At 69.8% G+C, this 55,723-nt stretch carries 56 protein-coding genes, 5 tRNA genes and 3 pseudogenes (1 of these 64 running past the window's edge); 28 read left to right on the top strand and 36 right to left on the bottom strand.

The features are described 5' to 3' along the window. Both OC490_RS39925 and OC490_RS39920 read right to left on the bottom strand, forming a co-directional pair. Positions 1–72, bottom strand: partial view of an alginate lyase family protein gene (locus OC490_RS39925; protein ID WP_262062944.1) — the 5' portion only. It extends 1,134 nt beyond the left edge of the window; only the first 72 of its 1,206 coding nucleotides appear in the window; its start codon is at positions 70–72; the stop codon falls past the left edge of the window. Between the two features lie 104 nt (positions 73–176). Continuing rightward, positions 177–1,307 (bottom strand): dihydrofolate reductase family protein, encoded by a 1,131-nt coding sequence (locus tag OC490_RS39920; RefSeq protein ID WP_262062943.1) that lies wholly within the window; start codon positions 1,305–1,307, stop codon positions 177–179. 83 nt (positions 1,308–1,390) lie between these two features. Between OC490_RS39920 and OC490_RS39915 the strand changes: the two genes are divergently transcribed. The 4 genes from OC490_RS39915 (at position 1,391) to OC490_RS39900 (ending at position 6,115) form a co-directional block, all read left to right on the top strand. After that, positions 1,391–1,888 carry a MarR family winged helix-turn-helix transcriptional regulator gene (locus tag OC490_RS39915; RefSeq protein WP_262062942.1) on the top strand — a complete coding sequence of 166 codons (498 nt, stop codon included), beginning with the start codon at positions 1,391–1,393 and terminating at the stop codon, positions 1,886–1,888. Between the two features lie 128 nt (positions 1,889–2,016). Continuing rightward, positions 2,017–2,658, top strand: a complete 642-nt coding sequence (gene ribA, locus OC490_RS39910; RefSeq protein WP_262062941.1) for a GTP cyclohydrolase II — start codon at positions 2,017–2,019, stop codon at positions 2,656–2,658. Between the two features lie 130 nt (positions 2,659–2,788). Next, on the top strand, positions 2,789–5,002 hold the full coding sequence (locus tag OC490_RS39905) for an MMPL family transporter (RefSeq protein WP_262062940.1): 2,214 nt from the start codon (positions 2,789–2,791) through the stop codon (positions 5,000–5,002). A gap of 177 nt (positions 5,003–5,179) precedes the next feature. Beyond that, entirely contained in the window at positions 5,180–6,115 is a 936-nt protein-coding gene (locus OC490_RS39900; RefSeq protein WP_262062939.1) for an SGNH/GDSL hydrolase family protein, read from the top strand. A gap of 20 nt (positions 6,116–6,135) precedes the next feature. Here OC490_RS39900 and OC490_RS39895 read toward each other — a convergent pair. The 6 genes and pseudogenes from OC490_RS39895 to OC490_RS39870 all read right to left on the bottom strand — a co-directional run. After that, positions 6,136–6,408: pseudogene (locus tag OC490_RS39895) on the bottom strand (ABC transporter); the annotation flags it as partial. Beyond that, complete coding sequence (locus OC490_RS39890; protein WP_262062938.1) at positions 6,299–7,075, bottom strand: ABC transporter ATP-binding protein; 777 nt, start codon at positions 7,073–7,075, stop codon at positions 6,299–6,301. The pseudogene OC490_RS39895 and the gene OC490_RS39890, both read right to left, overlap by 110 nt. Before the next feature lie 243 nt (positions 7,076–7,318). Beyond that, positions 7,319–7,795: an NUDIX domain-containing protein gene (locus OC490_RS39885; RefSeq protein ID WP_262062937.1), complete on the bottom strand. Its 477-nt coding sequence runs from the start codon at positions 7,793–7,795 to the stop codon at positions 7,319–7,321. After that, complete coding sequence (locus OC490_RS39880) at positions 7,792–8,214, bottom strand: arsenate reductase ArsC (RefSeq protein WP_262062936.1); 423 nt, start codon at positions 8,212–8,214, stop codon at positions 7,792–7,794. Before OC490_RS39880 ends, OC490_RS39885 begins: the two co-directional genes overlap by 4 nt. A 21-nt stretch (positions 8,215–8,235) precedes the next feature. Beyond that, on the bottom strand, positions 8,236–8,979 hold the full coding sequence (locus tag OC490_RS39875) for an aquaporin (protein WP_262062935.1): 744 nt from the start codon (positions 8,977–8,979) through the stop codon (positions 8,236–8,238). After that, the gene (locus tag OC490_RS39870) at positions 8,976–9,359 is read right to left on the bottom strand and encodes an ArsR/SmtB family transcription factor (RefSeq protein ID WP_262062934.1); all 384 of its coding nucleotides are present in this window, start codon (positions 9,357–9,359) and stop codon (positions 8,976–8,978) included. Before OC490_RS39870 ends, OC490_RS39875 begins: the two co-directional genes overlap by 4 nt. A gap of 129 nt (positions 9,360–9,488) precedes the next feature. On the opposite strand from OC490_RS39870, the gene arsM reads away from it, so the two are divergent. Then, on the top strand, positions 9,489–10,256 hold the full coding sequence (gene arsM / locus OC490_RS39865) for an arsenite methyltransferase (RefSeq protein WP_262062933.1): 768 nt from the start codon (positions 9,489–9,491) through the stop codon (positions 10,254–10,256). A 167-nt stretch (positions 10,257–10,423) separates the two neighbouring features. Beyond that, complete coding sequence (locus tag OC490_RS39860) at positions 10,424–11,599, top strand: M23 family metallopeptidase (RefSeq protein WP_262062932.1); 1,176 nt, start codon at positions 10,424–10,426, stop codon at positions 11,597–11,599. Between the two features lie 142 nt (positions 11,600–11,741). On the opposite strand, the gene OC490_RS39855 is transcribed toward OC490_RS39860, so the two are convergent. Beyond that, positions 11,742–12,308, bottom strand: a complete 567-nt coding sequence (locus tag OC490_RS39855) for an NADPH-dependent FMN reductase (RefSeq protein WP_262062931.1) — start codon at positions 12,306–12,308, stop codon at positions 11,742–11,744. 65 nt (positions 12,309–12,373) lie between these two features. Then, positions 12,374–13,789, bottom strand: a complete 1,416-nt coding sequence (locus OC490_RS39850) for a hypothetical protein (RefSeq protein ID WP_262062930.1) — start codon at positions 13,787–13,789, stop codon at positions 12,374–12,376. Positions 13,790–14,183: 394 nt separating this feature from the next. Here OC490_RS39850 and OC490_RS39845 point away from each other — a divergent pair, with 394 nt between their 5' ends. Continuing rightward, positions 14,184–14,555, top strand: a complete 372-nt coding sequence (locus OC490_RS39845; protein WP_262062929.1) for a toll/interleukin-1 receptor domain-containing protein — start codon at positions 14,184–14,186, stop codon at positions 14,553–14,555. Between the two features lie 5 nt (positions 14,556–14,560). Beyond that, positions 14,561–15,553: a caspase domain-containing protein gene (locus tag OC490_RS39840; RefSeq protein WP_262062928.1), complete on the top strand. Its 993-nt coding sequence runs from the start codon at positions 14,561–14,563 to the stop codon at positions 15,551–15,553. 28 nt (positions 15,554–15,581) lie between these two features. Here OC490_RS39840 and OC490_RS39835 read toward each other — a convergent pair whose 3' ends face one another. The 4 genes from OC490_RS39835 to OC490_RS39820 form a co-directional block, all read right to left on the bottom strand. Beyond that, positions 15,582–18,485 carry a YncE family protein gene (locus OC490_RS39835; protein WP_262062927.1) on the bottom strand — a complete coding sequence of 968 codons (2,904 nt, stop codon included), beginning with the start codon at positions 18,483–18,485 and terminating at the stop codon, positions 15,582–15,584. 120 nt (positions 18,486–18,605) lie between these two features. Then, a complete protein-coding gene (locus tag OC490_RS39830; protein WP_262062926.1) occupies positions 18,606–19,574 on the bottom strand; it encodes a hypothetical protein in 969 nt (322 codons plus the stop codon). A 276-nt stretch (positions 19,575–19,850) separates the two neighbouring features. After that, a complete protein-coding gene (locus OC490_RS39825; protein WP_262062925.1) occupies positions 19,851–20,417 on the bottom strand; it encodes a hypothetical protein in 567 nt (188 codons plus the stop codon). Between the two features lie 181 nt (positions 20,418–20,598). Next, positions 20,599–20,814, bottom strand: a complete 216-nt coding sequence (locus OC490_RS39820) for a hypothetical protein (RefSeq protein WP_262062924.1) — start codon at positions 20,812–20,814, stop codon at positions 20,599–20,601. Between the two features lie 213 nt (positions 20,815–21,027). Here OC490_RS39820 and OC490_RS39815 point away from each other — a divergent pair, with 213 nt between their 5' ends. After that, positions 21,028–21,519 (top strand): hypothetical protein, encoded by a 492-nt coding sequence (locus tag OC490_RS39815; RefSeq protein ID WP_262062923.1) that lies wholly within the window; start codon positions 21,028–21,030, stop codon positions 21,517–21,519. Positions 21,520–21,583: 64 nt separating this feature from the next. On the opposite strand, the pseudogene OC490_RS49445 reads toward OC490_RS39815, so the two are convergent. From OC490_RS49445 to OC490_RS39775, 8 genes and pseudogenes are all read right to left on the bottom strand, one after another. Next, a pseudogene (locus tag OC490_RS49445) lies at positions 21,584–22,127 on the bottom strand (GTP-binding protein); the annotation flags it as partial. 6 nt (positions 22,128–22,133) lie between these two features. After that, positions 22,134–22,304, bottom strand: a complete 171-nt coding sequence (gene rpmF / locus OC490_RS39805) for a 50S ribosomal protein L32 (RefSeq protein ID WP_093628134.1) — start codon at positions 22,302–22,304, stop codon at positions 22,134–22,136. Between the two features lie 53 nt (positions 22,305–22,357). Continuing rightward, complete coding sequence (locus OC490_RS39800) at positions 22,358–22,783, bottom strand: Fur family transcriptional regulator (RefSeq protein ID WP_262062922.1); 426 nt, start codon at positions 22,781–22,783, stop codon at positions 22,358–22,360. Further along, on the bottom strand, positions 22,783–23,622 hold the full coding sequence (locus OC490_RS39795) for a metal ABC transporter permease (RefSeq protein ID WP_262062921.1): 840 nt from the start codon (positions 23,620–23,622) through the stop codon (positions 22,783–22,785). The genes OC490_RS39800 and OC490_RS39795 overlap by 1 nt, the downstream gene beginning before the upstream one ends. Beyond that, on the bottom strand, positions 23,619–24,530 hold the full coding sequence (locus OC490_RS39790) for a metal ABC transporter permease (protein ID WP_262062920.1): 912 nt from the start codon (positions 24,528–24,530) through the stop codon (positions 23,619–23,621). The genes OC490_RS39795 and OC490_RS39790 overlap by 4 nt, the downstream gene beginning before the upstream one ends. Next, the gene (locus tag OC490_RS39785) at positions 24,527–25,351 is read right to left on the bottom strand and encodes a metal ABC transporter ATP-binding protein (protein ID WP_410099239.1); all 825 of its coding nucleotides are present in this window, start codon (positions 25,349–25,351) and stop codon (positions 24,527–24,529) included. Before OC490_RS39785 ends, OC490_RS39790 begins: the two co-directional genes overlap by 4 nt. Positions 25,352–25,443: 92 nt before the next feature. Continuing rightward, a complete protein-coding gene (locus tag OC490_RS39780) occupies positions 25,444–26,436 on the bottom strand; it encodes a metal ABC transporter solute-binding protein, Zn/Mn family (protein WP_262062918.1) in 993 nt (330 codons plus the stop codon). 126 nt (positions 26,437–26,562) lie between these two features. Continuing rightward, complete coding sequence (locus OC490_RS39775; RefSeq protein ID WP_262062917.1) at positions 26,563–27,198, bottom strand: DUF5994 family protein; 636 nt, start codon at positions 27,196–27,198, stop codon at positions 26,563–26,565. Positions 27,199–27,429: 231 nt separating this feature from the next. Here OC490_RS39775 and OC490_RS39770 point away from each other — a divergent pair, with 231 nt between their 5' ends. Then, positions 27,430–28,434, top strand: coding sequence for an acyl-CoA desaturase (locus tag OC490_RS39770; RefSeq protein WP_262062916.1), 1,005 nt, complete (start codon positions 27,430–27,432; stop codon positions 28,432–28,434). A 41-nt stretch (positions 28,435–28,475) separates the two neighbouring features. Then, positions 28,476–28,874 carry a DUF5994 family protein gene (locus tag OC490_RS39765; protein ID WP_262062915.1) on the top strand — a complete coding sequence of 133 codons (399 nt, stop codon included), beginning with the start codon at positions 28,476–28,478 and terminating at the stop codon, positions 28,872–28,874. Positions 28,875–29,237: 363 nt separating this feature from the next. Here OC490_RS39765 and OC490_RS39760 read toward each other — a convergent pair whose 3' ends face one another. From OC490_RS39760 to OC490_RS39750, 3 genes are all read right to left on the bottom strand, one after another. Then, positions 29,238–30,002, bottom strand: a complete 765-nt coding sequence (locus OC490_RS39760; protein WP_262062914.1) for a GAF and ANTAR domain-containing protein — start codon at positions 30,000–30,002, stop codon at positions 29,238–29,240. Then, positions 29,999–30,742, bottom strand: coding sequence for an ANTAR domain-containing protein (locus tag OC490_RS39755; protein WP_262062913.1), 744 nt, complete (start codon positions 30,740–30,742; stop codon positions 29,999–30,001). The genes OC490_RS39760 and OC490_RS39755 overlap by 4 nt, the downstream gene beginning before the upstream one ends. A 64-nt stretch (positions 30,743–30,806) precedes the next feature. Continuing rightward, on the bottom strand, positions 30,807–31,175 hold the full coding sequence (locus OC490_RS39750) for an STAS domain-containing protein (protein WP_262062912.1): 369 nt from the start codon (positions 31,173–31,175) through the stop codon (positions 30,807–30,809). Positions 31,176–31,560: 385 nt separating this feature from the next. Here OC490_RS39750 and OC490_RS39745 point away from each other — a divergent pair, with 385 nt between their 5' ends. The 3 genes from OC490_RS39745 (at position 31,561) to OC490_RS39735 (ending at position 33,120) form a co-directional block, all read left to right on the top strand. Next, positions 31,561–31,839: a hypothetical protein gene (locus tag OC490_RS39745; RefSeq protein WP_262062911.1), complete on the top strand. Its 279-nt coding sequence runs from the start codon at positions 31,561–31,563 to the stop codon at positions 31,837–31,839. Between the two features lie 44 nt (positions 31,840–31,883). Further along, positions 31,884–32,240 carry a PRC-barrel domain-containing protein gene (locus tag OC490_RS39740; protein WP_262062910.1) on the top strand — a complete coding sequence of 119 codons (357 nt, stop codon included), beginning with the start codon at positions 31,884–31,886 and terminating at the stop codon, positions 32,238–32,240. Between the two features lie 70 nt (positions 32,241–32,310). After that, positions 32,311–33,120, top strand: a complete 810-nt coding sequence (locus OC490_RS39735; protein ID WP_410099238.1) for a SigB/SigF/SigG family RNA polymerase sigma factor — start codon at positions 32,311–32,313, stop codon at positions 33,118–33,120. 45 nt (positions 33,121–33,165) lie between these two features. Here the strand turns inward: OC490_RS39735 and OC490_RS39730 are convergent, their stop codons facing one another. The 4 genes from OC490_RS39730 to OC490_RS39715 form a co-directional block, all read right to left on the bottom strand. After that, positions 33,166–33,882 carry a GAF and ANTAR domain-containing protein gene (locus OC490_RS39730; RefSeq protein ID WP_262062909.1) on the bottom strand — a complete coding sequence of 239 codons (717 nt, stop codon included), beginning with the start codon at positions 33,880–33,882 and terminating at the stop codon, positions 33,166–33,168. 79 nt (positions 33,883–33,961) lie between these two features. Continuing rightward, complete coding sequence (locus tag OC490_RS39725; protein WP_262062908.1) at positions 33,962–34,708, bottom strand: GAF and ANTAR domain-containing protein; 747 nt, start codon at positions 34,706–34,708, stop codon at positions 33,962–33,964. A 105-nt stretch (positions 34,709–34,813) separates the two neighbouring features. After that, on the bottom strand, positions 34,814–35,251 hold the full coding sequence (locus OC490_RS39720; RefSeq protein WP_262062907.1) for an STAS domain-containing protein: 438 nt from the start codon (positions 35,249–35,251) through the stop codon (positions 34,814–34,816). A 437-nt stretch (positions 35,252–35,688) separates the two neighbouring features. Then, complete coding sequence (locus OC490_RS39715) at positions 35,689–36,297, bottom strand: TetR/AcrR family transcriptional regulator (protein WP_262062906.1); 609 nt, start codon at positions 36,295–36,297, stop codon at positions 35,689–35,691. Positions 36,298–36,353: 56 nt separating this feature from the next. On the opposite strand from OC490_RS39715, the gene OC490_RS39710 reads away from it, so the two are divergent. Then, positions 36,354–37,253, top strand: a complete 900-nt coding sequence (locus OC490_RS39710; protein ID WP_262062905.1) for an alpha/beta fold hydrolase — start codon at positions 36,354–36,356, stop codon at positions 37,251–37,253. 401 nt (positions 37,254–37,654) lie between these two features. Here the strand turns inward: OC490_RS39710 and OC490_RS39705 are convergent, their stop codons facing one another. Beyond that, complete coding sequence (locus OC490_RS39705) at positions 37,655–37,990, bottom strand: helix-turn-helix domain-containing protein (RefSeq protein ID WP_262062904.1); 336 nt, start codon at positions 37,988–37,990, stop codon at positions 37,655–37,657. A 751-nt stretch (positions 37,991–38,741) separates the two neighbouring features. Between OC490_RS39705 and OC490_RS39700 the strand changes: the two genes are divergently transcribed. Then, on the top strand, positions 38,742–39,047 hold the full coding sequence (locus OC490_RS39700) for a hypothetical protein (RefSeq protein WP_262062903.1): 306 nt from the start codon (positions 38,742–38,744) through the stop codon (positions 39,045–39,047). A 109-nt stretch (positions 39,048–39,156) separates the two neighbouring features. Here the strand turns inward: OC490_RS39700 and OC490_RS49655 are convergent, their stop codons facing one another. Continuing rightward, a complete protein-coding gene (locus OC490_RS49655) occupies positions 39,157–39,708 on the bottom strand; it encodes a BTAD domain-containing putative transcriptional regulator (RefSeq protein ID WP_410099237.1) in 552 nt (183 codons plus the stop codon). Positions 39,709–40,177: 469 nt separating this feature from the next. Between OC490_RS49655 and OC490_RS39695 the strand changes: the two genes are divergently transcribed. Further along, a complete protein-coding gene (locus OC490_RS39695) occupies positions 40,178–40,591 on the top strand; it encodes a peptidase inhibitor family I36 protein (protein WP_262062902.1) in 414 nt (137 codons plus the stop codon). A gap of 428 nt (positions 40,592–41,019) precedes the next feature. After that, positions 41,020–41,253: pseudogene (locus tag OC490_RS39690) on the top strand (transposase); the annotation flags it as partial. A gap of 150 nt (positions 41,254–41,403) precedes the next feature. On the opposite strand, the gene OC490_RS39685 reads toward OC490_RS39690, so the two are convergent. The 4 genes from OC490_RS39685 to OC490_RS39670 all read right to left on the bottom strand — a co-directional run bounded on the left by OC490_RS39685 (position 41,404) and on the right by OC490_RS39670 (position 46,233). Beyond that, a tRNA-Lys gene (locus OC490_RS39685) sits at positions 41,404–41,476 on the bottom strand. 109 nt (positions 41,477–41,585) lie between these two features. Then, positions 41,586–43,145 carry an amino acid permease gene (locus OC490_RS39680; RefSeq protein ID WP_262062901.1) on the bottom strand — a complete coding sequence of 520 codons (1,560 nt, stop codon included), beginning with the start codon at positions 43,143–43,145 and terminating at the stop codon, positions 41,586–41,588. Positions 43,146–43,322: 177 nt separating this feature from the next. Next, the gene (locus OC490_RS39675; protein WP_262062900.1) at positions 43,323–45,503 is read right to left on the bottom strand and encodes a DEAD/DEAH box helicase; all 2,181 of its coding nucleotides are present in this window, start codon (positions 45,501–45,503) and stop codon (positions 43,323–43,325) included. A 220-nt stretch (positions 45,504–45,723) separates the two neighbouring features. Further along, positions 45,724–46,233: a hypothetical protein gene (locus OC490_RS39670; protein ID WP_262062899.1), complete on the bottom strand. Its 510-nt coding sequence runs from the start codon at positions 46,231–46,233 to the stop codon at positions 45,724–45,726. 176 nt (positions 46,234–46,409) lie between these two features. Between OC490_RS39670 and OC490_RS39665 the strand changes: the two genes are divergently transcribed. Continuing rightward, a complete protein-coding gene (locus OC490_RS39665) occupies positions 46,410–46,835 on the top strand; it encodes a hypothetical protein (RefSeq protein ID WP_262062898.1) in 426 nt (141 codons plus the stop codon). Here the strand turns inward: OC490_RS39665 and OC490_RS39660 are convergent. Beyond that, positions 46,814–47,581, bottom strand: a complete 768-nt coding sequence (locus OC490_RS39660) for a helix-turn-helix domain-containing protein (protein WP_262062897.1) — start codon at positions 47,579–47,581, stop codon at positions 46,814–46,816. The genes OC490_RS39665 and OC490_RS39660 overlap by 22 nt on opposite strands. Positions 47,582–47,666: 85 nt before the next feature. Between OC490_RS39660 and OC490_RS39655 the strand changes: the two genes are divergently transcribed. The 9 genes from OC490_RS39655 to OC490_RS39615 all read left to right on the top strand — a co-directional run bounded on the left by OC490_RS39655 (position 47,667) and on the right by OC490_RS39615 (position 55,721). Further along, positions 47,667–48,674, top strand: coding sequence for an LLM class flavin-dependent oxidoreductase (locus OC490_RS39655; protein WP_262062896.1), 1,008 nt, complete (start codon positions 47,667–47,669; stop codon positions 48,672–48,674). Positions 48,675–48,678: 4 nt separating this feature from the next. Beyond that, positions 48,679–49,029 (top strand): metallopeptidase family protein, encoded by a 351-nt coding sequence (locus OC490_RS39650; RefSeq protein ID WP_262062895.1) that lies wholly within the window; start codon positions 48,679–48,681, stop codon positions 49,027–49,029. Between the two features lie 56 nt (positions 49,030–49,085). Continuing rightward, positions 49,086–50,684 carry a metallophosphoesterase gene (locus OC490_RS39645; protein WP_262062894.1) on the top strand — a complete coding sequence of 533 codons (1,599 nt, stop codon included), beginning with the start codon at positions 49,086–49,088 and terminating at the stop codon, positions 50,682–50,684. 80 nt (positions 50,685–50,764) lie between these two features. Next, positions 50,765–50,837: transfer RNA gene (locus OC490_RS39640), tRNA-Glu, on the top strand. A 49-nt stretch (positions 50,838–50,886) separates the two neighbouring features. After that, positions 50,887–50,961, top strand: a tRNA-Asp gene (locus OC490_RS39635). A 24-nt stretch (positions 50,962–50,985) separates the two neighbouring features. After that, a tRNA-Phe gene (locus OC490_RS39630) sits at positions 50,986–51,059 on the top strand. Between the two features lie 69 nt (positions 51,060–51,128). Further along, complete coding sequence (locus OC490_RS39625) at positions 51,129–51,491, top strand: hypothetical protein (RefSeq protein WP_262062893.1); 363 nt, start codon at positions 51,129–51,131, stop codon at positions 51,489–51,491. Positions 51,492–51,573: 82 nt separating this feature from the next. Further along, positions 51,574–55,551, top strand: coding sequence for an ATP-dependent RNA helicase HrpA (hrpA, locus tag OC490_RS39620; protein WP_262062892.1), 3,978 nt, complete (start codon positions 51,574–51,576; stop codon positions 55,549–55,551). A gap of 95 nt (positions 55,552–55,646) precedes the next feature. Beyond that, positions 55,647–55,721, top strand: a tRNA-Asp gene (locus tag OC490_RS39615). Positions 55,722–55,723 lie beyond the last annotated feature (2 nt).

Below are 55,723 nucleotides of genomic sequence, written 5' to 3'. Positions count from 1 at the left end.
GGTGTCCGCCGCCCCGCACGAGGCGAGAAGCCCTACGGCCACGGACGCGCCCAGCACCGCCACTGCCCTCATCTGTCCTACCTCCACCTTGTCCGCACCGGTTCACTGCGAGCGTGACCCGGTGGGCGGTGGGGCGCAGGATCTGATGGGCCGGTCGTGCGTCCACAGGGTGTGGATCAGCCGGGCAGATGCCGGTTCGGCGCCTTCGCCCGCTCCTCGTACTCCGGGAGTACGACCACGGAAACCCCCTGCGCGGCCAGCGCCCCGCTCCCGTCGGCCGCCGTCACGAACGTGTCCGGCTCGCGCCAGGCCGTCACCACACGCCGTACACCCGCGTCGAGGATCAGGCGGGCGCAGGGCTTGGGGCGGGAGGCTCGGTGGGTGCAGGGTTCGAGGCTCGTGTAGACCGTGGCGGTCGCGAGGCGCGGGTCCGCCGGGTCCAGCTTGGCGAGGGCCGCCTCCTCCGCGTGGACCACCGGGTCGCCGGCCTCGCGGGAGTGGCCGCGGGCCAGTTCAGTGCCGTCCTCGGCCACCACCACCGAGCCGACGCTGAACGCCGTCTCCGAGGGCGGGCAGTCGGCGGCCAGGTCACAGGCGAGGGCGAGCCAGTGGTGGTCGGCGGCGGAGGGGAGGTCGCCGGTGCCGGGGGCGGTGGGTTCGTAGCGCATGAGGACGACGTCCTCGATGGGGCGGGTCTCGACCAGCCGGAGGCGGCCGGACTGGTAGGCGCCCGGGCCGAAGAGGCGGGGGGCCTCGGGGGTGCCCACGAAGAGGGGGGACAGGGCGAGTTGGAGTTCGTCGGCCAGGCCCTGCTGGAGGAGCTGGGTGTGCACGGTGCCGCCGCCCTCGACCATCAGGCGGTCAACTCCCCTTACGGCGTGCAGGTGTTCAAGGAGGCGGCGCCAGTCGAGGTCGGGGCCGAGGGCGAAGACGTCGGCGGCGAGGCCGAGTTGCCGTACCCGCTCCGCGCCCTTGTCCGTCGTAGCAACGAGCTTGTCGCCGCCCGTGTGCCAGAAGTTGGCCGCCGGGTCCAGTTCGCCGGAGCCGCTGACCGTGACCTTGAGGGGGTACTCCGGTTTGCCGGCGGCGATGCGGGCGGCGCGGCGCCCGGGGGAGTTGACCAGGAGGCGGGGGTTGTCCGCGCGGATGGTGCCGGCGCCGACGAGGATCGCGTCCACGGACGCCCGGACCTCGTCGACGCGGTCGAAGTCGGCGGGGCTGGAGAGGAGCAGCCGGTCGGGGCCGGTGTCGTCGAGGTAGCCGTCGAGGGAGACGGCGGCGGACAGCAGGACGTAGGGCAGAGACATCGACGCGCTCTCTCCGGGAGGCCGGCGGGGCTTGGAAACGGCGGGGGCTTGGTTCAAGTTTGAAACAAAACTACACTGGGGGCATGACGACCCGCTGGCTCACCGCCGAGGAGCAGCGCGCCTGGCGCGCCTACATCGCCGCGACGCACCTCCTGGAGGACGCGATCGACCGGCAGCTCCAGCAGGAGGCCGGCATGCCCCACCTGTACTACTCCATCCTCGCCAACCTCTCCGACGTACCGGACCACCGGCTGCGGATGACCGACCTCGCCGAGAAGTCGAAGATCACCCGGAGCCGGCTGACGTACGCCGTGACCCGGTTGGAGAAGGACGGGCTGGTGCGGCGGGGGGGGTGCCCGTCGGACAAGCGGGGCAGTACGGCGATCCTGACCGACGAGGGGATGGCCGTGCTGGTGCGGTCGGCGCCGGGGCATGTCGAGACCGTCCGCGCCGCGATCTTCGACCATCTCACTCCGGAGCAGGTGGGGCAGCTGGAGGAGATCAGTACGGGCATCGTGCGGGCGCTGGAGACGCCGGAGGACGTTCCGTGGCGCCGCCGCTCGACGCCTCCGTGTTCGTGAGCCGTCCTCGTGAGCCGTCACACCAATCTGTTGCTTCAAATTTCAAGCATGAGGTAGGGTCCGTGATCGTGGATGTGCTTCAGTTTTGAAGCACATCGCTACGTCACCCTTCGGACTCGGAGACCCGCATGCCCGACTTCCCCGCCGCCACCCCGCGTGCCCGCGTCCGGGTACCGCTGCGCTTCCACGACGGCTACAGCGTCGACACCGAACTCGTCACCTTCCACGGCCTGACCGACGGCCAGGAACATCTCGCCGTCGTCCTCGGCGAGCCGGCACCCGGCACCACCCCGCTGGTCCGGCTGCACTCCGAGTGCCTGACCGGAGACGTCTTCGGCTCCGCCCGCTGCGACTGCGGCCCCCAGCTGCGCGAGGCCGTCGAGCGCATAGCCGACCGCGGCGGAGTCCTGCTCTATCTGCGCCAGGAGGGCCGGGGCATCGGCCTCTACAACAAGCTCGACGCGTACGCCCTCCAGGACCAGGGCCTCGACACCTACGCCGCCAACACCGCGCTCGGCCTGCCCGAGGACGCCCGCGACTACACGGCCGCCGCCCAGATGCTCACGGCCCTCGGGATCACGTCCCTGGACCTGCTGTCCAACAACCCCGACAAGGCGGACCAGTTGCGCGGCCTCGGCATCGACGTGCACGACCGCGTACCGACCGGCGTATTCACCACGCCCCACAACGTCCGGTATCTACGCGCGAAGGTCCTGCAGACCCACCACACGCTCCCGCTGGGCCGGCTGACCGAGCTGAACGTGGGCTGAGCCGCACGGGGATGGTGTAGCGGGCTACACCATCCATTCGGGAGGGCACTCCCTCGTGCCGGAGAGCGGCCGGCGGAAAGGTTGAGACCACGATCTCGACCGACCGCCGACGTGGAGGCCTTCCCCAGCCATGGCTACTCTCCTTTATCACTTGGGCCGCGTGGCCTTCCGGTGGCGCTGGCTCGTCACCCTCCTGTGGGTGGCGGTCCTCGGCGCTGTCGGATTCGCCGCCACCAAGGCCCCCGCCGCCCCCGACGACGGCTTCACGATGCCCGGCATCGAGTCGCAGAAGGCCTTCGACCTGCTGGAGCAGCGCTTCCCGGGCACGGCGGCCGACGGCGCGAGCGCACGGATCGTCTTCGTCGCCCCGAACGGCGAGAAGGTCACCGCGACCGAGAACAGGGCGGCGATCGAGAAGCTGGTGACGGAAGCGGCCGACGGTTCCCAAGTCGCCTCCGCCGTCGACCCGTTCGCCGCGAAGGCGGTCAGCAAGGACGCCTCCACGGCGTACTCCACCGTCACCTTCAAGGTGAAGGCCGACGACCTCACCGGCGCCGCCAAGACCCATCTGGAGCGGGCCATCGACACGGCCCGGGACGCGGGCCTGACCGTCGAGGTCGGCGGCGACGCGCTCGCCACCCAGCCCGCGGCGGGCGGCAGCGCCGAGGCCATCGGTATCGCGATAGCCGCGATCGTCCTCCTCATCACCTTCGGTTCACTGGCCGCCGCCGGCCTGCCCCTGCTCACCGCGATCATCGGCGTCGCGATCAGCATGTCCGGGGTCCTCGCCCTGGGCAGCACCTTCGGCCTCTCCGAGACCACCGGCACCCTCGCCACGATGCTCGGCCTCGCCTGCGGCATCGACTACGCCCTGTTCGTCGTCTCCCGCTACCGCGAGGAACGCGCCAAGGGCCACGCGCCTCGCGAAGCGGCCGGACTCGCGGCCGGGACGGCGGGTTCGGCAGTTGTGTTCGCCGGCCTGACCGTTGTCATCGCTCTGGCCGGTTTGTCGGTGGTCGGCATCCCGATGCTGACGAAGATGGGCCTCGCGGCGGCCGGCGCGGTCCTCCTCGCGGTCCTGATCTGCCTCACCCTGGTCCCCGCGCTCCTCGGCTTCTGGCCCAATGCCGTACTGTCCCGCCGCGACCGCAAGAACAAGACCAAGCGCGGCAACGGCGAGAACGGCGGCAGCCGTTGGGCCCGGATCGTCGTACGCCGCCCGATCCCCGTCCTGCTGCTCGGCATCGTGGGCCTCGGTGCGATGGCCCTGCCCGCCCTCAACCTCCAGCTCGGCATGCCCGGTGACGAGGCCAAGTCCACCGCCACCACCGAACGCCGCGCCTACGACGACCTCGCCGAAGGCTTCGGCCCCGGCTTCAACGGCCCCCTGACCATCGTCGTGGACGCGAAGAAGGCGGAGGACGCGAAGGCCGCCGTAGCGACGATCTCGAAGGAGATAGCGGCCACGGACGGAGTGGTCTCCGTCTCACCGGCCCGCTTCAACACGGCAGGCGACACAGCGGTGTTCTCCGCGACCCCCGCCACCAGCCCCACCGACGAGAGAACCAAGCAACTCGTCCAGACGATCCGCGACGAACGACCGGACATCGCGGCTGATGCGGGCGCGAGCTTCGAGGTCACCGGCACGACCGCGCTGAACATCGACGTGGCGCAGAAGGTCCAGGACGCGCTGATCCCGTACCTGGCCCTGGTGGTGGGCCTGGCGATCGTCCTCCTGCTCCTGGTCTTCCGCTCGCTCCTGGTCCCGCTGAAGGCGGCGCTCGGCTTCCTCCTCTCGGTCCTCGCGGCGCTCGGCGCGGTGGTCGCGGTCTTCCAGGAAGGGCACCTGGCGTCCTGGCTCGGCGTCGACCAGACCGGCCCGATCATGAGCCTGATGCCGATCTTCCTGGTGGGCATCGTCTTCGGACTCGCCATGGACTACGAGGTGTTCCTCGTCTCCCGGATGCGCGAGGCCTACGTCCACGGGGACGGGCCCGGCCAGGCGATCGTCTCGGGATTCCGGCACAGCGCCCGGGTGGTCGTGGCCGCCGCGCTGATCATGATGGCGGTGTTCTCGGGCTTCATCGGCGCGGGCGCCTCGATGATCAAGATGATCGGCTTCGGGCTGGCCATCGCGGTCCTGTTCGACGCGTTCGTGGTCCGGATGGCGATCGTGCCGGCCGTCCTGTCCCTCCTCGGCAACAAGGCCTGGTACCTGCCGAGTTGGCTCAACCGGATCCTCCCCCGCATGGACGTCGAGGGCGAGGCCCTGAGCCGCAAGGTCCCGGCACCGGCAACCGAGCCGACCGGCACCCCGACCGCCCACCTCACCCCGGTCCCGTAGCGGGACCCCGCAGACCGGGGCCGCCAAGAGCGGAGGCGGCCCCGGCGCCCGGATCCCGTGGGGACGGGGACCCGGCGCAAGTCCCGGGCCCGGCGACGGAGCACTCCCCCCGCCCGTCGCCGGGCCCGCGGACGTCCACAACTCACCACCAACTCCCTTACCAGAGAGGGCACTTCGATGAAAACCTCAGTGCAGGCCGGGGTGGCCGGGCTCCTCGCCTGCGGCACGCTGCTCACGGTGGTCCTGGTCACCCGCGACGGCGACGACAGCCACACCGCCGTCACCTACTCGGCCCCGTCGAAGGGCCCGTACGTCGCCCTCGGCGACTCCTACACGGCGGGCCCCGGCATCACCGACCCCACGGGGACTCCCGCCGGCTGCGACCGCTCCGCCGGCAACTACCCGGCACTCGTGGCCGCCGAACTCGGCCTGAAGGACGACAAGTTCCGCGATGCCAGCTGCAGCGGCGCCACAACGGCCGATCTCACGGGATCCCAGCACACCGACAACGGCACCAACCCGCCCCAGCTCAGGGCACTTTCGTCGGACACCCGCCTGGTCACCATCGGCATCGGCGGCAACGACATCGGCTTCAGCAAGCTGATCAAACGCTGCGTCGCCATGGGCGCCCTGTACCAACTCACCGGCAACGGCAAGTACTTCACGGAGGACGCGCCCTGCGCACGCGGTTCCGACGCCGGTTCCGTCGAGGAGAAGATCGCCAAGGCGGGCGACCGGCTCACCCGGATCCTGACCGAGGTGAGGCGCCGCGCCCCCGAGGCCCGCGTCTACGTCGTCTCCTACCCGGCGATCCTGCCGGCCGACAGCGCCGACTGCGGCCGTGACATGTCCCTCGCACCGGGCGACGTGACCTTCCTCCGCGAGCAGGAGCAACAGCTCAACACCGCGCTACGGCAACGGGCTTCGAAGGCGGGGGTCGCCTACGTCGACACGTACACCCCCTCCACCGACCACAACGCGTGCACGGCGAAGAACACCCGCTGGATCGAACCACTCGTACCGGACAGCCCGGCGGCACCGGTGCATCCGAACGCACGCGGGGAGCGGGGGATGGCGGACGCGGTGCTGCGGGCGGTCAAGTCGGCGCTGTAGGAAACGTCAGCCAGCGGAGGTCAGCCGTGCGCCCGGGCGGTGAGATACGGGTCCCTGCAGAGAACCTCGCGGCTGCCGAAGAGGGTGCCGGCGGCCAGCCCGGCGGCGGGCAGCAGCAGCGCCGCGGCGGCCCAAGTCGGCCCGGGCAGGGCGTCCGTGACGGCGATGGGCAACCCGAGTACGTCACTGAGCGGACCGGCCAGCGCGGCGGACGCGACCGTGCCGACGCCCACACCGACCACCCCCGCCACCGCACCCGAGAGCATGGCTTCGCCCAGCAGGATCCGGCGGAGTTCGGACCGCCCGGACCCGAGGATCCGCAGGATCGCGAACTGGCCGATCCTGGCCCGCGCGCTGTCCGCGGCGTGTCACGAGCAGTACGGCCGCACCCCGGTCGGCACACGAACGCAGGGAACTCATCACGGAGTTGGCGTTCTTGGGGTCCAGGCCCGAGGTCGGTTCGTCGGCGAGGACGAGCACCGGTTCCTTCACGGCCGCCCGGGCCACGGCGATGCGCTGCCGCTGTCCGCCGGAGAGTTCGGTGACGGGCGACTCCGCGAGGTGCTCCATGCCCAACTCCCCCAGCAGGGCACGGGCCGCCGTACGGTGCCGGGACAACCGTGGCCCGAAGGCGGCGGCCACGTTCTCCCAGGCGTTGAGGAACGTGAGCAGCCCGAGGTCCTGCAGCACGATGCCGATCGAACGCAGCCGCAGCGCGTCCCGGTCGGCCGGTGACAGTGCCCCGGTGTCCGTGCCTGCGATACGCAGGGATCCCGCGGTCGGCGAAAGGATGAGCCCCAGGACGGCCAGCAGAGTGCTCTTGCCCGAGCCGGACGGTCCCTCGACAGCAGCCATCGTCCCCGCCCGCAGCGTGAGATCCGCCCGGCTCAGACCACCACCCGCCGCATATGAGAAGGCCAGGCCTTCACCTTGGACGACCCATGGGGAGGCGGTGTTCATGCGGCAAGTGCCCTTCTGGGGTGGGGTAATGGCGATGGGATTCACCCTGTTCGTCCCGTGGCCATCCCAACTGGGCGTCGAACTGTATATGTTGCGGGAATATCCACATGTGACCGAAACACGCCACCTGACGGGTCCGAGCTGTCCCGGACTCACAGCACGAGACACCTCTCCACACCGCGAGTCCGGTGCCCGTAACGGGGACCCGGAGACCGGTTTCGGCCACGGCGGAGCCGGTCTGGTTCACACCTGAGGGGTAACGCGGGGCGCCGCCTGCTCCCACCCGTACGGGGACACCCGCGCTTCGACTCCGTCCAGGTACTGCCGTAGGGCCTGTCCGTTTCCTCGTACGAACTCCTCCGGTACGGCGTCGACTTGGGTCCATCGGACCTGCGCGTGCTTGAGGGGCTCGCGGTTCTCGGGGGCGCCGGACCACTTGTCGGCGGCGAAGACCACGGTGAGGAAGCCGTACGGTGCGTCCGCTCCGTCGGTGGCATGGATGAGGTGCACGACCTTCAGGGACTCCGCCGCCACGACGATCCCGGTCTCCTCGTACAGCTCGCGGACCGCGGTCTCGGTGATGGGCTCGCCGGGTTCGTTCTTGCCGACGGGGAGGTCCCACATGCCACGGCCGAACTTGGCCTGCTCACCCCGCTGGATGAGGACGACCCGGTCCTCGGCCCTGTCGTGGACGATGACGGCGGCGACGAGAAGGGTCATGCGGCGATTCCGAGTTCGGCCAGCAGACCGCGTACCCGGCGCTCGATCTCCTCGCGGACGGGCCGGACGGCGTCCACGCCCTGGCCCGCCGGATCGTCGAGCTGCCAGTCCAGGTACCGCTTGCCCGGGAAGACCGGGCAGGTGTCCCCGCAGCCCATCGTGATCACGACGTCCGAGGACCGTACGGCCTCGACGGTGAGCACCTTCGGCGTCTCGGCGGAGACATCGATCCCCACCTCCGCCATGGCCGCCACCACCGCCGGGTTGACCGTGTCGGCGGGAGCCGAGCCCGCCGACCGGACCTCGACCCGGTCACCGGCGAGGTGGGTGAGGAAGGCGGCACCCATCTGGGAACGGCCTGCGTTGTGGACACAGACGAACAGCACGGACGGACGGGGAGCGGCGGAACTCGGGGGCATGGCGGGTGTCCTTGCGGTCGGTCAGGAGGGGGCGGGTTCGGGTTCGGGGTCGGGGCCGCCGTAGGGGACTACGGCCTCCGCCGTGCGGGCCGGGCTTCCGCATACGACGGCCACCGCGGCCAACCCGGCCACGGCGCCCAGCAGTTGCGCCCCGACGAACGGTACGACGGAGCCGGGCGCGATCCCGGCGAAGGTGTCGGTGAAGGCGCGGCCGACGGTGACGGCGGGGTTCGCGAAGGAGGTCGAGGAGGTGAACCAGTAGGCGGCCCCGATGTAGGAGGCCACGGCCGCCGGGGCGACGGAGGCGCGGCCGACCCGCTCCAGTCCGAGGACGAGCAGGATCAGCCCACCCGTGGCGACGACCTCCCCCAGCCACAGATGGCCGGCGAACCGGTCGTGGCGGGAGAACCGCACCAACGGCTCGGCGAACATGGCGTCCGCCAGCACCGCGCCCGCGATCGCACCGCCGACCTGCGCGGGGACGTACGCGGCGACTTCCCGCAGCCCCGGCCCGGTGCCGTCGCGACGGCCGACGACCCAGGTGGCCAGGGTGACGACGGGGTTGAAGTGCGCGCCGGAGACCGGCCCGAGCAGCGTGATCAGTACGCCCAGGCCGAGGACCGTGGCGAGCGAGTTGGCCAGCAGTTGTACGCCGACGTCGTGCGAGAGTTCGGTCGCCTGGATGCCGGAGCCCACGACCACCGTCACCAGCAGGCCGGTCCCGATCGCCTCGGCGGCGACACGGCGGCCGAGGGACGCGGTCACGCCTGCGTGCCTTCCGCGGTCCGCGCCGTCGTCAGAAACGCGGCGAGCCGGTCCAGGACTCCGGGCAGCGCCCAGTAGTACACCCACGTCCCACGGCGTTCGCAGTCGATCAGACCGGCCTGCCGCAGCAGTTTGAGGTGGTGGGAGATCGTCGGCTGCGACAGGTCGAAGGCCGGCGTCATCTCGCACACGCAGACCTCGCCGCCCTCCCGCGAGGCGATCATCGACAGCAGGCGCAGCCGCACGGGATCGCCCAACGCCTTGAACACCCTGGCCAGTTCCGCGGCGCGCTCGTCGTCCAGCGGCGCGGAAGCCAGGCCCGGGCAGCACGCGGCGTCCTGACCGATCACTTCGAGGACCCCGAGCTCTTGTTTCGACATGCCTCTATGTTGACGTCTTTCGATACAAGGCGCAAGCTTGCATCAACGAACATCAATACAAGCTGGCCCACCCCATCCCAACCCGCCCCACTCCATCCCACCCGAGCTACCTCACCTGGGAGCGATCCGATGAGCGACACGACGACCGAAGACTCCACCGACCTGCGCGAAACCGTCCGCAAGCGGTACGCGGCCTCTGCCCTGAAGGTCACCGAAGGCGGCACGGCCTGCTGCGGCCCCGCCCCCGTCGAGATCGACGACAACTTCGGCTCCGCCCTCTACCCCACCGCCGACCGGGACGCCCTCCCCGCCGCAGCGGTCGCCGCCTCCCTCGGCTGCGGCAACCCCACCGCCGTAGCCGAACTCCGCGAGGGCGAACGCGTCCTGGACCTCGGTTCCGGCGGCGGCATCGACGTCCTGCTGTCCGCCCGCCGCGTCGGCCCGACCGGCAAGGCGTACGGGCTGGACATGACGGAGGAGATGCTCGCCCTCGCCATCGGCAACGCGGAGCGGACGGGAGCCACCAACGTGGAGTTCCTCAAGGGCACCATCGAGGCCGTCCCGCTGCCCGCGAACACGATCGACGTGGTCATCTCCAACTGCGTGATCAACCTGTCCGTCGACAAGCCCGCCGTCTTCGCCGAGACCTTCCGCGTCCTGCGGCCGGGCGGCCGTATCGGCGTCTCGGACATCGTCGCCGACGACACGCTCACCCCCGGACAGCGCGCGGAGCGCGGTGACTACGTCGGCTGCATCGCGGGCGCGCTGTCCTTCGCCGAGTACCGGGCCGGCCTCGAAGCGGCCGGCTTCACCGGGGTCGAGATCACCCCGACACACCCCGTCGCGGACGGCATGCACTCGGCCGTCGTCCGCGCGACCAAGCCTGCGGCGGACTGACCCGGGGACGACAACAGAGCGGCGCCCGGCGGGCGTTGGGGCCCGCCGTATGCCCGGCCGGGCGGCGATGATGTGATCGCTGCACGACAGAAACCGGCGCCGGTCGGACGTCCGGCGCCGGACGCCCGGCCGGTTCCCCCCTCCTCTCCGCAAGGGAGCCCACGATCATGTCCGAGCCGCCGCAGTCGGTGGAGGCCCGTGCCCTGCGGCTCTTCCTCACGGCGGATCCGGACGACTGGCCGCGGCTCGCGCCGAGGGTGACGGAGGCGGTCGGCGCGGACACCCTTCAGCGGATCGTCCGCGGCACGCTCGCCCGCGTCGGAGAACTCGACACGGTGACGGACAGCCCCGACGGACTGATCGTGTCCGGCAGCCGGGGCCGGGTACGCGCGTGGGCCCAGGCCGCGCCGGGCGGGGAACTCGGCGCGCTGCGCATCGAGGACGCCCGCTACACACCGCCACGGCGTCGCCCGCGCCCGCCCGCTCCGGTGACCTGGGCGACGTATCTGATCGTGGTCACCCTCTGGAACATCCTGACCGTCTGGACGGCCGCCGACCGCACCGCCTGGCTCGGTGACATGGCAGTCCTGGCGGCCTTCTACGTGATCGTCGAAGGCTACGGCGCACCGGCGCGGCAGCCCCGCCCGCTGCGCCGTACGGTCGAGGCCGGTGCCGTGGCGGCCCTCGCCTCCGCGTGGCGGCTGCCCGGCCTGCCGAACGGCCATGGCGCACCGCGCCTCGCCGGCGGCCTCGCACTCCTCGCCGGATCCCTGTGGCTGGTCGCCGCCGCGCGCCGGCACCGCTGGCGCGCGCCGCTGTCGCGACCGCTGCGGTTCCCGCTGGAGGGCACCTGGTACGTCGTCCAGGGCGGCGGACGCCTGCTCAACCACCACGCGCCGGTGCCCGAACAGCGCGGTGCCGTCGACCTGGTGGCCCTCGGCCCCCTCGGCACCCGCACCCGGCAGGGCCACGACCTCGCCGCCTACGCCGCGTACGGCCGCCGGGTCCACTCCCCCTGCGACGGCCGCGTGATCTCCGCCGCCGACACCGTCCGGGACCAGCAGCCCGGCGCGATCAGCTACCAACCGCCGTACGGCAACCACGTCTTCGTCGACACCGGCCGCGAGATCGTCAAACTCGGGCATCTGCGCCCCGGTTCGGTGACCGTGACCCGGGGCGACACCGTCCGCGCGGGCCAACTCCTCGGCGAGGTGGGGAACTCCGGCAACACCACCGAACCCCACCTGCACCTCCACGCCGAACGCGACGGCCTCGGCCTGGACCTGGAGTTCACCGGCGTTCCCGGCCGACTGCACCGGGGGCGGACGATCCACGCCGCTTGACTGGCCGTACCAAGCGATCTACGGGCTGTCCAGGATCTGGTTGCGCCGCTGAGAATCAGTACCTGGAGTTCGCTGTGTCGCCAGATGAACTCCGGTGCCTCGCCCAGCTGTTGACGCCACAGGTTCAGCACGTGCGACACGGTCACGCCCGGTCGGTCCCCTCGGCCCGTGTCCCGGCCGCCGCCAACAGCCGTAGTGCCTCCCCGAGTTGCCGACGTACCACGAGGTCGGCGATGAGCCCGTCCGTGCCGAGCATCCCCCGGTCCACCGGGATCCTCACACAGGCCGGCTCCACGACGGCGGCACCCGTGTAGCCGAGGACCGTCCGCAACGTGGCTTCCGCACCCGCGCCGCGCCCCGGGGCGGCCGCGTTGACCCAGGCCACCGGCTTGTCACAGATCTCGGTGCCGCCGACCGTCCAGTCGAGCAGATTCTTGAACGAACCCGGCAGGGTGCCCGCGTACTCCGGCGTGCAGATCAGGACCCCGGCCGCCCGGTCGATCGCCGCCCGCAGCTCGGCCACCGACGCCGGCAACGGGTCTGTGTCGTCATCGGGGTTGAAGTGCGGAAGCCCCGCGAGACCGTCGTACCGTACGGCACCCACCCGCGCGTCCGGCGCCACGGCGTGCGCAGTGCGCAGCAGGGCCTCGTTGGAGGAACCGGCCCGCAGGCTGCCCGACAGCAACAGGATCACAGGTGGCGTCGACACCCGCCCCAACCTACCTACCCGGAACGGGATTCGCCGCGGCTGTCACTGGAAGGACGAGGGGATCATCAGTGGCCCGTTCTGCTCTCGTCCGCCGGGACAGGGAGCTCCTCGGCCTGCTGCCCCGCAGAGTGGTGACACACCCCGCGAATCCGTCCTCCAGGACTGAACTCCACTTGGAGCGTATCCGCGTCCACGGCGCCCCTGGCCCTCCTTTCGCGCAGTATTTCCTCCACCATCTGCAACGGCAGAGGGATGGTGAAGGGCGACCGGCCGCCGGCGTGAGCGATCAATTGCCTTGCATCGGCGTCCTCTTCTTCTCCGACACCGAGGAAACGACCTGTTCCCGACATCAGAAGGCTGAGCCGAGTATGGCCTTCCGCGCCATCGGACCGTGCCGCGCGCACTGCCGACTCCAAGCCGGCGACCGTCGCACACCGGCCGACGTCGGCCTGATCCGCCGCGTCCTCCACATCCCACAGTCCTTGGAACACGGCTTCCATGAAGGGCGCCAATTGCTCGCGGTTCAGCCTGCGATGGCGCCCTTCCTCCGTCCATCCTCGGACGGAAGTCGGGTCGAGCCAGATCAAATGAGGGGTCCACTCCTCGTCGAAGCGGATGTATCCACGAGGCAACGGCAGCCATTTGACGCGGTCCGGGTCACTGAGGGGTGGGCAGGCGGGCAACCGTGCCGGGTGCCAGTCCGCGCCGCGCCCGTGCCGCAGCCCGTCCGCCTCCTCCTGAAAGATCGGATCGGCCTTTTCCCGGAACGCGTCGTACTCGCCCTCGTCCGTATAGATCGCGATCAGCAGTGTCTGTGGCGCGCGACGCCGCAGACACTGCCTCAGTTCCCACAGAGTTCCGTCAGAAGTGCCTGCGGAGAGGAGAACCATTCGAGCGTCGTCGAGGAGAGAAGCCACCGTCGGCTGCCAATCGTTCAGAGGCAGATACAGCTTCGCGGCTCCCAGCAGGGGCAGCGCTTCGTCCGGCTGACCGACGGCGATCACCCGCGCCAGGCCACCGAAGGCACGGGAGATGCGCTCCTCGGAAGTGCGGGTGCTGGTGTCGACGAGGGACCCTCCCACATTCCGGAACCGGCTGAAGGCATGCGGCATGCCTGCCCGCTCCACATCCGATGTGAAGGGCCGGAGGTACAGCACGTAGGGCCCACGCTTCGCGTCCGCCATCGTCCGCAATACCGGAACGCTGTGCCGACGCCCGCGTCGTCTGAGTCTGCGGCCGCCGAGGAGCGACACGGCACCGGCCGCGATGACCGCTCCCACGATCAACACCCGCTGCCACAAAGGCTCGGTGGCACCCAGTGGTGCTGGTGAAAACATTGTCCGTGTGCGGGAAACGCCCGCGATGAACCACAGCGCACCGAAAACCGACAAGAAGCTGCCGGCCAGGCGCATGGCCCAGCCCAGGAGCCTGTGCTGACGTCGTCGCGGCGCGCTGAAGACTGTGGTCTGATCCCCCGTCATGTGATCCAACTATCAGGCGGCGCACCGTGATCACAAGCTGAACCGGCAGGCATCACAGAACCCGACCGGCACGCATTGGCCCGTCTCTGCCGCATGACACCGATGTCACCCATGCCGGCGCCACCGGCAGGCACTGTGGGACTTGAACTCCACACCACTGAATCAAGAGTTCCAGGCACAGACAGAGCACCGTGATCATTAAATATGAACACCCACTACCCGTGGCCTCCGCCTGCGATTTCCACCCTCGCTCGTCGATACCGGCCAGTGCGCTCAAACCGGGTTCAGACGTGGTCGCGCGCTAGTAGCATTGACACCTCGGCGACAAATATGCCACTGCTCGCGCGTGCAGATCCTTTGCGCGTGGTGGAGAACATTCAACCCAGGGAGCGGAATGGCAGAGAAGAAGGTACTGTTCATTGCTTTCGCCATCGAGGACAAGCGGCAGCGAGATTTCCTGAAGGGCCAGTCCCTGCACCCGCGAGCACCGTTCGAATTCATCGACATGTCAGTCAAGGAACCTTACGACAACAACTGGAAGGATCGAGTTCGCACGCGAATCAAGCGCTCAGCCGGTGTCATCATCTTGGTCAGCAAGAACTCCCTGAAATCCAGCGGACAGAAATGGGAGATTCAGTGCGCAAAAGAGGAGGCGAAGAAGATCCGGGGGATCTGGGCCTACACGGATGATCGCACGGCCCTACCCGGCGTCGCCACAGTCACCTGGAGTGACGCAAACGTCACCAACTTCATCGACTCACTGTAGGAATTATGCGTAAGGCACTGATCGTCGGAATCGACCACTACACAAACCTGAGCCCGCTCAGTGGTTGCGTGAACGACGCCTACTCAGTGAAGGCCGCGATCGAGCGTAACGCGGACGGCACCCTCAATTTTCCCGCACCTCAGGTGCTGACGGGGACGAGCACCACACAGAAGATCACCAAGAGAGACCTCAAGGATGCGGTCAGGGAGCTGTTCTCCGATGATTCGGAGATTGCTCTGCTCTATTTCGCGGGCCACGGATACATCGAGGACACCGGCGGCTTCTTATGCGCCAGCGACTGCGACACCGGAGATGACGGGCTCGCTCTGACCGAGGTCATGACGCTGGCGAATGTCTCCCGTGCAAGGAACAAGGTGATCATCCTCGACAGCTGTCACAGCGGGGTGGTGGGGGACAGTTCAATGGCCACGGGCCTCGCCGAAATATCCGACGGCGTCACGATCCTGACCGCTTCGACCGCCGATCAGTACTCCTACGAAACCCCAGGCGGTGGTGCGGGCGTTTTCACGAGCCTGTTCATCGACGCACTGAACGGCGCCGCCGCAAATCTCGTCGGGGACATCACACCCGGAAGCGTCTACGCCCATATCGACCAGTCCCTCGGCCCTTGGGCGCAGCGGCCTGTTTTCAAAACTAACGTCAAGACTTTCGTGTCCCTGAGAAGGACGGAACCTCCGATAGCCCTCACGGATCTTCAATCCCTGACGAGGCACTTCCCTTCTCCGGAGCACAATTTTCAGTTGGATCCTTCTTTCGAACCGGAACGGTTCTCGGAACAGAGTCAGGACCCGCTGATTCCGCCACCCGACCCTGCCCACACCGCGACTTTTGCCGTACTCCAGAAATTCGTCAAGGTGAATCTCGTCCGTCCCGTCGACGCGCCTCACATGTGGCATGCCGCCATGCAGAGCAAGTCCTGCGAACTGACGGTACTCGGTCAGCACTATTGGAATCTCGTGGAGAAGGGACTCATCTAGTAATTCCGGAGTTCCCGAAGGGGCCGCGTCAGTTAATTCGCGTGATCTCCCCCGATGCGTATGACACGACAACCGCTCCGTCGCGCTGCACGAGCAGCGAAAGGAATGACGCATCGGGCAGCGGAACCCGATTCAGAGTTCCGTCGGGCCGTACGACCGTCACTCGTTCCATGCCTTGAACGGCAAGCCACTCTCCGTTGCCCGAAACCAGAGCGGTCTGGTCGCTCAGCAGCAACCGGCTCCCCTCTGTCCCACCCGCTCGCGGTCCGACGGCCTGGAGCACATGGTCCAGAGCCGAACGGACCCACACCTGCTTGCCCCGGGTTGCCAACTGGAGCGGACCGCGAGGGACGTTCAGCTGAGCCACTGGGCGGAGATCCGCCGGGGCCAGTTCGAGCACCTCGTCGCGCTGCGCAAGGCTGACGAAGAGTCGTCCGTCGGCCTGGGTGACGCCGTACGGGGCGCCGGTGACGGAGCGACGGGCCAGCCTGCGGCCGTCCTTCACCGCGAGTGCGTCGACCCGGCCGGCATCGGGTGACGCGACCACGACCCGGTCACCGACGAGAGCCAGCGCGCGAACACCGGCACCGGCGGACCGCGTCCACATCGTGCGTCCGCTGCGCAGGTCGACCCGGCCGACGCGGCCCGACTGCACGGAGATGTAGTACGCGGACGTACCCCGGACGACGAGCTCGTTCACGTAGTCGTCGACGCGCGCGACGGGGCGGCCTGTGTGCTGTTCGAAGTCCAGCCGCACGAGCGAGCGACCGCCCAGCACCGCGTAGTCCGTGTCCGAGACCTCGTCCTGCACGACGCTCGTCACCGGCGACCGATAGCTCACGGTGTCGGAGTCGTCGAGGGAATGACCGAACAGGAGGGTGAAGACCGCCGCGATGCCTCCGCTGACGACCCAGGGCAGCAGCCACCACCGGCGCCACCACGGACGGTACACAGGGGCCTTGCCGGGAGCGTGGATCCGTACGGGCGGAGCCTGCCGTGCTCCGCGGATGCCCGGTCGCCCCGTGCCTTCCCCGGCACCTTGTGCGTACTCGACGTAGGCGCCGACGAGTTGGCGGACATCGGTCACCGCGGTGTGCTCGGCTCCGGACACGGCCAGGGCGGCGATCTCGATGGCGGCCTCGTAGCTCACGTCGTTCGGCGCGCGCCCCGCGATGATCACGGGAGAACCGAAGGGAAGGGTGATCGCCAGGACTTCGGTTCCAGGGCGGGCCCGGTCGAGTACGGACCAGTCGATGCCGAGGGCGTAGCCGAGCACGGCCAGCCGTAGGCGCTGTTCGCCACGCCGTGTCGGGGGCAGCAGGAAGACGGTGCGCTCCAGGGCGCCTGCGGCTCGGATCTGGCGGATCTCCCACAGCAGGGACTCGGAGCGGCCGACCGTCACACAGATGAGCTGCGACTGCACGATCAGTTCACGGACCCGGTCCTTCCAGTCGTCCATGGAGAAGCTGCGCCGTACGGCTCCCAGCGGGGGTGGCAGTTTCTCTCCCACCTGGCTGAGTGCCACGACCGGTCCGTGCACCGAGAGAGCGGACGCGGCGATCTCCTCGAAGCGCTCGAAGCGGCGCATGCAGAGCCGTTCGACCACCGAGGCGCGGTCCAGCCGGCGGGCGCGGAGGGTACGACGGTCATCGGCGAAGGAACGGAGCATGAGCGTCGGAGGACGCTGATCGCGCTCGACCTGCTGCCGCAGGTACCGCATACCCAGTCGTCTCACGAAGATGAAGGGCACCAGCGCGAACAGCACCAGCCCGACGCCCGCGACCCTGGTGACCGTTCCGAACCCGGTGGCCACGAAGTCGGACGTCCCGGCCGGGCTGGTGCCCATCGCCTGCATGTCCGAACCGACCACGACGAGAAGCACACCCGCCCCCGCGATCATCCCGGTGAACCCCGAGCCCAGCACCGCCAGGAACCGTCCACGGCCCTGGAAGACCCCGGGGCGCCAGCGGGCGGGAAGACGTCTGCGCAGCAGCCACTCGACGAGCAGGATGCCGGCCACAGCCGTGACGGCGACGGCCACAGTGGCCCAGACACCCAGGGAGAGCATTTCGGCGAGGCGCACCGCCCAGGCGTACACGCAGAACCGGACGAGGACCGCCGCGGTACTGGCGGCCAGCCGGACGTTCACCAGCCGGTCGACCCGGAAGACTCCGTCGGGACGGGGGCGGCTGAGGAAGGACCGGAGCCGACGCCAACTGGCGGGGTCGCGCAGCACGGCCAGCAGACCTAGCGCGAGGGGCACACCCACGGCGGCACTCATCGCCTCCGCGTTGAGCGCCGTACGCGTGGTGCTGTCCCGCCAGGTCGCCGCGGAGAGATCCGGCAGCGCCTCAACTCGGGGACCTTGCAGCCGAATCACGTCCGTGACCAGCTTCTCCGTGACCTGTGGTGCCTTGGCCCGGCTGGACTGGGCGAGGACGACCACTGCGGTCCGCCCCCGCAGCAGGACCGCGCAGGCGAAGGAGTAGTCGGCGCCCCGCTGGAGGAATCCCGCCCGGTCGGCCCCGGCCAGCCGGAGGGGAGTGGACGGGGAGCAGGACTGCTTCGACTGGATCCGGGCGTAGGCGGCCTGGCGCATCTCAAGTGCCCTGACCAGCACGGTGTCCTTGGCATCCGCGGATTCCCAGCTGCGCTGCCATGCTCCCGTGACCGTCATCTGCCGGAGATCGGCCCGCAGTCGGCCGGTGCCGGTGAACAGGGCACTGTCCGGAGGCCCGTCCTGCATCGGCAGCCAGAAGCTCCTCCCGGCCGAGGGCAGATCCGAAGTGGCGAGGAGTTCATGCGCGACAGCAGGCGTGGTGTACGGAGGGATGACCCGCTCGACCGGCGGCGGACTCTCGACACGGTGCCAGAAGACGGCCATGGCCGTGAGGGCGAGCGCGAGCACTCCGACCGCTCTCCAGAGGACCAAGCGCCAGCGATACGGCCACATTCCGCGTCCCCCATCGGACTCGGCCCATCCGGACCATCCATCAGTAGGAGGACTTTGGCAGCCTCATCGCCTTTTGGTGATGAAGTCCGGTAAATCAGATCAAATATCCGGAGTGTTCCCGCGCCTCGCCTCCATGACGGCCAGGGCTTCGACGATCGGTGTGACGAAGCCCGCCGCAGTGGTGGCCGCCGTGGCCAGGACGACGCCTGCGCCCGCGGGGGTGAATCCGATGACCGCGCCGGGGCCAGGGCTCTCAGCGGGCAGGACGTACCCGATCTCCGCCATGAACTCGACCGTCTTCTCCCAGCTCTCGGGACGCTGCCGCAGCAGCCTGTTGTTCACCGAGACCGCGAAGGAGGCCCGCCCGTTCGCCGCACGGGGCGGTGTGAAGACAAAGAGCCGACTGCGGCGGTGTTCGGATCCGAAGACCTCGGCCAGCTCCCAGGCAAGACCGGGTGAGACATGGATCTCCGCGATGACACAGCGCGCGTCGGCTATCTGCCTGCGGAACTCGTCCCGCCAGACGCCGTAGTCCACCCACATCCGGGCCGCCCCGTCGCGGGGCAGGCGGTCGGTGGGATCCCCCAACGCCACCAACGGCCCGACGCGCTCGCCGAGTTCACTCCGAACAAAGGCTTCGAGAGTCTTCAGGCTCTCGAAGTACTGCTCTCCCAGCCGAGCCTTGAGGCGCTGAGCTCGAGTCAGGTGCGACGGGAGTTCTCTTCTGGAGAAGTAGCTCGACTCCTTGCCGAAGGTTCGCAGGAAGAGCACCGGTGGACGGGGATCCTGTTCCCTGATCGTGACGGCGTCGGGGTAGTTCCTGCGCTGGCCGGACCACGTGGCCCAAGCCCCCACTGTTCCAAGGACCATGACCAGCCTGACAGCGCTCCCCCAGGGGAACGACACGAAGAGGGGGAGCAGAAGCAGGCCGAGTCCAGCGAGACAGGCCAGAGCGGCAATGACGGCGTACGGCACCCTGGTGCGTCGTGGTCCGAACGTCGCTCGCCTCGCCATCGGCGCCCCCTGCGTGAGACCGCGGTCGCCGACCGACGCGTCGCCGCGCTTCAAGTCTCGTGAGTCCGACGGCTGTTCGCCCGGACGAGTCCGCTGCTTCCGTCTGTCACTGGGACGGGGAGCGGACGGGTGGGGTGTGCGATTGACGTAGCCGTTCCAGGCCGGGGCCGATGCCGGTCACACCTCCAGCCGCCCGCGGGCAGGCCACATGGCCTGCCGCGAGCGCCGTGTCAGCGCTGCCCGGGGGATCTCCCCCTGCCGGTCCTGCGCCGCACCGGCTTGCCGTCACCCCGTTTCTCCGAACCGACGAGAGACGGATCGGCGAAAGTCTCAGTGAGACCGGCCGGTGGAGGAGGGGTGGGTGGAGGAGGCGGCGGAGGCGGGGGCGGAGGTGGCGGCTCCCCCTGGTTCGGTGTGTCCGTCATAGTCGCCAGTCTGCAACAAGATACTGACAGTTGAGAGGCAGACTCCCACCGCGAGGGCGGTGAGGCTGACCGTCCATCGCTTCGTCTTCCGCGTGTGCACCAGCGCGTTCTTCTCGAACATCCCCACCCTCGTGGCGGCAAGGGCCACCAGCGCCGCGCCCTTCGAGGATCGCCCGTGATTCTCCAGTACTTCCCGGGGCTTTATGTCCTCGTACTCGGCAAGGTTGAAGATCGAGACACCGAAGACGACGGCACACGCGTACGCCCCGAAGGCCGCGGCGCCCGTGAAGGGTTCAAAGCCGCGTGAGGCCAGAAACTGAGCGGCCGTGGCCGCGAACCCGACCAGGAAGACGGCCTTCGTCTCCACCTTCGCGCCCGACTCCGTCTGCCGCGCCAGACGCGACGCGAGCTCACTGTTGATCAGCTCCAGAGTCGGCTCTTGGTCGCGGAGTTGCTCCGGTGTCATCGTCATGCCCCGAGCGTATGAGCCGCGGACAGGGCGGGCGGTCCACAGTGCGGCCGGCCGGGGCCGACGGGCCGCTCCTCCGCCGGAGCCCGCATCACCACGGTCGGCTCTGGGTATGGGAGTTGAAGAGCTGGAAGGCCACAGCTCGCACACCGAGGTTCGAACCGCGTCTGTATCAGGTCACGGCTCAACTGGCAGGCAGGGCAGCCACCATGAACTGGGACACGAGGCTCCGGCACCGCACCCGGAACCACTGCCTCCTGGCGCTGCGCACCTCCCACGCCGACGACAGCATGTCCTTCGGCACCAACACCCTGGAGGGCATGGCCTGTTGGGCCTGTTGGGCCTGTTGGGCCTGTTGGGCCTGTTGGGCCTGTTGGGCCTGTTGGACGAGCCACCCCACCCAGCAACAAGACGCCCTCGAACTCATCCGCTCCGCCGGGCACGGTGTCCGGCACCGCCGCCTGCCGACCGGTGGACGCGACGCGCGCCACCCGCCCAGCTGCGTGCGCGCCCAGCTCAGCGCCGACACCATGGGCAACAGCGCGACCCTCCCCTGCGCGAGGCTCGCGCCGAGATCCGCGACCTGCTGCCGACCTGAAAGAGGTACTCGACCGTGACAACCCTCGCGGTGACCGGCCACATGGATCTGACCGAGGACAGCATCCCGCTGGTCCGCGCCGCCCTGGACGACCTGCTCAGGCAGTACGCCGACGCCGACCCGCTCGTCGGCGTCTCGTGCATCGCCAAGGGCGCGGACTCTCTCTTCGCCCAAGCCGTGCTCGCCGTCGGCGGACGCCTCATGGTCGTCGTCCCGTCACAGGACTACCGTCGGAACACGGTCGAACCCGACCACGCGGCCGTGTTCGACCACCTCGTCAAGGCTGCCGAGGACATCCTCGTGCTCCCCTATCCGACGGCCGACCGACAGGCATACGAGGCCGCCAACGCCGTACTCGTCGAACGCGCCGACCGGTTGGTCGCCGTATGGAACGGAGAACCGCCGACGGGCAAGGGCGGCGGCACCGCCGACACCGTCCTCGAAGCGCAGACGGCGGGCATCCCCGTGGACGTCGTCTGGCCGGACGGCGCCGCTCGCCGAGGCTGACCGCGGCCGAAGACGACGAAGCACCCCGACGCGATCCTGCAGTTCGGGGCATTAGTGGTCGCACGTACTCCTCCGTCTCGGCGACGGGGTCGCCGTTGAGCTCCCGGACCCGGCCGGGGGCCTGTTGGGCGCGCTCCAGGTCGAAGAGTCCGGTGCCCAGTACGTCGGTGGTCCTCACCCGGCCGTGGACGGCCGGGACGACGCGTGCGGCCGGATTGAGACGGGTGAGGGTCACGCGCAGCCGGTCATTTCGGGCAGGGAGCCCGCGGCGTCGACGACCGTGACCATGGTGACGACTCGATGAGGAGGTAGTCGAAGCGGCCCTCGCGGGCCGGCCGGTCGATCTCCTCCAGCAGGTCGTCGCGCAAGGTGCAGCAGATGCAGCCGTTGGTCATCTCGACCAGGCGTTCTTCGGTGCGGGACAGGGCCGCCTCGCCGCCGCGCACCAGGGCGGCGTCGATGTTGACCTCGCTCATGTCGTTGACGACGACCGCGACGCGCAGGCCCTCGCGGTTGCCCAGGATGTGGTTGAGGAGGGTGGTCCTGCCCGCGCCGAGGAATCCGGAGCGGACGGTGACGGGCAGTCGGTCGTGAGAGCCGTAGGACATGAACGGTCAGCCCTCGGGACGCAGCAGCCCGCGTTCGTACGCCTTGGCCAGTCGTTGGGGCACCAGGTACGGGACGCCGTCGATGGTGATCGGGACGAGTGTCGGGGTGGTCGCCTTCCACTGGGCGCGGCGGTGGCGGGTGTTGCTGCGGGACATCTTCCGCTTGGGGACGGCCATGGGAATCCTCCTGCTCGGTAGTCACGGGAGACACTACATGAAAATGAATGTCATTAATAAATGGGGTTGGAGCGGCATCGTGGACAGAGCCCGGTGAGTTCGACGGTGTGCTCGACCTCCGCGAAACCGGAGGTCTCGGCCACCCCCTCGGCCCAGCTCTCGACCGCCTCCGAGTCGACCGGGGTGCTCAACCCGCAGACACGGCACAGCAGATAGTGCTGATGCCCGGGGAACGGCCGGTGCCGGAAGAGGCGTTCACCACCCCGGTCGCGTACGACGTCGGCGCGGCCGGCGCCCACCAGCGCGGCCAGGGTGCGGTAGACGGTGTTGAGGCCCACCCGCGCACCGTGAGACCGCAGGATGCCGTGCAGGGCGCGGGCGCTGACGAAGCCGCCGTGGTCGATCAACGCCCTTACGACACCGGCGCGTTGGGCGGTACGGCGTCCGATGAGGTCCAGGTCGTCGGCCGGCCCGCCCATCACACCGCCACGAGGCCGGCGCGGGTCCGGGGCCGCCGTACGAAGACGACTGCTGCCGCGTAGAAGGCCGTGGCGACGGCCATGATGGCGAAGCTGGGCGGCAGTTGGGGGACGTAGTAGCTCAGGGCGAGGCCCGCCCACATCTCCGCCACCGCCAGTCCCGCGGACAGGGCCAGCGCGTTATACGGCCGGTCGGTCAGCCGCTGGGCCGCGCCCGCGGGGGCGGCGAGCAGGCCCAGCAGGAGCAGCGAGCCGACCGCCTGGGTGGCCTCGGCCGCGCACGCGCCGACCAGGACCAGGAAGGCGAGGCCGAGGAGTCGTACCGGCACCCGGCGGGCCGTGGCCACCGCCTCGTCGACGGAGGCGAACAGCAGCGGGCGGGCGACCGCGAGCACGGCGAGGCAGATGACGCCCGCGACGACGGCCGCCACCCGCGCCTGCCCGGTGGAGAGGCCGAAGATCGATCCGAAGAGGACGTTGACGCCGGCGGTGCCGTTCCCGGTGTTGCGGGACGTGGTGTAGAGGGTGAGGAAGAAGACCCCCAGGCCCAGGATCCAGGAGAAGAGGCTGCCGATGACGATGTCGTCGGCGCGGCTGCGGCGGCCCAGCGCGCCGAGCACCACGGCGAACACCACGGTCGCCGCGAACAGCCCCAACCGCAGGTCGTAGCCGAGCGCGAGGGCCGCGAGCGCCCCGGTGAACGCGACATGACTGAGCGCGTCGCCGGTGAACACCTGGGCGCGCAGCACCAGGAAGTACCCCACGAGACCGGCCGCCAGCGCGATCGCCGTACCGGCCAACAGGGCGTGCACGAAATACGGGTGCGTGAAGGCGCTCATACGACGGCACCCGCTCCCGCTCCCACCATCCGCCGCCTGCCGACGGCCGTGGTGAGGGTGCGGCCCGTGCGGGCCAGGACGTAGCCGGCGAAGGCGAAGGTCGTCACGTAGAAACCGATCGGGTACGGCGAGTAGTAGGCGGCGATCAGCCCGGTCCAGGTCACCGCAATCGCGATCACCACGGCGAGCGCCAGGCTCAACGCGGGCCGGGCCGTGAGCTGTTGCGCGGCTGCCGCGGGCATGACCAACAGGGCGAACACCAGCAGCGTGCCGGTGATCTGACTCGCCTCCGCGGTCGCCGCTCCGAGCAGGACGAGGAAGACCACGGACAGGGCGCGGACCGGCACCCCGCGTCCGGCGGCGACGTTCTCGTCGACGGAGGCGAACAGCAGCGGTCGCCCGATGACCGCCAGCGCGCCGATTGCGAGCGCCGCCACGACCGTCAGCACGGTCACCTGGACGGTGGTGATGCCCAGGAAGCTGCCGAACAACAGGGAGTTGACCCCGCCGAGGAACCCTTTGTAGAGGGCGACGAAGAGGAATCCGCAGGCCAGCAGGAACGCCTGGACGGTGCCGGTCAGCGCCGACTCCTGGCCGCCGCCGCCCTGTCCGGCGCGGGGGATGGCGGCGATCACCAGGGCGCCGCCGACACAGAACGCGAAGTAGCCGAAGCCCGCGCCGATGCCCAGCAGGGTCGCGCAGGCCGCGCCGGGAAAGCTGACCACGGCCAGGGTGTGTCCGGCGAAGCTCTGCCGGCGCAGCACCATGAACCAGCCCATCACGGCGGCCAGTACGGCGACGACCGTGCCCGCCCGGAAGGCGTTGACCATGAACGGGAACGCCCAGATCTGCTGGAGGTCGGCCACCGGATTCCACGACCAACCGGCGCTCGCGTCAGCCCAGTTCACAGACTGTCTCCTGTGGTGTGCCGGTCGGTGTGGCGGGCGGGCGCCTCGGGCTGGCCGACGACCACCAGTCGCCCGTCGCTGGTGCGCAGGACCTCCACCGGCACGCCGTACAGCCGCGTGAGCGTCCCGGTGGTGATCACCTCCTGCGGTCGGCCCGCGACCGCACCGCCCTCGGCGATGTACACCACCCGGTCCAGCCACGGCAGGATCGGGTTGACGTCGTGCGCGACCATGACGACACCGACGCCCGCCTCCCGGCAGATCCGCCCGATCAGTGCGGCGACCGCGCCCTGATGGGACAGGTCGAGACTGTCCAACGGCTCGTCCAGCAGCAGCAGTTCGGGATCGCGGACGAGTGCCTGGGCGATCAGCAGCCGTTGCTGCTCACCGCCGGAGCACTCGCCGATCGGCCGGTGCGCGTACGCGCTCGCCCCGACCAGCTCGACGACTTCGGCGATACGGTCCCGGGCCGCCCGGCGCCGGGCACTGAACCGGCCGGGCAACGGCAGCGGTACGCCCCAGCGGTCGCCGTCGAGGCCCAGCCGCACGATGTCGGTGCCACGGATGCGCAGGCTCGCGTCGAAGCTGCGGCGCTGGGGCAGATAGCCGATGCGGTGGCCCGCCCGGCCGGGTGCCCCGCCCAGTACGCGGACCTCACCGGCGGCCGGCGGCAGGATGCCGAGCAGCATCTTGACCAGGGTCGACTTGCCGACCCCGTTGGGACCGAGGACGGCCACGAACTCCCCGGCGCCGACCTCCAGATCGACCCCTGACCACAGTGTCCGGCCGCCGACCCGCGCTCCCGCACCGCGCAACGACACGACGGGAGAAGGCTGTTCGGTGGCCGCCGGTTGCGGGGGGACTCGGTGCCGTGCCGTGCCGCCCGGCCGGGAGGTGGCCGGATTCACGGTACTCACCGGCCCGTCGCCTGCCCGAGGGCCTTCTCGATGCCCTCCAACTGCCGTACCTGCCACGCCTGGAAGGAGGCTCCGGCCGGGGTGAGGGTCTCGGTCACGGTCGCGACCGGAATGCCCTTCGCCTCGGCGGCCTTGACCTGGGCCTGCACATCGGGGGTGGCGTTCTGGCTGTTGTACACGTACACCTTGATCAGCTTCTCGCTGATCTGCCGGTCGATCGTCTGCTTGTCCTTGGCCGTCGGGTCGGTGCCCTCACTGATGGCGTCCAGGAACGACTCGGGCGTCAGCATCTTCAGCCCGAGGCCTTCGGCGAGCGGGGTCACGATGGACTCCGAGGCGCCGACGGGGGTGTTGGCGTACTTGGCCTTGATGTCGGCGATCAGCTTGTTGTACGGCGCGAGGGTCGTCGCCTCGAAGGTCGTCTTCCGCGCGTCGAAGTAGGCGGCGTCGGCCGGGTCCATCTTCTTGTAGTCGGCGGTGATCTTCTCGATGACCTGGTGGACGTTGTCCGGCGAGTACCAGCGGTGCGGGTTGCCGCCCGGCTTGATGCCGACCAGGTCACCGACCTTCAGATCGGTACGGCCGCTCTCGGGGTTGGCGGACAGCAGCTTGTCCGCCCAGGCGTCGTAGCCGATGCCGTTGACGATCGTGTACTGGGCCCCGGCCACGAGCCGGCCGTCGGCCGCGGTCGGCTCGTAGTCGTGCGGGTCGGCGTTCGGGTTGTCGATGATGCTCTTGACCTGCGCGTGGGTGCCGCCGAGTTGGGAGGCGATGCTGCCCCAGAAGTTCTCCGCGGCTACGACTTTGATGGTCTTGCCGACCGTCGTCGACCCGGCGGCGGCGGTCTCGGAGGTATCGGAGGCGTCGGAGGAAGAGGCGGTGGAGCAGCCGCTGGTCACAGCCAGCACGACGCCGGTGAGCAGTCCGCCGGCGATCAGGCGGGTGGAGCGGGATGCGGAACGGGATATCGGGATGCCGGCAGTGCGCACGACACGGTCTCCTTGACGGGGTGGGGGCCACACAGGCGGGCAGGGGCCTGTGAAGCGGGTTCACCTCAGACCGTAGATGGAAATGATTGTCACTACTACAGAGCCGGTTATCCCTAATGAAAATCATTATGGAATCTTGACTCGGGCCTCCCACACCTTGTCCGGATCCAGCGGCGCCTCGGTCGCGGCGACGCCGTACCGGTCCTCGTCCGCGGCGATGAGCGCGCTCGCGGTCAGCGGCAGGCCGTCGTGGTCGGACGCGGCAGCCATCAGCCGGGCCGCCGACTCGGCCCCGGTCTCCGGCGGGATGATCAGCAGATCCCAGCGTCCGATGCCGTAGGAGAGCAGCAGCAGCTTGTGCGGGTCGATCTCCGCGGTGAACCAGCCCACCTTGACGATGTGGCCGGCCACGGGAACCTTGCGGGGGATGGTCGGCCAGTACATCGGGTTGACGGCGACGCGGGTGATACGGCCCCACAAAGGGTCCAACACGGCGGTCAGCGCGGGCAGTTCGCTCAGCAGGTCCCGGGAGCGGGGCCACCAGGCACCGTCCAGGAGGCCATGGACGGCGCCGTCGCTCTTCAGCGCGAGACGGGTCGCCGGGACTGCGACGGGCTCGGGACGCGGCAGGGTGGGGTATGAGGTCGCCGGCATGATGCGGACCCGTCTCCGGGCCACCTCTGCGGCGGCACGGGTTTCGTCCCTCGCCGAGGACGACCCGGCGTGGAAGCCGGTGTGCGAAGTGCCCTCGGTGCTGTTCACCGTACTCCGCGCTCTGTGACAGCGCGGATGTGACAGTGCGCAGTGGTGGCCGCCCGGGGTGGCCGTACGCTCCGGACCGGCCCTTTCCGGAGCATGCGGGAGTACCTTGGATTCACCGAGGGCTCTTGACGTGCCGGCGTCCGGTCCGGCGTCCTGTCCTCGCGTTTCCCTTCCCAGGGGCAGCCCGTGACCCCGGCCGCGCCATCCGCAGCGAGGCCGAGGAGTCCCGCCATGTCCATCCTCTCCACCCCGTCCACGACGGGGATTCCGACGGGCACCGACCCGCCGCCCCCGTCCTACGACGGCACCTCCCCCTTCCCGAACGACGAGGGCCCGGCGCCCGCGCGGGACACCGCCCAGCGGATATACGTCGCCGTCACGGCGATGATCGTCATCCTGCCGTTCGTCGCCCTCGGCCTGGCGGGCTGGCTGCTGTGGGGACGGCTTGTCCACCCCGTCGACATCGTGCTCGCGGCCGTCCTCTACACGATCACCGGCCTCGGCGTCACCGTCGGCTTCCACCGCGGGCTCACCCACGGCTCGTACCGGGCGATCCGCCCCGTGCGCATCGCGCTCGCGGTGGCCGGGTCGATGAGCTTCCAGGGCGACGTCATCGGCTGGGTCGCCACCCACCGCCGCCATCACGCCTTCACCGACCGGCCCGGCGACCCGCACTCGCCCTACCGCTACGGCACCCATCTGCGCGGCCAGTTGCACGGACTGCTGGACGCCCACGTCGGCTGGCTGTTCCGCAACGAGGCGACATCGGCGGAGCGTTACGCCCCCGACCTCGTCGCCGACCCCGACATCCGGGCCGTCTCCCGCGCCTTCCCACTGCTGTGCCTGGTCACGCTCGCGCTGCCGTTCGGGCTCGGCTGGGCGATCGGCGGCAGCTGGCTGTATGGCGTAACCGGCCTGCTGTGGGCGGGACTTGTGCGTATCGCGCTGCTCCACCACGTCACCTGGAGCGTCAACTCGCTGTGCCACATGATCGGTGAGCGCCCCTTCCGCACCCGGCGCCACGACCGCGCCACCAACCTGTGGCCGCTGGCCCTGCTCTCCTTCGGCGAGAGCTGGCACAACCTCCACCACGCCGACCCCACCAGCGCCCGGCACGGTGTCGACCGCGGTCAGATCGACCCGTCGGCCGCCGTCATCCGGCTCATGGAGCGCGCCGGCTGGGTCCACGACGTACGCTGGCCGGCCCCCGACCGGGTCGCCGCCCGCCGCGTCTGACGTCAAACGCTCATCCGCGTACGGCAGTTGGCAGGAGCCTCATGACGACCGTGCTGCAGCCCCCGCTTCCCTCCCACCCTGTCCTCCGCCTGCGTCTGGCGCCCCACGGGAACCTGCCCCGGGCCATCGACGGCGCGTGGTGGCCCCGTTCGTACGACCTGCCGGCCGAACTCCCGGGACTGCTGGCCGGGTTGCCGCGCAAGTGGGGTCACATCACCAGTGCCACGGTCAACGGGGCGACGTGGTCGACCATGCCCGGCCAGATCCTCGTCGCCAACCAGGTCGTACGGCTGCGCAGGACCCAGGGGGAATCCACCCCGCACACCATCGTCCTGCTCTCGCCCGGCCGGGGGCGCTGGGATCTGCTGGTCGTGCCGCCGGACACGACCGAGCAGGCGGCCGAACCGCTCATGGCAGCCGCCACGGGCGGTCACGTCTGATCCGGCCCGGCACGGGCACGCACGGCCCGGCCGGTGGCGGGGCCTCACGGGTTTGCGGGCGAGGCGTGTGCTCGGCGCTCGGCGCCCTGAACGGCGCGGCGCGCAGGGCGGGTCGGTCGGTGATCGCGGACATCGTGCGAGCCCGTCCCCGGACGGAGGTCGTCCTTGCCCGGGGAGCGGCTGGTCTCCAGCCAGGATCGTGCCGGTTCTGGCGCGTGGGTGGTGTCCAGGGTGGGCTGGAGGCGGGTCCCTCCCTTGGCGTCCGCGGGATGGCTGCGCTGTTCGGTGGAGGCGAAGCAGCGACGGAGAACCTCCGCGACCCGGCGGGCGGCCGGACCGGCGGCACCCGGACGGTGCCGCCGGTCAGCCGAGGTGGCCGGGCCGGGCCGTCGCGGGGGCCGGAATGGCCCCGGTGTCGAAGTCGCCGGAGACGATCCGCGCGGCGAGGTCCGAGAGGCGCAGATGACGGGCGCGGGCGTAGGTCCGGAACGCGGCGAAGGCGTCGTCGACGGAGGTGTTCCAGCGCTCGGCCAGGAAGCCCTTGACCTGTTCGATCAGGATGCGGCTCGTCAGTGCGTTCTCCAGCTGGCTGTTCTCGACATGGGACTGCTCCAGGGTGCGCTGCTGCAGGATCGCGATGGTGGCCACGTCGGCGAGGGCCTGGGCGAGCGCGATGTCGTCGTCGCCGAGGCGGTGCGGGGTGGTCTGGAAGAGGTTGAGGGCACCGACGACCCTGTTGCGCAGCCGCAGCGGGATGGCGTGCGTGGTCACGTACCCGGTCTCGCGGGCCTGTTCGGCGAAGCGCGGCCAGGCGCCGGTCGCCTCCGCCGCGGTCAGGTCGATGTTGGTTCGCGGGGCCCCGGTGCGGTAGCACTCGACGCAGGGGCCCTGGTCGTGCTGGAGCGCGAAGAGTTCCAGCAGGCGGGTGTGTTCGTCGGAAGCGGCGATGATCTGCAGTTCGCCGTGCGCGTCCACGAGCAGGATCCCGGCCGCCGACACGTCGAGCAGCTCGACACAGCGTGCGGAGAGCCGGTGCAGCAGGTCGATGACGTCGAAGTCCTCGACGAGCGAGTCGGCGACCTCCACGAAGATCTCTGCAAGACGTCGTTCGCGGGCCATGGTCATCATCCCTTTCCACCGTCGGGCGAGTACGGCCCGCTTACATCGTCGTCGAAGTCGTCGGTGAAACGCAGCCTGCGGGCGACCACATCCGCCGCGATCTCACGGAGGGGCCGTTCACTGCTGTACGCGTGGGCACGCAGACGCAGCAGTGCTTCCTGCACGGACACGTCGAGCTGGGCGCTGACCATGCCCGTGGCCTGGTGCACGACCGCGCGGCGCAGCACCGAGGGAGGTTCCAGGGCCGTGCCGAGCCCGGGCTGCTCCCCGTCGTGCCGGTCGCCGTTCAGAAGGGCGTTGGTCAGTACGGCGGTCAGGGCGGTGGCGTCCGTGTACTGCTGCCGGCTCAGCTGCCGCTCGGCGTCGCACAGCACGGTCAGTACGCCGACCCGGATGGCGCCGATGCCCAGCGGGAAGCAGCACACGCCGTTCACGCCCAGTTCGCGCGCGGCCGGCAGCAGCGCGGGCCAGCGCTCGGCGCGCACCCGTGCCAGGTCCGGCTCCAGCACGGGCGAACCGGCGCGGACCGCGTCCGGCCCCGGGCCCTCCCCCAACGTGAGCTGGAGTTCCTCGAACCGGGCGCTCAGGTCCGGATGGAACCAGAGCGGCTCGGCCGTCCGATCGGCGCCGACCAGCAACGACAGTGCGACGCCCGCGACGCCCAGCACCCGCGCACACGCCTGCGCCGGATCCCCGGCCTCGCCGAGGCGCAGCGACCGCAGGACCTCGGCCATGCCGTCACTGATCACCCGTCTCCGTCCCGCGCGGGCCGGGGCCCTTCGAGGTGAGGTGTCGCCTGGCTTGCGCCGTACACTACGTGGCCCGGTCTGCCGTCGCACGGTCCGCGGGCACGTCCCGCCAGGCGTCCTGGATGGTCGCGTACCGCGGGAAACGGTCCTGCAGACCGGCGGCCCGGAACACGAGACTCGCGCCTGGCCGGTGGTGCACGACCCGCAGCCAGCCGAGCCGCTCATGGCAGTCCTCCCACGCCGCACACAGCGGCTCCAGGACGCTGCCGTCCATGAACGTGACACCGCACAGATCCACGACGAGGAGCAGCCGCCCGTCGCCGTGCCGGGCGTCCACGAGGTCACGCGCGAAAGCAGGAGCGGTCGTCAGGTCCAGCTCGCCGCCGGCCGTGACCACACGCAACTCGTCGAACAGGTGGTGCTGCAAGCCCATGCGACCCAACTCCTCTGTCACCGGGGGGCTTTCGCCTTGCGCAGGGCCTCTGTTGCGCGGAACAGGACAGTACGGAGAGGGCCGGGGTCACGGGCGGACCGTAGGACGAGCGTACTGGCGCGGCGGGACGGGCCGTCGCCCTCTCTCCAGGTCAGCGTGAGAGTGGTCGAAAGTGTCGCCCCCGGTCGGTTCCTGACGGAATCGGCGGCGAAGACGCAAGAGAGTGGTACGGATCGAGGTCGGCCCGGGAGCCGGTCGTTTCGTGACCGACCGGGCAAGACGTCCGACGTCGCACGGTATCCGCAGCCTTCGGGCAGGACTACGCTGCAAGGAGAGGCCCCAGTCCCCGGTATCGACGCTGTTTCCAGCTCCCGGGAGGCCCGTTGTGTTCGTCCTGCTCCTCATCCTCGCCCTGGTCCTGTTCGGCTTCGGTTTCCTCAACCCCCTGTGGTGGCTGGCCGCGGCGGTGCTGGTCTACGGCCTCACCCGCCTCGGCCGTGACCGTGGCGGCGGCCGGAGCCGTGACGGCGGTTCCGACCTCGGGAACTACCGGGACTACCAGGAGCGCCGGGATCGTCGGGAACGCTGGGACCGCCGGTACAGCCGTCAGCACCGCGCGCGCTGGCGGCGCGAGGACCGTCAGGACCGCGAACGCCGCAGGTGACCCGTGGAGTGGCAGCAGGCGGGTCGTCCACGCAGGGAGAAACCATGATTCACGCAGCAGACCTACGGGAATGGCGCGACCGCGATGTCGTCGACACCGAGTCGCACAAGATCGGTGTCCTGGAGGCGGTCTATGTGGACACCACCACCGACGAACCGGCCATGGCGACCGTACGGATCGGGCTCCCCACCCGGCACCGCCTGGTCTTCGTCCCCCTCGACGATGTGATCGCCGGGCCTGACTACCTCAAGGTCGGCTACATCAGAACGCTGGTGAAGCAGGCCCCTTCGATCGGCACCGACGACGTCCTGCCCGCCGAGCAGGAGGAAGCGATCTTCAAGCACTACGGACTGCCCTACGAGCCCGGTGCGGGCGGTGAACGGCAACTGGCGCGGCGCTGATCGCCCCTGGACGGAGGGACTGCCCGCACGCGAACGGTCCGGGGACTCACCCCATCGACAGGAGATCCACGTGCCCATCTCGCACGCACGCACTCCGAGCCCACGCAGCACATCCGCCTATGCCGATGCCCCGGACACCGATGCCGCGTTCCGCCGTATCGCCGTCCTGCCGAACGGGCCGGAGCGGACCGCACTGTGCCAGGAGGTGGTGTGCGCCTGGGCACCGATGGCCGTACGGCTCGCCCGGCGCTTCCGGCACCGCGGCGAGTCCTTCGAGGACCTTCAGCAGGTCGCCCGACTCGGCCTGGTCAAGGCGGTGACCCGCTTCGACCCCAGCCGCGGCACCGCCTTCCCGAGCTATGCCGTACCGACGATCCTCGGTGAGGTGAAACGGCACTTCCGGGACCACCTCTGGGGCGTGCATGTGCCACGACGCGTGCAGGAGCTGCGAGGCGAGGTCCGGTCCGCCGGGAACGAATGGGTTTCGCTCCACGGCCGTGAGCCCTCCGTCGGCGAGATCGCCACGCACGCGGGTCTCACCAGGGCGGAGGTACGGCTCGGCCAGGGGGCGCTGGACAGCTTCACCGCCAGTTCCCTGGACGACGTGTCCGGCCGCTCCGGTCACAGCCGCCCGCCGGCCGACACCCTCGGCACCATGGAGCCGGGCTTCGACCGGGTGATCAACCGCGAGGCCCTGCGCCCCCTGTTGCAGGCCCTGCCCGAACGCGAACGGCAGATCCTCTACATGAGGTTCTTCGGGGAGATGACCCAGAACCGCATCGCCCTGCAACTCGGCCTCTCGCAGATGTACGTCTCCCGTCTGATCATCCGCACCTGCGCACGCCTGCGCGACCAGGTGATGGCCGAGGCCCACGAGTAGGGCCTGTCGACACCGAGCCGGTACGAGCCCGCTCCGAGGTGTGGGTCAGGCCCCCAGGCCGGCAAGGGGTTCGGAGTCGTCGACGAAGGCGCGGGCCACGTCGGACAGGCGCCGGTTGTGGGCGCGGGCGTAACCGCGCAGCGCGCTGAACGCCTGCTCCATGTCGATGCCCTGGCGTTCGGCGAGCTTCCCCTTGGCCTGTTCGATCAGCACCCGGCTGTTCAGCGCCGCCTGCAGCTGTTCGTTGAGCACCGTGCTGCGGTGGGCGGTGCGTTGTTGCAGCAGGCTGATGGTGGCGACGTCGGCCAGGGCCTGGGCGATGTGCGTGGCGAGCGGGTCGAAGGGGCCGGATGCGGCGCGGAAGAGGTTCAGGGCGCCCACGGTCTCCGCCCGCAGGCGCATGGGCAGTGCCTGTACGGCCCCGAATCCGCTGCGGTGGGCCGCCGTGACGAAGCGCGGCCAGCGGTCGATCTCCCGGGTCAGGTCGTGGATGATCACCGGTGCGCCGGTGCGGAAGCAGTCGAGGCAGGGGCCTTCGTCGTTCTGGAGCTGGAAGAGCTCCAGCAGGCGCACCTGTTCGTCGGAGGCGGCCATGACGCGGAGTTTGCCGTCCCGGTCGGCGAGCAGCACGCCGGCGGCGCTCGCGTCGAGCATGCCGACGCAGCGATCGGTCAGCAGGCGCAGAAAATCGATGAGGTCGAAGTCGGCGACCAGATTGTCGGCCAGCTCGACGAACGTCTTGGCCAGGAGCTGTTGATCCATCGTGAGCACCCTCGATCGAGACTGGTCCCGGCCCGGAAGGGCGGGAAGTACGGCATGTTTCCCGGACTGCACACCTGCGTCAGGTTTCCTCGTCCGCTTGGTCCGGCTCCGCGTCCGGTGAGAAACGCAGCCGCCGGGCGACCACGTCCGCGGCCACCTCGGCGAGCCGGCGTCCCTGCGCGAAGGCATGGCCACGAAGCCGGACGAAGGCCTCCTCGATGCCCACGCCGAGCTGGACGGTCAGGACGCCGCTCGCCTGGTCGATCTCTGCCCGGTACGCGCCCAGGTCCTCGACGCGGCCACCGTGCGGCCCGCCCGTCTCGTCGATGCGCGCGTCGAGCAGCACCAGCGTCGCGAGATCGGCGAACGCCAACGCGTCCGCCAGTTCCTCCGGGTCCAACCGGACCGGAACCTGGGCGTACAGGTCCAGGACTCCCAGGCTGATCGCCCCCATCTGCAGCGGGAGCGCGAACACCGCGCGGGCCCCGGCTTCCAGGGCCGCATCCGCGAACACCATCCAATGGTCCTGCAGGTCACGGGTCAGCAGATCGGGTGTCAGGACGGCCGAGCCGTCCCGGAAGGCATCCACACACGGCCCCTCACCCAACGTGAGCTGGAGCTCTTCCAGTTGCTCGCTGATGTCGTCGGTGCTGCACAGCGGATGGCTCGGCGCGGTCCCGGACATCGCCGACAGCCCCGCCCCGCCGACCGGCAGCGCGGCCACGGCCGCGGTGCACACGTCCACCACACCGACCCGGACACCGCGCCGGGCCGCCTGCTCGGCCACCAGCACCTGGATACGCTCCGAGCGGCTGTCAGACCCCACCCCGGCCACCGCCCGCAGGCATCGTGACAGGGTCCACCGACGCGGTGCCGGACGATGCCCGACGGCTGGTCAGCGGTCCCTCCCGCCCGCGCCGGCGCCCGGCCGTCATCGCACGCGTCCCGAAAGGGCGGAGACCAGCCGGACCAGGCCGCGCGCCGGGGCCGGGGCCGGGGCCGGAACGGGCGTGGCGGGGATCCCCTCAGGAGGAGGTGGCGGTTGGCCGGACGGAGAGCCCAGGAGCAGGAATCCGCAGTCGGCGACGGCGAGAATCCGAAGGAGCGTGGTCGGCGGATGGTGCAGCCGCAGGGTCCCGCCGAGCGCTTCGGACTGCTGCGCGGCGCGGAGGAACGTGTTGAGCCCGCTGCAGTCGCAGAAGGTGACGGAGGCGAGGTCGACGTCGATGGCACGGATACCTTCTCGCAGGCATCGTTCCAGGGACACACGCACCAACGGCACGGATTCGAGGTCGATCTCACCGGCCAGGGTGATCAGCGCCCGTGTGCCTAAGTCATGACGCTGAACGGTGAGCTGTGGCAGGGGCATGGTGCCTCGGTTCGGAAGACCATCCGGCAGCGGGTGCGGTGGTGCCGGAGTCCCGGCTCCCTGGGCGCGCTCCCGGCGGGGGCGTACTTTCGGCGGAGGCAGAGCAACGGCCGGTCCGACAGCCTGCGCGGCAGGACAGAGGATCAACCCGGTTCCCTCCAGGGATGCGCCGGGTGACAGACGAGGAGTCCGCACCCCGCAGCAATCTGCGTTCAGCAACTGCATGCCGCCGGGGTCTGGGACGTCTGTTCAGCAGACTAGTCCTCGCGTCGTTCCCATGGACGGTTCCAAGCCGCCCGATCCCAGAATGTGGACCGTACAGAAGCACGGTACGCGCGTGTGCACGAGGCATCACGCGGTCCATTGGCGGGATCCGTTGGAGGGATCCGTTGGAGGGATCCGTTGGAGGGATCCGTTGGCGACGGAGTCGTTCCCGCCTATCGCGGCCCCGACGGTTCGGCCGGCCGGTTCGGCACAGCCTCGGCGTTCTTGGCGGCGGCTGCCGCGACGGTTGCCAGGTCTTCGCCCGAGAAGCCGGCGCGGCTCAGCACCGCCAGAGACTTGTTCGTCGCCAGTGTGCACAACGCCAGCTCAACCGCCTCCTGCTCACCGGCCCCCGCCGCCAGCAACGCCTGCTCCAGCCTCGCCCGCAGACCGTCGATCATGGCGCGGACCATCGCCCGGCCCTCCTCGTCGAGTGCCGGGATCTGCGTTGCCGACACCGTGAGCAGGCAGCCGTCCGGGACCGTCGGGTCGGCGATGCGGTTCAGGGCGACCTGCAGGTAGGCGGCCACAACGGTGCTCGGGCTCGGGTGGGGGCCGGACAGCGCCTGCTCGTACTGCGGTTCGTAGGTCTGCGCGTACCGTTGGAGGCTTTTCCGGAAGAGGGCGCTCTTGTCGCCGAAGGTGCCGTAGAGCGAGCCCCGGCCCAGGCCCGTGCCCTCGGTCAGGCGATCGATCGAGGCCTCCGAATAACCCCAGCGCCAGAAGACGTGCATCGCACGTCGTAGCGCCTCGTCCACGTCGAACTGCTTGCGGCCTGCCATGGTCGTCAGCCTACACATCTTGTACCGATCGTTCAAAGATGGGTAGGGTCGCCGGCATGACAACCCTGAGTTCGCTGCGACTGCCCGACGGATTCCTCGACGTCTTCACCAGCCGGCTCGTGGAGGTGAACGGACTGCGGCTGCACGCGGTCACCGGTGGGGACGGCCCGGCGCTGCTGCTGATCGGCGGCTGGCCCCAGACCTGGTACGCCTGGCGGAAGGTGATGCCCGCGCTCGCCCGTGAACACACCGTCGTCGCCGTCGACTCGCGCGGGGCCGGACTCTCCGACAAGCCCGACGACGGGTACGACGCCGGCACGCTGGCCGCCGATCTGGTCGCGTTGATGGCCGCGCTCGGGCACGACCGGTTCGACGTGGTCGGCCACGACATCGGCACGTGGACCGGATACGCCCTCGCCGCCGACGACCCCGAGCGGGTGGGCCGGCTCGCCATCGTCGAAGCGGTGATCCCCGGCCTCACGCCGTCCCCGCCGTTCTTCGGCCCGGCCGCGGCCAACCTGAAGCTCTGGCAGTTCGGCTTCAACCGGCTCACCGACCTCAACGAGGAACTCGTCCGGGGACGCGAACGGCTCTTCTTCGGCTGGCAGTTCGCCACCAAGGCCGCCACGCCGACCGCGATCCCCACGTACGCCGTGGACGTCTACGTCGGCGCGATCACCGCGGATCCTCGCGCACTGCGGGCGAGCTTCGCGTACTACCGGGTGCTGGACGAGACGATCGCGCAGAACGAGCAGCGCGGCAAGACCCGGCTGACGCTGCCGGTGCTCGGCGTCGGCGGCGCGCTGTGGAGCGGCGAGAGTGCCGCCCAGACGATGCGGCTGGCGGCCGACGACGTCACGGGGATCGTCCTCGACGACTGCGGCCACTACCCGGCCGAGGAGCAGCCGACGCGGTTCGTCGAGATCCTGGAGAACTTCCTCGCGGCCAACCGGTAGCAGGCACGCCACACGGCTGAACTGCGCGAACGACAGGCGGAGCTTCACAAACTCCGCTACGCCGTCGAGCAGGCCTTCGCCGTCCTCCACCGAAACCTTCGCCACGAGGGGAGCCGGGCAAGAGCTCCGCCGGTACAACCGCTCACGCAGACCGAGCTTCCGACCGGATTCGCGCTGCCGTTCGGCCGTGCCGAACTCACCCAGACCGCCTGACCGTTCCGGACCGCAGCGGGCGAGGACGGCCGCGGTGGCCAAGGACACCGTCGGAACGCGAAAGGGCTCCGCCGATGACATCGCCGGAGCCCGGCCCCTCGTTGCCGGGCGGGGCAGGCCGCCATTCTGCCGACGGCCGTATGAATCCGACCGGGAATCCTGCCGCCGGTTTCTTCCCCGCCGACGGGTCAGGCGTCCGCCGCGCCCTGCGAGTTGGCGGCTTTGCGGTGTTCTTCGTTGATGCGCCGGGCTTCTTCGAGCTGGTCTTCGAGGATGATGATGCGGCAGGCGGCCTCGATGGGGGTCCCGTGGTCGACGAGTTCCCGGGCGCGGGCCGCGATGCGCAGCTGGTAGCGGGAGTAGCGGCGGTGGCCGCCGGCGGAACGGAGCGGGGTGATCAGACGGGCTTCGCCGAGAGCACGGAGGAAGCCCTGCGTGGTGCCGAGCAGCTCGGCGGCTCCGCCCATCGTGTAAGCGGGGTAGTCGTCGTCGTCGATACGGCCGAACGAGTCGTCTGCTGTCATTTGCACCTCTCTGTGGAACGCGTCGAGGGGCCTTGGTGCCATTTGGCACCAAGGCCCCGAAGGAACTGCTACACCATCTGCCGGCCCTGACAGGGCGCCGGCCCTCTGTTTCCGCAGACCTGACCGGCATGCTGCCGGGGCTGCTGGGATCGCGGTTGCTTGACCGGAGACCACCTCACTATCGATGTCCTGCGGTACCCGGGTTCAAGATGTCGGCCCGGGCGATCCTGATGGCGCTCGGCTCCTCCGTTCTTCCCTCTGGGATCAACTGCTTACAAGTGGGGTACTGCGCACTGCTGGATACCGCGAACTGCACTTTCGGGTACTGCACTTGCGGTCCTGCTCACGGCGGCCCCTGATCACTGCGAGCCACCCAGTACGGTCGCCAGTCGCGTCGCCGTCCCGCAACCGCTCTGGCTTCGCAACTCCACCACCGCACCGTCCTGCGAACTGCACTTGCATGTACTGCCGCCCGCCAGTTCGTGTCTGCCGGGCCCTGCTGTCTCTCTGGGCTACGAGAGAACCCTAACCACGTCCCCACCCCAATGTCTACTCTGACAAACAGAGATTTCCGCGTGTTCGACAGAGAGGCAATCGGCCTAGAACAAGCGGCAGGCGCAGGAGGACGAGCTGTCAGCGCCTGGTTAACGGGCCAGGTGCTGGGGAACGAGACACGGCAGGCAGAACCGGACCTTGTCGTTCAACCTCCGACCGAACCCGGCCGTTGTCGCCTGTCTCCGCGATGGGCAGGATGGCGGACATGGCCGTGTCACCTGCGACACGTCGACTTTGCGACACCACGTTTCCGGACAACGACGCCGCGAGCGCCCTGGCACTCCTCGATCTCCACGCAGGAGCGGAGTGCGAACGCGTGCATCAGGCTGCGGTCCGGTTGAGCGGAGGACGTCTCGGCCGGCTTCGCAACCGGCTCGATGAAGCCAAGCGCAACCCGGAGACCGTCCTGTGGTTCGGTGAGTCGCCCTCCGACGTTTCTCCGGACACTCACGCCTTCGGAGTGGAGTTCATCAACAGCTTCCTCGACAAGCACCCGGCTTGAGATCTGGCCCGTAGGAGCCTTGGGTGCGCGGCTCGCACACCGGTCGAATGAGTTCGATCTCCAACGCACCACCGGTTCCGGGATCCCCGGAGCACGAAGCACGACTTCCTCACGTCGGCCCTCGTGTGCCGCCCCGGCTGCGGCAGGGTCGCGCACATCGGTACGACACCAGACGCGTCGGGGATTCGCAGCCAGCGCCTCTTCGCGCCAAGGCGGCTCGTCTGTCGGAACTGCGGGATGGCGAAGGACTGAAGCCGTGGCGGCGTGGCCATGCGCCGGGACCCGAACCCTCGCCGTGGTCGGGCCCGCCGGGTGCGGTGTCCTCGCTGCGGAGGATCGCCTGGTGCAGCCGCTTCGCCTCCGTTCCCGGATCGGCACCGAGTTCTTCGGCCAGCCGCTCCCGCGGGGCGGTGAAACAGGCCAGGGCATCCGAACCGCGCCCTCCCGCGTGCAGGGCCTTCATCAACGCCGCTGCGAACGGCTCGACCAGCGAGTGTTCGGCTACCAGATCGGGTAACCGGCGGACCACCACCGCATGATTGCCCGCGCCCAGTTCGCAGTGGGCCCAGGCGACCAGCGCGGCGATGTACTCCTGTGTCCGGCTTTCCCGGGCCCTGGCGGCCCAGGGTCCGGCCAGCCCGGTCAGGGGTTCTCCCGCCACGGCGCACGGGCCCCGCGCAGCGCCAGCACGCGTTCTCCCCGTGCGCGAGAAGAGCCGTGGACCTGCTCGACCAGCTGCCGGAACCGGCGCGGGTCGACCCCGTCCGGAACCACGTCGAGCAGGTAACCGTCGACGCGGCGCAGGAGCCGTGACGGCGTGGTGAGGTCACCGTCCCGGAGCCGGGTGTACCCGGCTTCGCCTCCAGGAGGCGACGGATCCGAGCGAGTGCGAACAGACCGAAGCGCGGGCCTCGGCGGGCGGATGCTCACCCCACAGCCGGTCCACCACCAGGCCGACCGGGCTCCACGGCGCGTCCGGCCACGCGCAACTCCAGCGGGCCCAGCAGTCGCGTACAGGTCGGACAAGGTTTCGACAAGGTCGGCATTCCACAATCCGTGCACCCACCGCCGAGGGGCCGGCCCGAGACGTGTTCTCCGCCGGAAGGATCACTCACGGGAAAGGACCATGAATGAACGTCACAACACGCACAGTCCGCAGGACTCTGAGCGCGACCGTCGTCGCCGCCACGGTGGCGGCTCTGGGCCTGTTGGCACCGAGTTCGGCCGAAGCCGCCGCGAGTGACTGCCCTTCCGGCAGCCTGTGCGTCTGGGACCAGATCAACTACACGGGAAACCGCTGCAGTTGGAGCAACGCCGACAGCGACTGGACCAGCGGGACCGTGACGTGTTCATGGGCCGACGACCGCAACGTCAAGTCGGTCTACAACCACGGGACTTCCTCCTCGTACGAGGGAGTCGGCCTCTATTCCGGAGCGGGCTACTCGGGGTATCTCGGCTGCATAGGACAGGGCGTGAAGGGCCCTGGCGTCAGCGGCGGCCCTGGCCTCAAGGTGCTGTCGCACAAGTGGCTCGCCAGCTGCTGAGTCCGGACGCCGGAGAGGGCGAGCACGACACGGGCCGAGCGCCAGGTGGGGCCGTCATGGGGGGAGCGGCCCCACCGTCGCCGATGCAGGTCATGACCGCCACGGGCACCCGGCCGAAGCTCCCCGGCCGACTCACCCGTGCGATGCCCCGAACGTGATCGATGATTCGGGGCTTCCCGGGACGAGAACACGGCCTCCGTCTGATCCTGTGCTCCGACCAAAGAGGCACTTGACCAGTACGAAGGCCGTGGGGGGAATGAGTCTGGTGCATCACGATGTCCGGCGGAAAGCGTTCGCAGGGGCATCACGCTCCGGGACGACCTCTTCGACTGTCCGACCGTACGCGGGGACACGTTGTTCGAGCTGACCGACGCGGTGCTGTGCGCGGACGGGCCGATGACCACGCCGGTGGACCTGACGCCGACGGCCGAATGATCAAGCAGACGCTGAGCTGGACCCGCCCGAAGCTCCGCACCCCCGAAGCGGCGGACCGATGGACATGGCTCATCGTCGCGGCCCACACCCAACTCCGGCTCGCCCGGCCGCCGGCCGCGGACCTCCGCCGCCCCTGGGAGAAACCGGCCGAACCCGACCGGCTCACCCCCACCAGAGTCCGCCGGGGGTTCAGAAACCTCCGCCCGAACCTGCCCGAACCTGCCCGGCCAGTGCACTCCGCGCGGTCGTGATGTCAGCCCGACCGCGCTGCAGCTCGGCACGCAAGCCCCCGAAAACAAAGCAGCGCCTGACCCGACCGAAGCCGAAATCAGGCGCTGCGTAGCAGGTCAGAGGGGGTCCCCCCGTCACCCGCACCGTAGGCCCTGTGGGACTCGAACCCACAACCAATGGATTAAAAGTCCACTGCTCTGCCAATTGAGCTAAGGGCCCAGGCGATGTTGTCTCCCCGAGCATAGCGGGACGTGGCCGTGTCTCCGATCGGGTATCGGGGACACGGCCGTGCCGGACGAGGGGAACGAGGTCGGATGGGTCCGGAGTGCTACGGATCTACCGGTTCGGGCGCCCCGGATCGCGCCGCCTCCCGCGCCTTCGTACGCGCATGTTCCGGGTTCAGGAACCAGTGCCGGGCCGACGCCGTCCACCAGGCCGCCGCGAAGCCAAGTACCACCAGTACCGCGACCGGCGCGTAGTTGAAGGACTCCCAGGTGACCGGGGAGACCTGGGGCAGCATGAAGAGAATCGTGATCACGGCCACCCAGATCACCGACACGATCCCGATCGGCCGCGACCACCGGCCCAGATGCCACGGCCCGCGCTGGAAGTCGTCGCCCTTCCCCAGCCGCAGCAGGGTCGGGATGACGTACGCGATGTAGAGGCCGATCACGGCGACGGACGTCACCGCCGCGTAGGCCGTGTAGTTGATCAGGTAGGGCAGGCCCATGAGCAGTGCGCCCGCCGCCGCCAGCCACACCGCCGCGACCGGGGTCCGGGTGCGCGGGCTCACCGTGTGCCAGACGCGGGAGAACGGCAGCGCGCCGTCGCGTGAGAAGGCGTAGATCATGCGGCTGTTGGCCGTCACCGACGCCATTCCGCAGAAGAGCTGCGCGCCGATCACCACCAGGAGAAGCAGCTTTCCCGTCGTCGCTCCCAGCGCGTCCAGGAGGATCTGGGCCGGGGGTGCCCCCGTCGGTGACTTCCGCTCCGCGTCGTAGGACTGGATCGCGTACGTGAAGCCCAGCAGGAGGACGAAGCCGGCTATCCATGACGTCCAGATGGCACGGACGATGCCCTTCGGGCCCGCCGTCGACGCGTCGTGCGTCTCCTCCGTCATGTGGGCGGAGGCGTCGTAGCCGGTGAAGGTGTACTGCGCCATCAGGAGGCCCAGCAGGACGACGTAGACGCCGCTGCCCCAGCCGGTGTGGTTCACGAACTTCGTGAAGACGAAGGTCGTCGACTGGTGGTGGTCGGGGACGAAGGTCAGCGCGCCCACGATCACGCCGACGCCCACCACGTGCCACCACACGCTCACGCTGTTGAGCAGCGCGACGATCTTCACTCCGAACGTGTTCAGCAGGCCGTGCAGGATCAGGATCGCGGCGAAGAGGAGCACCGTGCGGCCCGGGGTCACCTCGAAGTCGAACTGCAGGTTCAGGTACGCGCCCAGGAAGGACGCGGCGCCGAAGTCGATGCCCGCGGTCACCGCGACCTGGCCGAGCACGTTGAACCAGCCCGTGAACCACGCCCAGGCCGCCGCCGTGCGCGGGGGCGCGAGGCGGTGGGCCCAGAAGTAGAGGCCCGCCGACGTGGGGTAGGCCGAGCAGATCTCGGCCATCGACAGGCCGACGAACAGCGTCATCAGGCCTACGGCCACCCAGCCCCAGGTGATCACGGCCGGGCCGCCCGTGATCATGCCGAACAGGTACAGCGTCAGGCAGCCCGACAGGACCGAGATGATCGTGAAGGAGACCGCGTAGTTGGAGAACGCCGACATGCGGCGGGCGAGAACCTGCGTATAGCCGAGCTGGGCAAGCCGTTCCTCGTCGGAGAGACCGGGAGCATCTCCCTTTGACAGCCCACTCGCTATGGCGTCATCTGTCATGCCCCCAGCGATTCCCCCGGCGGGGACGTGACATGCGCCACTTAAGGACTCGATAAGGACTCGAAGTGGCCAAAAAACATCCCCACGCGCCGTCCCTGCACACAGTGAAGCGGCCCCCACCCGATCTCCCGGGCAGGGGCCGCTCCACTACGTCAGCTCACATCAGGTCACTTGACCTCAGCCGTTGCGCTTCCAGCGCGGCTTGTCGTCGCGGCGGCCGAAGGTGCCGGTGCCGGTACCCGTGCCGGTCGTGCCGCGGTGGCCGGACGGACGGTCGTGGCCGCCGGCGCGGAAGCCCGGGCGGTCGCCCTGGCGGTCACGGTTGAACGGGCGGTCGCTGCCCCGGTGACCGGTCGCCGGACGGTCGTCGCGACGGAAGCCGCCGCGGTCACCGCCCGAGGGACGGTCGTCGCGCCGGAAACCACCGGACGGACGGTCGTCACGACGGTCGAAAGAACGGCCACCACGGTCGCCGCCCGAGGGACGGTCGTCGCGGCGGAAGCCACCCGAGGGGCGGTCGTCACGACGGTCGAAAGAACGACCACCGCGGTCGCCGCCACGGTCGCCGCCCGACGGACGGTCATCGCGGCGGAAGCCACCCGAGGGGCGGTCGTCACGACGGTCGAAAGAACGGCCACCACGGTCGTTGCCGCCGCGGTCGTCACGACGGTCGTCGCGGCGGAAGCCACCGGACGGACGGTCGTCACGACGCTCGAAGGAACGACCACCACGGTCACCGCCACGGTCGTTGCCGCCGCGGTCGTCCCGGCGGAAGCCACCCGACGGACGGTCGTCACGACGGTCACGGCGCTCGTAGTTGCCCCGCTCGTCACGCTGCTGGCGCGGACGGTCGTACGACGACTCCTCGCGCACCGGCGCCTCGGCGACCGGCTCGGCAGCCGCGGCCTCGACGACGGCCGCAGCGGCCTCGGCCACCGCGACCTCCGGGTCCTCGCCCCGCTCGCGCGCGGCACGGGCGACCAACCGGTCGGACTCCTCGCGGAGTTCGGCGGCGCGGCGGGTGGCCCGCTCCAGCTCCTTGGTGAGCTGGACGACCTCGCGCTCGGCCTGCTGCGCGGCGTCGCCCGCCGACTGGGCCTGGACCTCGGTCATCGAACGGGCGCCGGTGATCTCGGCGACCTCGGGCTCGAAGGCCGTACCGGAGTTGATGATGTGACGCCCGGCGTCGACGCCCGCGTCCTCCATCAGCCGGAAGATCTGGCGGCGCTGGTGCGGCAGGGAGAGGGAGACGACGGTGCCCGTACGACCGGCACGCGCGGTGCGGCCCGCGCGGTGCAGGTAGTCCTTGTGGTCGCCGGCCGGGTCCACGTTCAGGACCAGGTCGATGCCGTCGACGTGGATACCGCGGGCGGCCACGTCGGTCGCGACGAGCGCGTTGACGTAGCCCTCCTTGAAGTCCGCCAGCGTCCGCGTGCGGGCGCCCTGCGTCATACCGCCGTGCAGCGCGTCGGCCTTCACACCGGCGTCGCGCAGCTGCTCGGCGATACGGTCGGCGCCCAGCTGGGTGCGGACGAAGATGATCGTGCGGCCCTTGCGGGAGGCGATCGCGGCGGTGACCGGCGCCTTGTCCTTGGGCTTCACGATGAGGATGTGGTGGGACATCGTCGTGACGTTGCCCTGCGCGCTGTCGACCTCGTGGGTGACCTCGTCGGTCAGGTAGCGCTTGACCAGCGTGGAGATCTCGTTCTCCATGGTCGCCGAGAACAGCATGCGCTGGCCGCCGGCCGGGATCTGGTCGAGCAGCTCGGTGACCTCGGGCAGGAAGCCCAGGTCGGACATCTGGTCGGCCTCGTCGAGGACCGCGATGCTCACGTCCTCCAGGGAGCAGGCGCCGCGGTTGATGATGTCGCGGAGGCGGCCGGGGGTGGCCACCAGCACATCCACGCCGCGCTCAAGGGCGTAGATCTGGTTGCCCATCGACGTGCCGCCGCAGACGACCTTCATCTTCAGGCCGAGGACGTCGCCGTAGGGCTGGAGCGCGTCGGCGACCTGCATCGCCAGCTCGCGGGTCGGGGTGAGGATGATGCCGCGCGGGCGCTTCTTCTGGGTGTGACCGCCGGACAGCGTCGCCAGCAGCGGCAGACCGAACGAGAGGGTCTTGCCGGAGCCGGTGCGGCCACGGCCGAGGATGTCCTTGCCGGCCAGGGCGTCCGGGATGGTCGCCGCCTGGATCGGGAAGGGGGCTGTCACGCCGTTCTGCGCGAGCTTGCGCACGATGCCCTCGGGGAGACCGAGCGACGCGAACGTCACCTCGGGAGCCTCCGCGACAGCGTCTACGGCCGTCTCGGTGCCCTCGTTCTCGGGCATGACGACGTGATCAGTACTGGAAATGGACATGCGAATGCGAAACCTTCCGGAGTCTCCGTCGGCACGCGCCCGTCAACTCCGTGATTCGCTATCGACCGCCTCAATGCGGTCCGCCACGGCAAGGGAGAGTACGCGCCACACGGCGCGCTCTACAGTGGCGCCGGGCAATGGGATCAAACGATCTACCACCTTACGCACCTACCACCCCCCAACGCAAACCGGCCTTCATTGACGTGCGTCACACCCGCCCCTACGCCGGTGACCCGGCCGCCGGCGCGGGCTCCCGGTCCACGAGCTGCGGTACGGGATCCTCGTGCGCCGAGGACGAGGGCTCCGCGACGGTCGGAGCGGCGGACGACGGCTGCGCGGACGGCGTCGGGTCCACGGGCGGCGGCGTCCGCGTCGCGGTCGGCTGCGGCGCGGCCGTGGTCGGCACCCCCGGCTTCGCACTCGTCCCCGGTCTGGGCGCCGTGGAGGCGGACGGACTCGCCGCGCCCCCCGGCGCCGACGGCGAGGCCGAACCCGACGCGGACTCCCCGGGCCCGGGCTTCCCGTGCCCGTGCTTCCCGTCCCCCGCCGACCCGCCGTACCCGAGCCCGCCCCCCGGCGCCCCCGAACCGCCGTCGGGCGCGTCACCGGCGTGCCGCCCGGCCGAGTGCGAGGGCTTGGCACCGCCGCCCGCGTCGTCACCCACGCTCATACAGCCGGCGGCAGCGGCGACGACGGCGACCGCGGCGGCCAGACGGACGGGTACGTACATGGGGCGCACGGGGCCACCTCCGAGGGCGGAAAAAGGAGTCGCCCTCTCAACTCCCGCCGCCCACCGGAAGACACGCGTTCCACCGCCGTCGCCCATTCCTGGCCGGGAATTGCCCCCCGCCCGCACTCGCAGCACGATCGGCCCCGAAGCGACCGCAGCGCCCGAAGGAGCCACGGATGACCGGGACGACCGACCCCCAGCACCTCGCCGCCCGCTACATCGCCCAGTGGACGGAACCGGACCCCGCCCGACGCCGGACGGCGATCGAGAGCCTCTGGGCCGAGGACGGCACCCACGTCCTCCACCCACCCGCCGAGATCCGCGAGCTCGCCGCGGACCTCGGCTTCGACCACCCCACCCTCCGCGCCCAGGGCCACGACGCCATCGAGACCCGCGTCGCACGCGCCCACCAACGCTTCGTCGAGAAAGGCGAGTTCACCTTCCGGGCACGCACCGACGCGGTACGCCTCGACGGCCTGATCCGGTTCCGCTGGGACACGGTCACCGTCGCCGACGGCCAAGTGGTCGGCGGCGGCCTCGAAGTACTCGCACTCGACACCGACGGCCGCATCCGCACCGACTACATGTTCCCCGGAGCCTGATCCCCCGTCGCCGCGGCGGCCGACACCAACGCCTCCGCCGTCGCCGCGTCCGCCGGCAGGAACGCCTCCAACTTCAGCTCCGCGAGGGTCACATCCACCGCGGTCGCGAAGGTCGTCACCGTCGTCATCAGCCGCAACTCCCCGTACGACGACCGCAGCCGCAAGGGCACCGCGAACCCCAACTGCCCTTCCCCGGACTCCAGTTCCGGCACATACCCGGCCAACTCGGCCCGCAACTGCGGCAACCCGCCCAGCCGGGCCACGATGTGCCGTGCCCACTCGGCCAGGTTGAGGATCCGCGGCGCCAGCCCGTCCGGATGCAGCGCCAGCCGGTACACATTCGCCCCCGGCCCCACCAGCTCCGCCGCCGCACCCTCCGTGATCACCCCGAACGCGCTGTTGGCATCGACCAGTTGACCCTCCCGGTCGACCACCACCGCGGGATACGGCAGATGCCCGCGCAGGATGTGCCCGATCGCCGCCCGCACCGGAGCCAGCACCGGCCCCGCCAACGGACTCTCCGCGTACACCGGCGCGAACCCGGCCGCCAACAACAGCTCGTTCCGCTCCCGCAACGGCAGTTCGAGCGACTCGGCGAGCCGCACGACCATGTTCCGCCCCGGCACCGACCGCCCCGACTCGATGAAACTCACATGCCGCTGAGTGGTCCCGGCCCGCGACGCCACCTCCAGCTGACTCAGCCGACGGCTCGTACGACGCTCACGCAGCACCTGGGAAAAATCCACACCCCAGTTCTACGACGCCCCGCCCCAACCGGCGATTCCGCGCAGGGAATTGAGGCCATACCCGCCCCCGACGACCATCGGGCCCATGAACACCGGCGTACTTTCCACCAAGCCCCTCAAGATCGGCGTACTGCTCCCCACCGGAACCGCCCAATGGGCCAAGGACGACGACCCGCGCGACCTCATCACCCTCGGCCGCAGCGCCGAACACCTCGGCTTCACCTCCCTCTTCGTCAACGACTCCCTCATCACCCCCCGCATCGAAGCCCTCACGATGCTCGCCGCCCTCGCCGCCACCACCGGGACGGCCACCCTCGGCACCGGCGCCCTGCTCCCCTTCCTGCGCCGCCCCGTCCAGACCGCCCAGACCCTCGCCTCCATCGACCTGCTCTCCCAGGGCCGCCTCACCCTCGCCGTCGGCGCCGGCTTCCCCGGCCGCTTCGGACGCCCCTTCTACGACCTCTCCGAAGTCCCCTGGCCCCGCCGCTTCGCCCGCCTCGACGAGACGGTCCGGCTCTGGCGAGCCCTCTGGCAGGGCGCCGACACCTTCCACGGCGAGTTCCACCACCTCACCGACCTCCCGCCCGCCCTGCGCCCCACCCGCCCCACCGGCCCACCCATCTGGCTCGCCGGCGCCACCCCGGCCGCCCTGGCCCGCACCGGCCGCCTCTACGACGGCTGGCTCCCCTACCCGCCCGACCCCGCCGACTACACGACCGGCCTGCACGACATCCACCGGGCGGCCACCGCGGCGGGCCGCACCCCCGAGGCCATCACCCCGGCACTGTTCGTCACCGTACGAATCGACGACGACCCCCGGACCGCCCGAGCCGCACTCGACGACTACGCCCACGCCACCTACGGCATGTCCCTCCCCGAGCTGGAGAAGATCCAGGCCGTCGTCGCGGGCACCGCGGAGCAGGTCACCGACCGCCTGAACCGCTACGTCACCGCCGGCGCCCGCCACCTCATCACCCGCCCGGCCGCCCTGAACCTGCGCGCCCAGCGCGAGCAGATGGAACGCGTCGCCGCACTGATCCCCGACCTGACGACCCCGTCATCGCCCCGAACCCGCGTTCGTCCCGGACAATAGGCGTGTGCTGGAAATGACACGCGAGGCGTTCGAAGAGCTGGTGAGCGAGGCCCTGGACCGGATCCCGCCCGAACTGACGCGGGTCATGGACAACGTGGCCGTCTTCGTCGAGGACGAACCCGAACCCTCCGACCCCGAACTCCTCGGCCTCTACGAAGGCACACCCCTCACCGAACGCGGCGAGTGGTACGCCGGCGTCCTCCCCGACCGGATCTCGATCTACATGGGCCCGACCCTGCGCTACTGCGCGACCACCGAGGACGTCGTCCACGAGGTCGCCGTCACCGTCGTACACGAAGTCGCCCACCACTTCGGCATCGACGACGAACGCCTCCACGAACTCGGCTGGGGCTGACCCACTCCCACGGCCCGCCCCGCATACACACCCCCACTCCTGGGCATACGGGACCAATGGCCAGCGTCCCCGTCGCAGCCCTGAACCACCTCCGCCGGGCCCAGCGCGCCCTGACCCACCGCTACCGCGCCCGCCGCCCCCGCCCCACCCTCGAACTCGTCCCCCAGCCACACCCCTGGCCCCGCGCCCTCGGCCTCATCACGGTCGTCCTCGTCGGGGCCTGGCTCGGCCTGCTCATCGTCGGCGACGTCCGCGCCCAGGTCGGCCCCATGAACACCACGATGACCCTGCGCCCCTCCCTCACCGGCGGCACCAAGATCAACATCTCCCCGCTCGGTGCCCTCTCCCTCGACAGCCACCACGCCCCCGTCCGCCTCGACGTCAACGTCGACCAGCTCGACCCCGAACGCTCCCAGGCCCTCGTCGACCACCCCGAACGCATCTCCGGCCTCCAGGACGAAGTCGCCCACGACGTCGAACACGGCACCCTCGACCTCGCCGTACGCTCCTGCACCGCCGTCGTCCTCGGCGCCACCACCCTCGGCCTCGCCGTCTACCGCCGCCCCCGCCGTGCCCTCACCGCCGGCGGCCTCGCCCTCACCCTCCTCGCCGCGTCCGGAGCGACCGCCTACGCGACCTGGAACCCCAAATCCATCCTGGAACCCAAGTTCTCCGGGCTGCTCTCCTCCGCCCCCTCCGTGGTCGGCAACGCGCGCAACATCGTCACCGAATTCGACGTCTACCAGCAGGAGTTGGCCCGCCTGGTGACCAACGTGACCAAGCTCTACAACGTCACGTCGACGCTCCCCGCCTACCAGCCGGACCCCACCACCATCCGCGTCCTCCACGTCTCCGACATCCACCTCAATCCCGCGAGCTGGAAGATCATCGCGTCGCTGGTGGAGCAGTACGAGGTGAACGTGATCGTCGACACCGGCGACACCATGGACCACGGCACGGCGGCGGAGAACGGCTTCCTGGACCCCATCGCCGACCTCGGCGCCCCCTACGTCTGGGTCAGGGGCAACCACGACTCCCTCGTCACCCAGCGCTATCTGCGGCGCATGAAGAACGTGCACGTCCTGGACGAGGGCCGGGCGGAAACGGTCGCGGGCGTGCGCTTCGCGGGCATCGGCGATCCTCAGTTCACCCCGGACCGCTCGGTCGCCCCCGGCGGCAACGCGGCCGAGGAACTCGCCGGCGACCAGCTCGCCTCCTCCCTCCGCGACCAGCGGGCCGCCGGCACCCCCGTCGACATCGCCCTGGTCCACGAACCGTCGGCGGCACGCCAGACCGACGGCGAGGTCCCGCTCGTCCTGGCCGGCCACCTCCACCACGAAGGCACCGAGGTCATGCGGCACGGCACCCGCCTCCGCATCGAGGGCTCGACGGGCGGCAGCGGACTGCGCGCGGTGGAGGGCAAGTACCCCGACCCCATCGAGGCGTCGATCCTCTACATCGACCGCGACACCCACCGCCTCCAGGCCTGGGACGAGATCAAACTCGGCGGCCTGGGCCTGACGACGGCCGAGGTCAGCCGCCACCTCCCGAAGGAGAACCTGCCGGGCGCACCCCAGTCCCCCAGCCCGTCTCCCAGCCCCTCTCCGAGCCAGGCATCGGAGGCACCTTCAAAGGCTCCATCGGGGACCCCGTAAACCGTTTTGGCGATACCTCCCGCCATCCCATATGCTTCTCACGTCCCCGACGCGCTGAGAAGCGCCCAGGCGGGCCGATAGCCCTCATCGTCTAGCGGCCTAGGACGCCGCCCTTTCAAGGCGGTAGCACGGGTTCGAATCCCGTTGGGGGCACGCAACACCGTGTGCGACACTGGCTCCGCCAGTTCGCACGCAACAGCTTGGTCCTGTGGAGCAGCTTGGAGTGCTCGCCACCCTGTCAAGGTGGAGGCCGCGGGTTCAAATCCCGTCAGGACCGCTGAGATTCCGCAAGGAATCTCGTGGCTGGGTAGCTCAGTTGGTACGAGCGATCGCCTGAAAAGCGATAGGTCGCCGGTTCGACCCCGGCCCCAGCCACCGGATCGAAAGCCCTGTCCCACCGGGACAGGGCTTTCGTCGTGGCCGGACGACACAGGGTGGGGCGCGATGGGCCAGGACACGAACCTGGAGAAGACACGGGCGCGGTACGGGCTGCTCGCGGTGGTGGGCAGCAATGCGGCGATCACCGCGGTGGCGATCTTCGGGGTGTGGCAGCTGGACGGTGACCGTGCGGTGATCGTGGGGGTCCTGTCCTCGGCGTTCACCGCGATGGCGAGTCTGACCACGGCGTACCTGGGGATCAAGGCCGTGTCGAATACGGCGCAGTCGATGTCACGGGATTCCGGTCAGCGCCGACCAGCCGGTCCGGCGCTCGAGGACGAGGCTGTTCAGGCCGACGGGGGTCCGGGGGCGGAGCCCTCGGGGACGGCCGGCATCCCCTCGCCCACTACTCCGACAACGGCACCCTGACTCACCCGCACGACCCCCCGCCAACCCGCCCCCACCAATTCATTCGCCAGGAATTTCGCCAAGGTGAGATCCTGGACGGCGTATGTCTACGCACCCCGCCTCCGCCCCCGGCGCTCCCGCCGCCCCCGCCCTCGGCGATCTCGCCCCCCGCCTGGCCGAGCTGACGCTGCGCGATGCGCACCGGCTCGGGCGCAGGCTCGAAGGCGCGCGCAGGATCCGTAAGCCGGAGGCCCGTGCCGCCGTTCTCGCCGAGATCGAGGGCGAGGTGGCCCGTGGCGAGGAGCGGATGGCCGAGCGGCGCCGCCGTATCCCCGCGATCTCGTATCCCGAGCAGTTGCCGGTCAGCCAGAAGAAGGCCGACATCGCCGCCGCGATCCGTGATCACCAGGTGGTGATCGTGGCCGGTGAGACCGGTTCAGGGAAGACGACCCAGATCCCGAAGATCTGTCTCGAACTCGGCCGTGGCGTCCGCGGCATGATCGGGCACACGCAGCCCCGTCGTATCGCCGCCCGTACCGTGGCGGAGCGGGTCGCGGAGGAGATGGACACCCCGCTCGGCGAGGCCGTCGGCTGGAAGGTCCGTTTCACCGACCAGGTGAACCAGGAGTCGACCTTCATCAAGCTGATGACGGACGGCATCCTGCTCGCCGAGATCCAGACCGACCGTGAACTGCGCGCCTACGACACGATCATCATCGACGAGGCCCACGAGCGGTCCCTCAACATCGACTTCCTGCTCGGCTACCTCGCCCAACTCCTCCCCAAGCGCCCGGACCTGAAGGTCGTCATCACCTCGGCGACCATCGACCCGGAGCGGTTCTCGCGGCACTTCGGCGAGGCCCCGATCATCGAGGTGAGCGGCCGGACGTATCCGGTCGAGGTGCGTTACCGGCCCCTCCTCGAAGACGACTCGGACGACTCCGACCGCGACCAGATCACCGCGATCTGCGATGCCGTGGAAGAGCTTCAGGGCGAGGGCAAGGGCGACATCCTCGTCTTCCTCTCCGGCGAGCGGGAGATCCGCGACACGGCGGACGCGCTGACAAAGAAGAACTACCGGTTCACCGAGGTCCTCCCCCTCTACGCCCGCCTCTCGCACGCCGAGCAGCATCGGGTGTTCCAGCAGCACACGGGCCGCAGGATCGTTCTGGCGACCAACGTCGCCGAGACCTCCCTCACCGTCCCGGGCATCAAGTACGTCATCGACCCCGGCTTCGCCCGCATCAGCCGCTACAGCCACCGTACGAAGGTGCAGCGGCTGCCCATCGAGGCGGTCAGCCAGGCAAGTGCCAATCAGCGCAAGGGTCGTTGTGGTCGTACGTCGGACGGCATCTGCATCCGCCTGTACTCGGAGGACGACTTCGAGGCCCGCCCGGAGTTCACGGACGCCGAGATCCTCCGTACGAACCTCGCCTCCGTCATCCTCCAGATGACCGCGGCCGGTCTCGGTGACATCGAGAAGTTCCCGTTCATCGATCCGCCGGACCACCGCAACATCCGCGACGGTGTCCAACTCCTCCAGGAACTGGGCGCGTTGGACCCGGGCGAGAAGGACCCGCGGAGGCGGCTGACGCAGACCGGCCGCAAGCTCGCCCAACTGCCCGTGGACCCCCGGCTCGCCCGCATGGTCCTGGAGGCCGACAAGAACGGCTGTGTCCGTGAGGTCATGGTGATCGCCGCCGCGCTCTCCATCCAGGACCCGCGCGAACGCCCCGCCGACAAGCAGACCCAGGCCGACCAACAGCACGCCCGCTTCCGGGACGAGACAAGCGACTTCCTCGCGTTCCTGAACATGTGGCGGTACATCCGCGAGCAGCAGAAGGAACGCGGTTCGTCGGCGTTCCGGCGGATGTGCAAGCAGGAGTACCTGAACTTCCTCCGCATCCGCGAGTGGCAGGACATCTACAGCCAACTCCGCACGGTGGCCAAGCAGATGGGCATCCAGTTCAACGAGGAGGACGCGGCCGAGCAGAGCGTCCACGTCTCCCTCCTCGCGGGCCTGCTGTCGCACATCGGCATGAAGGACGTGAAGGACGGCGCGAAGAACGAGTATCTGGGCGCCCGTAGCGCCAAGTTCGCGATCTTCCCGGGTTCGGCGCTCTTCAAGAAGACCCCGCGTTTCGTCATGTCGGCGGAGCTGGTGGAGACTTCGCGGCTCTGGGCGCGCGTCAACGCGAAGATCGAGCCGGAGTGGGTCGAGCCGCTCGCCGGCCATCTTCTCAAGCGGACCTACAGCGAGCCGCATTGGGAGAAGGACCAGGCGGCGGTGCTGGCCTTCGAGAAGGTCACGCTCTACGGCGTCCCGATCATCGCCCAGCGCAAGGTGAACTACGGCCGGATCGACCCCGAGGCGTCCCGCGAGCTGTTCATCCGCAACGCGCTGGTCGAGGGCGACTGGCGCACACACCACAAGTTCTTCGCCGACAACCGCAAACTCCTCACCGAGGTGGAGGAGTTGGAGCATCGAGCCCGGCGCCGGGACATCCTGGTCGACGACGAGACGCTCTACGACTTCTACGACCAGCGGGTGCCCGAACACGTGGTGTCCGGCGCCCACTTCGACTCGTGGTGGAAGCAGAAGCGGACCGAAGAAGGCAGAGAACCCGAACTCCTCGACTTCGAGCGCTCGATGCTCATCAACGAGCGTGCGGGCGACATCAGCAAGGACGACTATCCGGACTCGTGGCGGCAGGGGCCGCTGAAGTTCCGGGTGACGTACCAGTTCGAGCCGGGTGCGGACGCGGACGGGGTCACGGTCCACATCCCGCTGCACGTCCTCAACCAGGTCACGGACGAGGGCTTCGACTGGCAGATCCCGGGGCTGCGGGAAGAGGTCGTGACGGAACTGATCCGCTCCCTCCCGAAGCCGATCCGCCGCAACTACGTACCGGCACCGAACTTCGCCCAGCGCTTCCTGAAGGCTGCGGTTCCCCTCCAGGAGCCGTTGACGGTCACCATGGCCCGCGAGTTGAAGCGGATGGTGGGTGTCCCCTTCACCGCCGACGACTTCGACTGGTCGAAGGTCCCGGACCATCTCCTCATCACCTTCCGGATCGTGGACGAGCGGCGCCGGAAGCTGGCCGAGGACAAGGACCTGGAGGCGTTGAAGCTCCGGCTGAAGCCGAAGGCGCGGCAGGCGATCTCGCAGGCCGCCGCGGCGACGGCGGAGCGTGAGGGCGGGGAGTCGCTGGAGCGGAAGGGGCTGACCGACTGGTCGATCGGCACGCTCACGCGGGTGTTCGAGACGCGTCGGGCGGGCCAGCCGGTGAAGGCGTATCCGGCGCTGGTCGACGACGGCGACACGGTGTCCGTGCGGCTCTTCGACACGGAGGCCGAGCAGGCGGAGGCGATGTGGAAGGGCACGCGGCGGCTGATCGTCCGCAACATCCCGGTCAATCCTGCGAAGTTCGCTTCCGAAAAGCTCACCAACGCGCAGAAGCTCGCGCTGTCCGCGAATCCGCACGGTTCGATCCAGGCGTTGTTCGACGACTGCGCGATGGCGGCGGCCGACAAACTCATCGGCGACTTCGGCGGGCCGGCCTGGGACGAGGAGTCGTACCGGAAGCTGTACGAACGGGTGCGGGCGGAGATCGTCGACATGACAGTCCGGACCGTGAACCAGGTCCAACAGGTGCTGGCCGCCTGGCAGGCCTGTGAGCGCCGTCTGAAGGCGGCGAGCAGCCCGGCCCTCCTCCCGAACCTCGCGGACGTACGAGCGCAGCTGGACGCCCTTGTGAAGCCCGGGTTCGTCACGGCGGCCGGGATACGTCGCCTGCCCGATCTGATGCGCTACCTGGTGGCCGCGGACCGTCGTCTGCAGCAGATGCCGACGGGGGTGCAGCGGGACACGACCCGCATGGAGAAGGTCCACGAGATGCAGGACGAGTACGCGTGGCTCCTGGAACAACTCCCGCAGGGCCGCCCGGTGCCGTCCTCCGTCCGCGACATCCGCTGGATGATCGAGGAGCTCCGGGTGAGCTATTTCGCGCACGCGCTGGGCACGGCGTACCCGGTCTCCGACAAGCGGATCGTGAAGGCGATCGACGCCGCCGCGCCGTAACAGCACCTGCACGCAGGGTGAGTTCGACCAGGCGGGCCACCCTCCTGTACAGTCTCGTCTCGCAGCACAACGCACCATCAAGTGCCGCGAAACCAGGTCCTGTGGAGCAGCTTGGAGTGCTCGCCACCCTGTCAAGGTGGAGGCCGCGGGTTCAAATCCCGTCAGGACCGCA

It is taken from the genome of Streptomyces sp. STR69, assembly GCF_024519455.1.
GTDB lineage: Bacteria > Actinomycetota > Actinomycetes > Streptomycetales > Streptomycetaceae > Streptomyces.
This window is presented reverse-complemented; position numbering and strand designations above follow the sequence as displayed.

What these genes read in the sequence shown, in the direction of transcription:
- OC490_RS39675 (WP_262062900.1), bottom strand. Translation starts at nt 45,503, where the DNA reads ATGTCCATTTCCAGTACTGATCACGTCGTCATGCCCGAGAACGAGGGC.
- OC490_RS39920 (WP_262062943.1), bottom strand. Translation starts at nt 1,307, where the DNA reads ATGTCTCTGCCCTACGTCCTGCTGTCCGCCGCCGTCTCCCTCGACGGC.
- OC490_RS39645 (WP_262062894.1), top strand. Translation starts at nt 49,086, where the DNA reads ATGGCCAGCGTCCCCGTCGCAGCCCTGAACCACCTCCGCCGGGCCCAG.
- OC490_RS39770 (WP_262062916.1), top strand. Translation starts at nt 27,430, where the DNA reads ATGTCCATCCTCTCCACCCCGTCCACGACGGGGATTCCGACGGGCACC.
- OC490_RS39845 (WP_262062929.1), top strand. Translation starts at nt 14,184, where the DNA reads ATGGCAGAGAAGAAGGTACTGTTCATTGCTTTCGCCATCGAGGACAAG.
- OC490_RS39655 (WP_262062896.1), top strand. Translation starts at nt 47,667, where the DNA reads ATGAACACCGGCGTACTTTCCACCAAGCCCCTCAAGATCGGCGTACTG.
- OC490_RS39720 (WP_262062907.1), bottom strand. Translation starts at nt 35,251, where the DNA reads ATGCCCCTGCCACAGCTCACCGTTCAGCGTCATGACTTAGGCACACGG.
- OC490_RS39890 (WP_262062938.1), bottom strand. Translation starts at nt 7,075, where the DNA reads ATGAACACCGCCTCCCCATGGGTCGTCCAAGGTGAAGGCCTGGCCTTC.
- OC490_RS39870 (WP_262062934.1), bottom strand. Translation starts at nt 9,359, where the DNA reads ATGTCGAAACAAGAGCTCGGGGTCCTCGAAGTGATCGGTCAGGACGCC.
- OC490_RS39695 (WP_262062902.1), top strand. Translation starts at nt 40,178, where the DNA reads ATGAACGTCACAACACGCACAGTCCGCAGGACTCTGAGCGCGACCGTC.
- OC490_RS39705 (WP_262062904.1), bottom strand. Translation starts at nt 37,990, where the DNA reads ATGACAGCAGACGACTCGTTCGGCCGTATCGACGACGACGACTACCCC.
- OC490_RS39670 (WP_262062899.1), bottom strand. Translation starts at nt 46,233, where the DNA reads ATGTACGTACCCGTCCGTCTGGCCGCCGCGGTCGCCGTCGTCGCCGCT.
- OC490_RS39905 (WP_262062940.1), top strand. Translation starts at nt 2,789, where the DNA reads ATGGCTACTCTCCTTTATCACTTGGGCCGCGTGGCCTTCCGGTGGCGC.
- OC490_RS39760 (WP_262062914.1), bottom strand. Translation starts at nt 30,002, where the DNA reads ATGATGACCATGGCCCGCGAACGACGTCTTGCAGAGATCTTCGTGGAG.
- OC490_RS39860 (WP_262062932.1), top strand. Translation starts at nt 10,424, where the DNA reads ATGTCCGAGCCGCCGCAGTCGGTGGAGGCCCGTGCCCTGCGGCTCTTC.
- OC490_RS39840 (WP_262062928.1), top strand. Translation starts at nt 14,561, where the DNA reads ATGCGTAAGGCACTGATCGTCGGAATCGACCACTACACAAACCTGAGC.
- OC490_RS39795 (WP_262062921.1), bottom strand. Translation starts at nt 23,622, where the DNA reads ATGAGCGCCTTCACGCACCCGTATTTCGTGCACGCCCTGTTGGCCGGT.
- OC490_RS39825 (WP_262062925.1), bottom strand. Translation starts at nt 20,417, where the DNA reads ATGACGATGACACCGGAGCAACTCCGCGACCAAGAGCCGACTCTGGAG.
- OC490_RS39880 (WP_262062936.1), bottom strand. Translation starts at nt 8,214, where the DNA reads ATGCCCCCGAGTTCCGCCGCTCCCCGTCCGTCCGTGCTGTTCGTCTGT.
- OC490_RS39700 (WP_262062903.1), top strand. Translation starts at nt 38,742, where the DNA reads ATGGCGGACATGGCCGTGTCACCTGCGACACGTCGACTTTGCGACACC.
- OC490_RS39710 (WP_262062905.1), top strand. Translation starts at nt 36,354, where the DNA reads ATGACAACCCTGAGTTCGCTGCGACTGCCCGACGGATTCCTCGACGTC.
- OC490_RS39625 (WP_262062893.1), top strand. Translation starts at nt 51,129, where the DNA reads ATGGGCCAGGACACGAACCTGGAGAAGACACGGGCGCGGTACGGGCTG.
- OC490_RS39800 (WP_262062922.1), bottom strand. Translation starts at nt 22,783, where the DNA reads ATGGGCGGGCCGGCCGACGACCTGGACCTCATCGGACGCCGTACCGCC.
- OC490_RS39680 (WP_262062901.1), bottom strand. Translation starts at nt 43,145, where the DNA reads ATGACAGATGACGCCATAGCGAGTGGGCTGTCAAAGGGAGATGCTCCC.
- OC490_RS39915 (WP_262062942.1), top strand. Translation starts at nt 1,391, where the DNA reads ATGACGACCCGCTGGCTCACCGCCGAGGAGCAGCGCGCCTGGCGCGCC.
- OC490_RS39885 (WP_262062937.1), bottom strand. Translation starts at nt 7,795, where the DNA reads ATGACCCTTCTCGTCGCCGCCGTCATCGTCCACGACAGGGCCGAGGAC.
- OC490_RS39715 (WP_262062906.1), bottom strand. Translation starts at nt 36,297, where the DNA reads ATGGCAGGCCGCAAGCAGTTCGACGTGGACGAGGCGCTACGACGTGCG.
- OC490_RS39900 (WP_262062939.1), top strand. Translation starts at nt 5,180, where the DNA reads ATGAAAACCTCAGTGCAGGCCGGGGTGGCCGGGCTCCTCGCCTGCGGC.
- OC490_RS39740 (WP_262062910.1), top strand. Translation starts at nt 31,884, where the DNA reads ATGATTCACGCAGCAGACCTACGGGAATGGCGCGACCGCGATGTCGTC.
- OC490_RS39730 (WP_262062909.1), bottom strand. Translation starts at nt 33,882, where the DNA reads ATGGATCAACAGCTCCTGGCCAAGACGTTCGTCGAGCTGGCCGACAAT.
- OC490_RS39850 (WP_262062930.1), bottom strand. Translation starts at nt 13,789, where the DNA reads ATGACGGGGGATCAGACCACAGTCTTCAGCGCGCCGCGACGACGTCAG.
- hrpA (WP_262062892.1), top strand. Translation starts at nt 51,574, where the DNA reads ATGTCTACGCACCCCGCCTCCGCCCCCGGCGCTCCCGCCGCCCCCGCC.
- OC490_RS39665 (WP_262062898.1), top strand. Translation starts at nt 46,410, where the DNA reads ATGACCGGGACGACCGACCCCCAGCACCTCGCCGCCCGCTACATCGCC.
- OC490_RS39765 (WP_262062915.1), top strand. Translation starts at nt 28,476, where the DNA reads ATGACGACCGTGCTGCAGCCCCCGCTTCCCTCCCACCCTGTCCTCCGC.
- arsM (WP_262062933.1), top strand. Translation starts at nt 9,489, where the DNA reads ATGAGCGACACGACGACCGAAGACTCCACCGACCTGCGCGAAACCGTC.
- OC490_RS39750 (WP_262062912.1), bottom strand. Translation starts at nt 31,175, where the DNA reads ATGGGCTTGCAGCACCACCTGTTCGACGAGTTGCGTGTGGTCACGGCC.
- ribA (WP_262062941.1), top strand. Translation starts at nt 2,017, where the DNA reads ATGCCCGACTTCCCCGCCGCCACCCCGCGTGCCCGCGTCCGGGTACCG.
- rpmF (WP_093628134.1), bottom strand. Translation starts at nt 22,304, where the DNA reads ATGGCCGTCCCCAAGCGGAAGATGTCCCGCAGCAACACCCGCCACCGC.